Origin of the sequence: Nostoc piscinale CENA21 (assembly GCF_001298445.1) — a bacterium.
GTDB lineage: Bacteria > Cyanobacteriota > Cyanobacteriia > Cyanobacteriales > Nostocaceae > Nostoc_B > Nostoc_B piscinale_A.
This window is the reverse complement of record NZ_CP012036.1, coordinates 1,593,620-1,651,290: the sequence shown is the minus strand read 5'-3', so window position 1 is coordinate 1,651,290 and position 57,671 is coordinate 1,593,620. Positions and strand designations below refer to the sequence as shown.

Here is a 57,671-nt window from a genome sequence, read left to right as displayed (position 1 = left end):
ACCAGGGGATTTTCTAGAGATGGTAGCGGTAAAGTCGCAATAATTAACAAATGTGGCGCTGGTAAAACTTGTTGATGTTCTCGCCAATATTCCCAACCACTAATTAAAATACCATTTTCATCTAAACAGGTTTTTTCTACCTGCACCCGCGAACCAAACTCTGAAGCTAAAATTGCGCCGACTTGTGCCTTGAGGGGGACATCTCCCACCAAAATAACTGTTAACCCTGGTGCTGTTGCACTTAAACACAACAGAGTGCGGACTTTGTGAATAAAGGCTGGTTGAAATTCTGGTGTATTCGGTAAAGGTAACTGATGGGGGACATACAGTTGAATAGCTTGGGCTTGACTATCAGAGGAGAACTTGAGACAAGTAACATCATCCAAGCCCAAACGCTGTCGAAATACAGGCGCTTCGGTTTCTGGTTCTAAAGCACTACCAATTAACACCACTGGCTGTCTTTGCCAAATCGGTGACAGTATTTCAGCTAATTCAATTGGCGTGTAATGCAAAGAAAATAAACCTTGACGACGGGCGATAGTTGTCCAAAAAAGATGGGGTGGCTGATTTACTGGCGTATTTTCATAGATGTATTGAAATTGCTGCCAGAAATTTTGCCAAACATCAGGAATAGTTGCTAAATCTAATTCAGCAAAGATACGATGAATAATTTCAGCTTCCGGCTGAGAAATGAGATAACACTCATAAGGGTTGGCTGGGTGTTGAAATACTTCTTTAGTAAGTTGTGTTCTCGCAGAAAGAATTGCTTCCCCTTGCTGAGGACAAGCCAACATCAACTCTTCCCAGTCTTGGGGTTGCACATCTTGAATGAGTTGATGCCGTACCCAATCTTCTAAATCATCAACACCATCAATAATTGTGGGAATCCCTGGCGGAAAAGCATCAGCAGTTGTTAATTGCCCTTTTAACCAAGCTTCTGGAGAAGTTAGGAGTAGCCCTTGAAACTCAGCATTAGGCCAAGTATTACCTGTTCTGATGGGCTTCTGCACTTGTAACCACTGTTGTAAGCGGGGAATTTCTACTTGCAACAGACGTTGCTGCACTGTTTCTGGCGCAACAATAATAACAGGGCCATGCCACATTAATGCTGATGCGACAAAGCTGGTGCGATATCTTCCTTGATAACCACAAGCCGCCCCGACTTGAATTAAAGCACTACGTCCTAGACGCAAGGCGCGGGCTACCAACCTTGCCATCGTCAAATGATGAGGCCAGGAAGGGAACCCCGCCTGCGATCGCAGGAAGTTATGTAGTGATAAATGAACTTCTGCCTCAATCACAAGCTTTTAATCCCATACAAAGTGATTTTTCCATTAGCCCCATTTCTCTGATTCAGTTATCAGTTATTAGACTGATAACTTAGACTGTTCACTGTTCACTGATAACTGTTTACTGAATTCAATTATGCCTACTTACACAGGAATCTCTAGCGATGCCTTCCGACATCCACTTGATCGCCAAGCTGAACAAGCTTTACGAAATTTACCGGGATTTGAGTTAGTTGCCCGTAAATTCATGGAATTTGTCTATGAACGCCCGCAGTTAGTCTATCTAATGGGTAACACCATCCAAGTAGGGCCTAGGCAATATTCCACTATTTACCAGATATTTCGGGAATGTGTGCGGGATTTGGACGTTTACCCAGAACCTGCACTGTTTGTCTCACAAGATCCCCAAGCAAATAGCTATGCTTTAGGGCAAGAAAATCCTTTCATTGTCATAAACACAGGCATACTAGACTTGTTGGAAGAAGTCGAAATTAGGGCAGTGTTAGCCCATGAACTGGGACATATTAAATGTGGTCATACTATTTTAATTCAAATGGCGATGTGGGCGATGAGTGCTGCTTCTGCCCTGGGTGAATTGACCTTTGGGATTGGTAATTTCGTTACCCAAGCTTTAATCTATGCCTTTTTTGAATGGCGGCGAAAAGCAGAATTAACAGCAGACAGGGCAGCACTGTTAGTGCTTGATGACTTAAATTCAGTCATGTCTTCGATGATGAAGGTATCTGGCGGAAGTAGCAAATATGCCCATGAATGTAGTTTACAAGAATTTATCCGTCAGTCAGAAAATTATCAAGCATTGGATGAAGATGGACTGAATCAAATTTATAAATTCTTGATTTACAATGGCGCTCAAGGCATGATGTTAAGCCATCCCTTTGCTGTGGAACGGATACATTACTTACGGGAGTGGGCAGTATCAGAAGAATATCAGCAAATCCGCCGGGGTAATTATCAGCGATCGCCCTCTGAAGGTGCAGTAAATGTTGCAGCAGAATCTTCCGCAAGCGAAGCCGAAAATTTACGCCGACAAATTGAAGAATTACAACAAGAAATTAACAGAATGAAAAAGTCTCAGTAGTTGATGCGGTGGGCATAATTATGCTCACCAAACAATGGTTTATTTTGATTGATTGTCAATAGTTGAGTTGCTTAAAATACATAAAATTATCTTATGTTAAGTTTGTTTGATTAGGCAACATTATGCTGGTTCAGATACTCGACTTTTTTGAACAGTTGTGTATCTGATTGTTCAATATAAATTTTTAGAGATGATATTTTTTACGGCTTACCTAAACATAAATTTTCTGTAGCGTGATTTATTTTTTAAGTTTCCCGAATCTCCGATAATAGTTTTTAGGGTGCTTGGTAGAGATAGATATTCAGTAAACCTAAATCCTATCTTCTGTATTTTACTTTACGCCTTCTAGACAGAGGCAGCAAAATCATCTAAGCTACCATCTGGTTGTGAATTTCTCCATAGTTTTGGATTTGAGATTGGCAATTTTATATTCACAAATATTGAGAATATAAAATTTTTTTTAAACTGGGTTTGTATCTAAAGTGCCTACTCAATCATCTAAAACTAACAGAGTATGAAACTTCGTTTATGTGTTTCTCAAAATGGTAATTAACTTTTCCAAATGGCTGTCTTTGTTAGCTAATGTTCTTATCCTTGTCATCTTGATACCTAAGATGGCGTTAGCTACACCTCTACAAACTCATGCTAACTCTAGCGTGATAATTGCTCAATCTTCCCAAGCTATAAGTAACTTTATTGCATCTTCGGAAGCAGATTTTACTCCTCAAGAACGCCAACAACTGCAAGCTTTACGTCAACGTCGTAACAAGGAAATTAATACTATATTAAGTTTATCGCAACGCGAAAAGCTGAAAGAACAATTGCAAGCTGGGAATAATTTGTATCAAGCTCTAGAGAGTTTAGATTTACTGCCTGATCAGCAAAGTATGATTAAAGCTGTGATTCAGTTGACTAACTTGAAAACGAAGGCTATTTTATCTCGCTATTCCTTAGCAATCGAAAAGTAAGAGATTGTGTCCATCAATATTTTAATTAAAAGCGATCGCTCTTGGTTTTATGCAGGCGATCGCTTTTTATCTATGACATTCTCTAGGCGTACTTTAGTTTTTATCATAATTTTTACTTACTCAAAAAGCAATTTAGCTGATTGTTTGCGGAAAACACCAAAATGAGAACACATTTTTAAAAATTGTTTGCGGAAAACACCAAAATGAGTAAACGTTTTAACAAAATGAAAAAGCGTTTTTAAATATTGCTTGCTGAATCTACTGAAATGAGTAAACGTTTTAACAAAATGAGAAAGCGTTTTCAAATATTGTGTGTTGAATCTACTGAAATGAATAAACATTTTGGCATTTTGTAGATAGAAAACCTCAAAATGAGAACATAAATATTTTGACTGCAATCATTTTCGTCTTCAACATCTACATTTTATAGACGTACCGTAGTTAGTTTGATGGTAAATTTTTTTTGAGCGATCGCACTCTTCTAGACAAAAATCTCTCACTGTCTAGTTTTGCAGCATCTATAATGAATCTTGCCCTATTTAGTTCGTTACCATGTCGGAAGAAGATATCCGTGCCGCAAGGCTGGAAAAAGTAGACCAGATTAAGCAGTTAGGGGCTAATCCCTACGCCTATCGTTGGGAATCCACCCATAACGCTGCCCAATTGCAGGAAAAATTTGCTGATTTAGCTAGTGGTGAAGAAGTTGATTTAGAAGTTGCGATCGCCGGTCGGATCATGGCGCGGCGTGTTTTCGGTAAATTAGCATTTTTCACCTTGCAAGACGAAACCGGCACCATACAGCTTTATCTGGAGAAAAATCGTATCCAAGAAAGCATGGCAGAAATTGATGCTGAAGCTTTCAACCACCTGAAGCAACTCACAGATGCAGGCGATATTCTAGGAGTTAAAGGCACGATTAAACGGACTGAAAAGGGCGAATTATCAGTCTACGTCAAACAATACACCATCCTGACCAAATCCCTTCTGCCCCTACCCGACAAGTGGCACGGATTAACAGATGTTGCCAAACGCTACCGTCAGCGATACGTTGACTTGATTGTTAACCCCGAAGTCCGCCAAACTTTTCGTCGTCGCGCCCAAATCACCGCAGGTATTCGCCGCTATTTAGAACAACGCGATTTCCTCGAAATTGAAACGCCTGTTTTGCAAAGTGAAGCTGGCGGCGCAGATGCACGTCCTTTCATCACTTACCACAACACCCTAGAAATGGAACTGTATCTGCGAATTGCGACAGAACTCCATCTCAAACGGTTGATTGTCGGTGGTTTTGAAAAAGTGTTTGAAATGGGAAGGATTTTCCGCAATGAAGGAATTTCCACCAGACACAACCCCGAATTTACCTCAATTGAAATTTATCAAGCTTACGCCGACTATAACGATATGATGGCGCTGACGGAAGGCATTATTACCACCGTCGCCCAAGAAGTTCTCGGCACATTGCAAATTACCTACCAAGGTGAAACTGTAGATTTAACACCACCTTGGCGAAGGGTGACAATGCACGACTTAGTTAAAGAAGCCACAGGCTTAGACTTTAATTCTTTCCAAAGTTTGGCAGACGCAAAAGCCGCAGCTAAAAATGCGGGGATTCCTGGTACAGATGAAGCCCAATCAATTGGTAAGTTACTCAATTTAGCTTTTGAAGAAAAGGTAGAAACAAATTTAATTCAACCTACCTTTGTCATTGACTATCCCGTAGAAATTTCGCCACTCGCAAAACCCCATCGTTCTCAACCTGGTTTGGTAGAACGATTTGAGTTATTTATTGTGGGACGCGAAACTGCTAACAGCTTCTCAGAATTAACAGATCCCATCGACCAAAGGGAACGTTTAGAAGCCCAAGCCGCTCGTAAAGCTGCTGGTGACTTAGAAGCCCAAGGTGTAGATGAAGACTTCCTCAACGCATTGGAATATGGAATGCCACCTACAGGCGGTTTAGGTATTGGCATTGATAGGTTAGTCATGTTATTAACTGACTCTGCAAGTATTCGGGATGTCATCGCTTTCCCTTTACTCAAACCGGAAAAATCAGAAGCATCCGCAGAACCAGAAAGTTAAAAAATCTGGAAATAAATAATTTAAAAACCTGTAGAACGTGAAATTTTACGTTATTACAGGTTTTTGATTAATTATCATCAAATTACAATACAGTTCAGTTAAGACCAAAACTCTTTGTTAAAGTCATTTTTTTTAACGAACCACAAAGGGCGCATAGACGCGATAGCGGTGAAGCAGCGCGGTCTTGGGGGTTTCCCCCATGAGCGACTGCTGAACCCGTTAGCGAAGCGGTAGCGAGTCTTCGAGCGTCAGGGCTTCCCGCACGGTAGAGCGCAAAGAGAAGAAAAAATTACTAACTGAACCGTATTGCATCAAATTAAAATTTGAATATAGCCGTTTCTTTTATCTCAGAACTGTAGATTGGTTGCAGCGATAGCTTAACCCAACAAAATCTTAATACTAATACCGAGATTAAATTTGTACCACAATTTTCATTTCTTCAAGTTGTTGCTGTAACCAAGCAGCAAACAAATCTCTGAGAATTTTGCAGCGCAATTCTTCATCTAAATGAGGCTGAATAATTTCTTCAACCAAAATTAGATGAACTCCTTGATGTGTGAGAATGGGCTTAAGAATCTGTGGCGGATGGGCAGTAAAAACATAATTGGCAATCTCTGGCATCAAATCACTACGATATCTTATTCCACAATATCCACCTACACGACGTAATTCTGGTTCTTGTATGTATTGTTGAGCAAGATTTTGAAACGAGATGTGATTTTCTTGCAGGTTATAAAATAGTTTCCACGCTAACTCTTCATCATCTAACACAACTTCATAAGTGATAGATTGAGCATAATCAAGTTGATGTGTCGCAAAGAAAGGTTTGACCTGTTCGGCAAAGAGATATTCAGCTAATTTGGCAGAAAGTAAAGAAACTTGAACTAATTCTTTGAACTCATTGAGAGAAAGATAATGTTTTTCCAGCCATGTTTCAGTATCTTTAGCTTTGATAAGTTTTTTTTGCCAAACGCATTGTATCTGCTGTTTTTTTGCAGCTCTCCTGCTTGAATTTGTATATCTGCTTGATTAGTAGCATCAGTAATAATCTTGCGAGTTGCGATCGCAGCAATTATATCTGGAAGCTGACAGGAAAGCTTGAGTTGATACAATATATCTTCAGAAGAAATAATGAAAAAATCATTCATCAATTTATCCCTGTTTGAAAAATACTCTCTATTCATGAGTATTCACAAAATCGAATAATTCTGACAAACTATTAGGTTCAAAATTTAATTGTAAATCACATATTATAATTTCTGAATTCTGAATATCGTTAGTTTCTTGTTGGTTAGAATTATTTTTTTGTTTTGTGGAAAGTCCCATTTGTTTAAGTAAACGACTGATATGACGTTCGGTAACCTTAATACCCATTTCATTGGCTAAATGTTTACTTAACCATTGTGCAGTCCAATTTTGAAACGGATAGCCATATTCTTGAGGACTATGAGTTACTAACTCTTTTAAGCGGTCGAGATATTGAGCATTAATAAGCTTTGGACGACCTATCTTTTGTTCCTGCCATTGGTGAGCTAACCCAGCTTTGGCAACACTAGTCCAATATCTTGCCATGTGGTAGGAACAGCCTAATATTTGACAAATTTTACTTGGAGATTTACCTTGATCTGCCAGCAACATAATTTCGATACGACGACGATATTCAGGTTGTAAATTTGTTTGTAGATTTTTGAGCAAAATCTTTTTCTGAAAAGGTGTTAAAACCTCACCAGGATTGATTTTATAGGTCTCTAAATTTGGAAATTGATTGATTTTATGTGACATATATCTTCAAAGCCTTATCCAAAGAAAAATCAATCTAAATTGGGATTTTTGAATAAAGTAAATCCATGCAATAAATAGATGTTTTTTCAATTGCTCGAATAGCTTTAATCTTAGTAAAGCACTTGTGTCAATCACAGCCGTAAATAGTAGTAAATTAGATGAGTGATACGTGATTTAATTTCTATCTTCAGTCAGATTTAAATTAGTAGTTTTCTAATAAGTGAAAATTAAATTTATAAAATATTTATGTAATTTGAGAATATGAAGATCCTTAGTCTTAGATAAATACTTAAAACTAAGGAAATTAATTAAAGGCTAACAATCATCAATAAATTTACTAGTAATTGTCCGATTCTAGGAGGATTCAGCTATGAATAACTGAATCCTATAGACTAACAAATGACAATCTATCAAGCAGCGCCAGCGCCACCAGCGCCACCAGCATCACCACCAGCGCCACCGATACCAGCCGCACTGAATGACTTGGCGATGGATGCAATATTAGCGATCGCAAATCCGTTCACGCTATACTCTAGAAACTTCTGACCGAAGGCGATATATGGCAGGAATAAAGCGCCTTCCCCTCCTTGTACAGCCATCGCTTCTGTATCAGTAAGGTCTTCGAGAAAGTTTTCTGAATCTGTAAACAGTTCGGAACCAACAGGATTGATTGCAGATACATTCATCTTAACCATTGTTTTTTCTCCTATTCACTCAATAGTTAAACTTGCTGAGGATTCAACGGTTAATTGCTGAATCCTATTGACTTGACTAATAAATGACAATCTAGAAGACAGCGCCACCACCAGCGCCACCACCACCAGTGCCACCACCACCAGCGCCACCACCAGCGCCACCACCACCGATATCGGCAGCACTAAATGACTTGGCGATGGATGCAATATTAGCGATCGCAAATCCGTTCACGCTATACTCTAGAAACTTCTGACCAAAGGCGATATATGGCAGGAATAAAGCGCCTTCCCCTCCTTGTACAGCCATCGCTTCTGTATCAGTTAAGTCTTCGAGAAAGTTTTCTGAATTTGTAAACAGTTCAGAACCAACAGGATTGATTGCAGATACATTCATCTTGATCATTGTTTTTCTCCGATTTAACAGCGCAAATTGTTCGTTGTTTTGTTGTTGATTATGAGATTATTAGTCGTTAGAAAACTACAACGTATAGGTTATGGTGCCACTTAGGCCTGGCGCAGTACTAACACCACCAGGCACACCACCAGCACCGCCTACACCACCAGCACACCACCAGCACCGCCTACACCACCAGCACTAAATGACTTGGCAATAGATGCAATATTATTGATTGCAAATCCGTTTACGCCGTACTCTAGAAACTTCTGACCGAAGGCAATGTATGGAAGGAAAAAAGCACCTTCTCCTCCTTGTACAGCCATCGCTTCTGTATCACCCAAGTCTTGTAAAAAGCTTTCGGCATCTGTGAAAAGTTTAGAACCCACAGGATTTAGTTCAGACATATTCATTTTTTCCATTCTTTTTCCTCCAATCAAAATTGGCAGAAAACATTTGTTTGTGTAGGGATTAAGCTTGCATTGCTTAATTCATACTGAACATTTTTTATGAAAAAAACTCTGTTGTTCAATAGCATAAAAAAGATAATTACGTCCTAAAATGACTAATTATGTCTGAAGAATAAATATTTATTTTAAAATGTAATGAATTAGTGATTATTGATTTATTTAAAATAAAAAATCAAGATAAATTCAATATTTTAATTGCTGTTTTGATTATCAATATTAGTTGCAACTAAGATGCGATCGCCTTGATATATGTGTTAAGTAGACTCCACAAGCCAGAGTAGACAGAATAATTAGGTTAGGCTATCTACCTCTAGTATTAGGGAAGTAGAGTGTGTCTATAGCAGACGCATTTTAGAGACATAATTAGACAGTTTTTGTCTTTAAAAAAAATATAAAAAGACGGTGCTACAACCTGGTTGTAGCACCTAATCAAATTTGAGCCAAAATATCACTAGATTTGGAAATTTAATGTTATAAGCTCTTTTTTATCGTAATTTATTAGGCCCATAGTCATTGTAGTGGCATGATTCACTTATTAAGCACTAGTCGCTTCTGGCAATTCAAATTTATAACCGTAGCCCCGGACTGTTTTAATAAACTCAGGTACATTTTGATCAACTTCTAGTTTCTTGCGTAATTGACCTATATGCACGTCAACAACTCTTCCATCGCCTACATAGTCGCAACCCCAAATTTTTTGGATGAGTTGTGGACGACTCCAAGCTTGACCAGGATGACTTGCCAAAAAATGTAAAATATTAAACTCTAATGCTGTTAAATTTAGCGGCCTATCATTGAGCGTGACTTCTCTACCTTCTGGGTTAATAGCTAATTGCTTAAATACCAAGCGTTGTACAGGAGATGGGTTGATAGAACGTACACGTCTTAAAAGTGCTTGGACTCTAACTTCTACTTCCGCCAGACTAAATGGTTTAGTCAAAAAGTCATCAGCACCCGCCGAAAGAATCTTAATTTTATCTTCTTCAGCATTTCTACTGGTTAGTATCATTACTAGTACGTTCGTGCGACTCTGCATTTCTTCGCACAAATTGTAGCCACTGATATCTGGTAAATTCCAATCTAAGATTACTAAAGCTGGATCAAATTGCTCAAATAAAGATAACGCCGTTTTGCCATCTGCCGCAGACTCTATTTGATATTTTCGACCGAGAAAACGATAGATAAGATTACGGACACCAAAGTCATCATCTACAACAAGAATTTTGGGATTTGTAACAGGAAGCATGACCATAAAGTTCTAGCCTATTATTCATTGAGCAACTCGTAGTTGAAATAGCTTTTTTGGCATACGAGAAGCCACTGTGGAAAAGTCTATAATTACAAAGATTTTTTAGATTTTCTTGACATTTACCTAAGTTAAGTACTTAGACATCAACAAGTTTTTGCCAGACATGGACACTATTCTACTGAGATACACTTAATTTTCTATTAAATTTCGGAAAACTTCAGCTATCATATTGCATACCAAATGTATAAGTTTTGTATGATTTTTGTATGTTTTTGAACATAAGTGTATAATTGATTACTCTTATCTTTAAAAGAAATTCAATTTATTGAGGATTTTTAAAGAACAAATACCCTTCAGACAGAAAATCACTGGCGTATGCAGCCAGCATCAACTGAAATTTGGTAAAATATTTAACTCTGATTTTTTCAAAGTCAACTGTTTTGGAAAATTCAAGCCATCTGTCCAGGGTGTGTCTACGTGCAGCTACATTCCTACTTGTAACCAAAAACACTTAAAAAGCTGATTGTATGACCAGCCAAGGACTCCGAGCTTCCTCAGAAGGTATTAGAGCTGCTAAAACAGCTTTAACTGACAAAACTTTAAGCCAACACAAATTAGCCATAGCTCTAGGTATTACACGCCAACCAGTATCTAAGTTTTTTGCAGGCGAACCAGTTTCTCGCAGTTGCTTTGTACAAATTTGTCAACATTTAGGGTTATCTTGGCAAAAAATTGCTGACTTACCGGAAGATATAATTTCAGATACAAGTGCTAAATTTCCGACTAATAAGCGAGATTTAAATATATTGGTGCAGGAAATACGTCAAAAGCGCCAAGACAAAATTCAAGACCAGTGCAGTACTTTACAAATGATGGATATTGCTCAGACAATTCCATTGCTTGATATCTATACGCCTATATATATATTAGAAAAAATTACAAGTCAAAGATGGCTAGAAATTGATGATTTGCTACAAGAATGTGGTGGTAAATTAAGCTGTAACCAAAAAAAAAATACCAATTTTAGAAACGGTATCATTTTACCCAAAGTTGATAATACTGGGTAAACCAGGTATAGGTAAAACTACATTCTTAAAATATTTGGCGCTTGAGTGTAATCAAGGTGAATTTCAACCGAATTATGTAGTTATTTTTATTAGTCTGAGAGACTTTGCTGAAGACTTGAAAGATAATAGTGATTTTAGTTTTTTGAAGTATATTAGCCAAGAATTTGTCAGTTGTGGGATTGAAGCGGAATCAACGCCAAATATCTTAACTGAAGGCAAAGCATTAATTTTATTAGATGGATTAGATGAAGTACCCGCAGGGGATATCAAGCAAGTTAATCAAGAACTTCGACTATTTTCTCAGATTTATTACAAAAATCGGTTTGTAATTAGCTGTCGCATTGGAGCACAAAAATATAAATTTCCAGGATTTACTGAGGTTGAAATTGCTGATTTTGATATGCAGCAAGCCGAAATTTTTGTAAAACAATGGTTTGTAGCAGTAGCTCATGAATCTAAGGAAGATGGTGAATCTATAGGAAATTTATTTATTAATCAATTACATTTGCCGGAAAATAAGCAATTACGAGAATTAGCGATCACGCCAATATTGTTACATCTAATTTGTTTGTTCTTTCACACAAAATCCGAATTTACATTTAAAGTAGCTAAGTTATATGAGCAAGCTTTGAATATTTTGCTGGGTAGATGGGATGAAGTGAAAGGTATTCAAAGGCAGTCAATTACCGAGAATTTCAAGTTATTTAATCCTAAAGAGCTCCTGGCGCAAATAGCGGCTATTACTTTTGAACAAGAAGATTATTTTTTTGAGCAAGAACAAATACAGTTGTTAATATATCAATATTTAAGTAAATGTAATTACTATGTTAGTTCTAACTTAAAATTAGTAAATCAGCAGTTGCAAGATAGTGAAAAGTGGTTAAAAATACTTGAAGTCGAGTATGGTTTATTGGTGGAGCGATCGCACGATATTTACTCTTTTTCTCATCTGGCTTTACAAGAGTATTTAACGGCAAAGAATTTTGTGATAAATTACCAAGAACAGTCTGTAAATCAGCTAATTACTCATATCACAGAAAAACGCTGGCAAAATGTTTTATTGCTGACTGTGAGTATGTTGCCAAATGCGGAAGCAATGCTGCGCTTAATGAAACAAAAAATAGATGCTTTAGTCGCTAATGACCAGAAAATTCAAGATTTTCTCTTGTGGCTCAATCAAAAGTCAAATTCAGTAACTACTCAATATAAAGCAGGCGCAATTCGGGCTTTTTATTTAGTTTGTGTTGGTCGGGCGTTAGAAGTGTGTTTGCAAACAAGTAATCAAGTGTTTGGTAATTCATCTAGTTATGGTTTAGAGCGTGCTATGCTTGGTAACTTAGCATTTAACCCAGAACTTGCGATTGATGAGTTTCTAACTAGTACTTTTGCTTGTGCTGGTGAACTAGAATTTGCCTGTCATTATATATTGAATGATGCTATTGTTTTTGACTATGCTCATGCGTTAAATATTGCCTTTGATAAAGCTCTGAATTTGGTTGTTGAATCTAAATTTAGGCAATTTCTCTACAACCTCAAAAAACAATTACCAAATGCTCAAAACCATCCTCATAAATTTCGTAGGTGGTGGATAGAACATGGTAAATTCTGGAGTGGAAAATTTAGAGAACTCCTAGTTCAATATCGTAATATTTGTCATGACTGGCAGTTTAGTAAACAGCAAATTGAATTAATGCAGCAATATTATAGTGCTAATAAATTACTGATAAATTGCCTGAATGCTTCCCAGAATATTGCACCAGCAATGAGAGAAGAAATTGAAGAGACTTTGTTGTTAGGAATCGCCGAAATAAAAAACTGAATTATATAAATATTAATAGTCAATAACTATCAAATATACCGTAAGAAAGACTTTTATAACATTCATACCAGAGAAAGAGCAATCAAATAGCTGAATCTCGTTAAATTGCTGTTAGCAAAGTCAGTTAAGGATATCTTATGAATAATTTAGTAGGCGGTATTATTCCTCAACAGCCACCAATTGAGCCTGTATCTGATGCTCATGTTCTCAAGTCTCGTTTGGAATGGGGGGAACCAGCTTTTACAATTTTAGATGTGCGCGATCGCCAGACATATAACGATGGTCATATCCTAGGAGCAATGCCTATGCCCATTGATGAATTAGCAGAGCGGGCTGTACCATCTTTAGATAAAAGCCGTGATATCTATGTTTACGGTGGTAATGATGAAGAATCTGCTCAAGCTGCACAAGTTCTACGTTCTGCTGGTTTTGATCATGTTTCTCAACTCAAAGGTGGTTTAGGTGCATGGAAGGCGATCGGCGGCCCAACAGAAGGTATTGTTGAATCTAGAACTCCCGCAGGTGCAGATGACTACAATGTTGTCTCTCGTCTGAAAAACCACGCCGAAAATCAGCAAAAAGAAGTCTAGATTTTGGTCAAATACAGGAATGGGTTTGATTCCTAAATCTAGTTGTTTACGTAGGGAGTAGGGAATGGGGAGTAGGGAGTAGGAAAGAAGCCGGAGTAATGAATTTCCCTCCTGCCTCCTGCCTCCGTCCTCCTGCCTCCTTAATATCAATCAATGTTCAAATAAATCTTTGAACTGTAATAAATCTAATGCAACGATTGTTGGTAAGACTTGAAAGCATTCTTGTGCGAGTTGCCAACGTTCTTCTCGTTTGAGCATTTCACTGAGTTTATGTTGGACACTAATTAAATAGCGCACATCATTAGCAGCATAACTTAATTGTGCTTCCGTTAAATTAGCCGCATTACCCCAATCAGAACTTTGGGCGCTTTTATCGAGTTCTACTTGTTCTAACTCTTGTACTACATCTTTGAGTCCGTGACGGTTGGTATAAGTGCGGGCTAATTTACTGGCAATTTTGGTACAAAAAACAGGCTGGACGTAAATTCCTAAGTTGTGGCGTAAAGTAGCAACATCAAACCGCGCAAAGTGAAATATCTTTAGTACATTCTTGGCTTCAAGAAGCTGTTTTAAATTGGGAGATTCTGTTTGTCCTCTAGCGATGCGGATGGCTGTGACTTTACCTTCCGAGTTGCACAGCTGCACAAGACACAAGCGATCGCGCTGTGGTAATAATCCCATAGTTTCCGTATCAACAGCGATCGCCTCGGCTTTTAAGTACTCACTGAGGGTAGAGTCATTAATGTCGCGATCGCAAACCTGAAAATCTGGTAATGTCATGAATTACTCAACCATAAATGCAGTGTCTTCCACAAAAGAATACCCTTAGACACTACATAATTTCAGCAAGTCAAATGAAGACATCGTTATTTTTCCCCTGCACCCTGCTGCTCCCTACCTACACAATTTTTGTCGATTCAAAATCCAAGGCAAAAGTTTAGCAATATTTCTCGCATCATCAATACCACGATGATGAGTTCCGTTTAATTCTATATTGACGAGTTGCAATGCTTCTGCCATACCGTATCGCTTGGATAAGCCTTGGCTGTCACTAAACTGTTGTTTGAGATTGACGTGAGGATAAGCAATTGGAAAAGGAAGATTGTGAAACTTGCTATCTTGTTTAAACTGGTTGTGATCATAGTCTCCCCAGGAACCGAACACAGCATTGGGGTAATTAGATAACCATTTTTTCAGCATAGCGATCGCTGCGGGATATTCTGGCGCTTGTTCAACCTGTGTCTGAGTAATCGATGTTAATGATTTACAGAATTCAGTCAGTTTAGGATAGCGAACTGGCTTGATAAAAGTTTGAAACTCATCGATAATTTTTAAAGTCTGCGCCTCAACCATCACGGCTCCAATTTCGATGATTTCCATCTCATGCCGTTTGATAGTTCCTTGATCACAACAAGTTGCTTCTAAATCAAGTACTAATAAGTAATCATACTGATTCAAGTTCATCATTGCACTGCAAACTTTGAGAGAATATAGTGATCCTAAATGATTTACAAATATCTCTGCCTTGTCTACCTTGTGTCTTTTGTCTCTTTTGTTTCCATATCAAATAGGAATGCTATACTTCTTCATATCAATTTGGTATTACTACATATCTAACAGTATTTTGTCACATCCTCACCGCATTCATCTGCCAGATAAATCAAACACTTAAAACGCAGACTAACTACTTGTTCATAAAAAGGATTTAACTTGCACAAAGGTGGAATGTGAAACAGTGTCCGCCCTAAAATTGATATAGTTCTCTCAAAGGGACAATGAGCAGGAATAACTTTACAAAACAGTCTAGCAAGCTGATCATTACGTATTTCCACAACATCAAGCTGATGACGTAGCTGGGTTAAAAAGCCGTTCTTATTTTGAAATTGATTGGATAAACCCATAGCTGAAATTTCCTTTAGTTCATTGTCACCCCTCTAAAGTTACAACGATATTTTGAGAAAAACATAGTGTAATTACCAGATTATTTTGTGGATTTTTAAAATTTGAGTATTAATCCCGTAAAATTGCTGAGGGAGTAATCAATGAAGTGAGTTATGGCGCAAAACAGTGGGAAATAGAAGTCAGTATATATACATAAAGTAAATTACCCACAAAAAGCATCCCCCATACAATAAAAAAGTCATAACTGCACCTAACATAACTCCTTGCATGAGAGAGTTTTTGTCTTGATGTTTCAGCCACAAACAAAACGGAATAACATATATAAGTTGCCATAAGGCAAAACCGTATATTCCGTAAACTATAATTTTCAAAGATAAGTTGTAATTGCTTTGTACAAGAGCCGCAAGAATTAGAATAAAAATAGCAGATGCGAGATGAAATAATAAAAGTAGGAGAAATCCAGAAACTATATTTTTAATTTTATTTTTTTGTAGCATACTTTCACTCCTTGAGTAAGCACAATTATAACTAGCTGCTAAATACTGGCAGTAGCTTACTACAAAGGAATTACTTGCTAATTTTAAATTAAGTTGCCTTTTTTACATTCCTTCAGCAAACTTTGAAATGCTCCATATATAGCAATGCAAAATTATTTAGCAACATCTCTTCCTTGTCTGTGATGCTCAAATATCAAATATAATAATTCCAGCATTTACCAGTTACCCCCCATTACAAATGGCAATACTTCAAATAATTGAACCAGAAGTTAAAGATTTGGGTGGGTTTATTGCCCGCCGTAGTTTGCCATATCCTCAGCGCCAAATGGTCGGGCCATTTATTTTTTTTGATCATCTTGGCCCCTCTGTTTTACGAGCTAACAAAGGTATTGATGTCCGTCCACATCCTCATATTAATCTGGCAACGCTGACTTATTTATTTGATGGTGCAATTATGCACCGTGATAGTTTAGGTGTGGTACAAGAAATTCAACCAGGTGCAGTTAACTGGATGACTGCGGGAAAGGGAATTGTACATTCAGAGCGATCGCCTGACTTTGACCGTGCCAATGAAGTTACAATTCATGGTATTCAAACTTGGATTGCTTTACCTGTTGAGTACGAAGAAATTGACCCTTGGTTTGTTCACTACACGGCTGAAACTCTCCCTAGTTGGTCAGAAAATGGCGCTGTCATCAAACTAATTGCTGGAGAAGCTTCTGGTTATACCTCACCTGTGAAGGTGTTTTCTCCTATCCTTTATTTAGATGTGGTACTTTCTGCTAATGCTAACTTTACTGTCCCGACTGGTTATGCTGAGAGAGCAGTATACAGCGTTACTGAAGGACTGAGCATTAATAATGAACCACTAGAACCATATCGCCTCGCTATTCTAGAGCCAGATTATGAGGTAAAAGTTTCCGCCAGTACTGAAGCTCGATGTATTGTGATTGGTGGTGAGCCGTTGGGTCAACGTTACAAATGGTGGAATTTTGTCTCTAGTCGACCGGAACGAATAGAACAAGCAAAAGCAGATTGGCGTGACCACCGTTTTGCCAATGTGCCGAATGAAACAGAGTTTATTCCCCTACCAGAAGTGGTAACAGAGGCTAATCCTTTGTAGTTTTCAGGAATTATGCACGAAGATTATCTGGGGAAACTGGGTGTAAGGGTGAAAGGTTGTAGGGGTGTAGGTGTTCAAAACCATTACACCGTTCGGCTGACGCTCACGGCGAAGCCTCAAGCCCTCACACCCTTACACCCATTCTTAACAGACTACCTTTGTGCGTAAGTCCTATCAACCTAAATCAAACAGAAGAATTTCTGCACTCAGGTTGGTGCTAATTTCGAGTTTTTCTTCGCCACTGATTTGCACACCATCACCGGCTCTGAGTTCTTCGCCGTTCAGTGTGGCTATACCTTGAGCTATTTGCAACCAAGCATAGCGATCGCGTTTTAGATGATAATTCACCACATCATCGCTTTCTAAAACGGAGGTGTATAAATTCACATCTTGATGAATTGTCACCGCACCGTCGCGTCCGTCTTTAGCGGCGATTAGGCGTAATTTACCGCGTTTTTCTTCTAGAGGAAATGCTTTTTGTTCATATCTGGGAGCCAAGCCTTGCTCATCTGGTAAAATCCAAATTTGCAATAGGTGGAGTGCTTCAGTGGGCGAGGGATTAAACTCGCTGTGCATAATTCCTGTACCCGCACTCATAATCTGAGCATCACCAGGACGAATGACTGAGCCTGTACCTAAACTATCTTTATGCTCAACAGCGCCTGATAGTACATAAGTGAGAATTTCCATATCTCGATGTCCGTGGGTAGGAAAACCCGCACCAGGCGCAATGCGATCGTCGTTAATCACGCGCAGAGAGCGGAATCCCATCCGATTGGGATCGTAAAAATGGCTAAAGGAAAATGTATGGAAGCTATCTAGCCAACCAGTTTGGCTACGACCGCGATTGTTTCTATCATGAATTAGATAGTTAATTGTATTTTGAGACATAAATCCACCTCAGTTGATTTAGGTTGGGTAATCTAAATAATTAATATTCTTGTGTGCAGAAATATGAAAATTAATGCAGTTAAGCAATTACCAAATTGATGCGCTAGATTTGAACTGCTAATTAATCATTAATCTCAGAGAGAATTTTGATTTATCTAGCTGCCTTTCGACTTATTTAAATATTAGAATATCTACCTATAAAATGAAAAGTACGCACTAAAAAGTGGCGTACTTACTAAAAGGATACTATGAAGTTTGTTTGCCAGGATTTATCTGACTGTAGCTGGTGTTTTAGCAGCAGCAGAGCCATTTTGTGCTTTGATTTCTGCTACTTGTAGATGTGCTTCCAAGAACCACAGTCGTTTGTCAATGGTGCGAGAAATTTCGGTGTAAAGGTCTGCGGTGTCTGCATCACCTAAGTCGTCGGTTTTAGCGATCGCTTCTCGGATATGTTTAGCGTAAGATGCAAAACGGTCGGCTAATGCTGTTACATGGTCTTTGCCATCCAAAATATCCAAGGGATATTCTGGCAGAATGGAGTTACTAGCCGCTAGTCTCGCTGTTCCGAAAGCGTAGCCTCCTAAAGCGGTGACACGTTCAGCCACCATATCAACGTATTCTTCTAATTCGCCAGCAATCTCATCAAACAATTCATGCAACTGATAAAAGTCTGTACCTTTGACGTTCCAGTGTGCTTGCTTTGTCTGGGTTTTCAAATCTAAGGTAGCTGCCAATGTTTGATTGAGAATGGCTACGATTTGAGAACGTGCTTCGGCAGGAATATCAATACGAGAGGGATAAAGTCGGGATGTCTGCTTATTGTCGCTCATGGTTCCACGTTTTTTTGATCGACACATTGAGTCTACAAATAGTGATTGAGTTTGGGGAACTTCCGAAAGACAGATGGTTTTTCCGCAGGAATGATTTATTATCTTGATTATTCTTGGGAATACTCAGTTATTAGTGCTGAGTCAGCGTACTTATTCCTAACTCAGCACTCAGTACTTTTTTATAGGCGATGGTTATCGATCGCATTGAATGTACCACCAAACAGGCGATCGCGGATGAGCTGCAAGAAGTCATGGGGAAAACCAAGCTCTATTTGACTAACTTCGTTGAGGCGTTGCAGATGTTCCGGCGATAAGGTGATATCTAAACAAGCCAAGTTATCTTGAAATTGGCTAAGTTTGCGTGCGCCAACGATGGGAATCATTACACCACTTTGAGCGCGTAACCAAGCTAATGCAACTTGCGAAGGTGAACAACCAATTTCCGCAGCAACTTGACTGACTACTTCGGCGATCGCTATACTGCGTTCTGATACATTACCCATTGCTGGGTTTGACAATCTACCTTGTTCTTCTCCTGGTTGCAGAGGCTTATTATACTTACCTGTCAGTACACCACCAGCTAAGGGCGACCAAGGTGTAACGGCTAAATCAAAGGCTTTAGCCATTGGTAGTAAATCTCGTTCTGGTGTTCGCTGAATTAAATTATACTCAATTTGTAAAGCAACAAACTGTGTCCAGCCTTGATATTGAGCGATGGTATTAGCTTGAGCGACAATCCAAGCTGGTGCATCGGAAATCCCAATGTAAAGAACTTTACCTTGCCTGACTACATCATCAAGCGATCGCATTACCTCCTCAACCGGAGTTGTAAAATCCCAAGCGTGTAACCAAAATAAATCAATATAGTCTGTATTCAGTCGTTTTAAACTACCTTCTAAAGATTGCAGCAAATTCTTGCGGTGGTTGCCACTACCATTGGGATTACCTGTTTTTTCAGCCATCCGCAAAGGAAAAGAATATTTAGTAGCAACTACAAAACGTTCGCGGTCTTTGGCAATTAATTCACCAACAATTTTTTCACTACTACCATCAGTGTAACCATTTGCAGTGTCAATAAAATTCCCGCCTGCTTCTGTAAAAGTCTCAAAAATTTTGCGACTTTCATCAACAGAAGCACCCCAACCCCAGTCCTCACCAAAAGTCATCGTTCCCAAGCAGAGTTCCGAAACTCTCAACCCACTTTTGCCTAAGAGTTTGTATCTCATATAACTCGCAATTGGTAGTTTGTAATTACATTAGCAGTGAAAAAACACCAGGAACAAATGACCAATGGTAGATGACGCTGATTTAAAAAGGTGTTTTTGCTTGTAAATGAAGAGTTTTGGCTAATAGGGGATGGTAAAAGCTGAGTTCCCTGGCGTGGAGATGTAAACGATTTGCACCAGCATTACATCCATAAAGGCGATCGCCCAATATTACCACACCTAATCCTACCGCAGCATGAACCCGCAACTGATGAGTGCGTCCCGTGAGGGGGATAAATTCTACGCGGGTGTATTCGCCTTCTTTGGCAATTACTTGAAACTGAGTGATGCTGGGTTTACCATGTTGCCAATCAACTTGTTGATAAGGACGATTTTGCGGATTTCCCCAAAGTGGTAATTCAATCACACCTTGATTTTGAGTCACCGCGCCTGCCAGAATTGCTTCATAGACTTTATGCACCTGTCGCTGTTGGAATTGTTGACTAAGGTGAGAGTGAGTATGGCGATCGCGTGCTATCAACAAAATACCAGAAGTCTCTTGATCCAAGCGATGCACAGGTACAAGATTCATCCCATCAGCTAACAAATTCCGCAAACGACTCAGCACACTATCTTGAGTGTCACGATAACGCCCAGGAACAGATAACAGTCCCGCAGGTTTATTCACAGCAATTAGCCATTCATCTTGATAAATAATTTTTTCTCCCCTGTCTCCCTTGTCTCCCCTATCTTCCTTGTCTCCCTTGTCTCCCCTATCTCCCTCATCCCATTTCCCACAAGATTGTAAACAACCTACATTCGTCAGTGGGGGGTTAGGTTTCATACCAGACAGCAAAAACCCCATCAACGGCTGACAACGTTCTGCACAAGCTTCATAAAATTCCCCCTGAACTTTGTCGCCAGAAGATTTCCCCCACCAAAATTCCGCCATTGCTAAAGGTTTAAGGTGATGGGTTGCGGCGTAATGTAATAATTTTGGGGCGCAACAGTCGCCTGTACCCGTGGGTAAACCATCTGGCATTAATTGTTGTAAGGTTAGGGATTGACCAAAAAAATTCATCAGCGAGTAAGCGGCGTGCATTTCGGTTTGGAGTTGACGAGACAAGGTTTTACGCTGTTGTTTTAATTCCCTGATTTTGGTATCTGCGGCGGTAATTAATTGTTGAAGCGGCTGTAAAACTGCATCTCGCTGACGTTTGAGTTGTCGCCGTTCAATCCCATCTTTGCGGCTGGCTTCGTCAAGTTCTGCCAATGCTAAAGCGAAAACTTCACCTGTGAGTGTTTCGCCCAGTATTTGACGTTGGGCTTGGCGTTGATATCTGCATTCCCGATGGCGATCGCTCATTACTTGCAATTGCTGTGCAAATTCCGCAGATAATATTTCATACTGCTGTTGTTCTGGTAATTGTTGTAAAGCAATAATTTCTTGTTTAATTGCCTCTAATTTGGTTAAAGCCTCCGCCTCTGATAAAGCCACTGCTTCTCTACCAGGAATTGGCGGAACCCAGCCTTCAACAACACTTTGACTATTTAATAATCCTGAAAAAGCTTTAATAACTCTTTGTTCACCACTGGGCAATTCCACTAATAAAACACCATACATTTTACCTTCATTGGCATAACGCTCATCCCTATCAAGATAGTTCATTAAGCCACGGGCAATTGCTTCTATCAAAGCCGTGCGGGGTAATCTCAGCAGTTCACCTGTTTGGGGACAATGCCCTTCATAGTAATAGTTAAAAGAAAGATTATTGACTGCAAAATGACAATCAATAAAATCTGAAATTGGCGAAAGCAGCGAACAGTAAAGCATTTAAGAGATACTTTATCAAGTAAATCTGAAGTACTAGCGTCTCAACACTAAAGTAGTGCATTAAATGTAGCGACTGTCTTGAAAGTCGCTACATTTAATGCAACATTTTAGTCTTGCCACGGTAGTCCGAGGGGTTTATGAGTGAACCTCAACTTCAAAGTTAGCTGCAACTGTCTTCATTTCCAAGGTATGAGGACTCTTAAATGACAGTTGTGCATTAGTTTGTTGGCAAGCTTCCATAGTTCTTACATGTTCCATTTCATCATCTCGAATTGCCACAAACACATCATAAAGATTATCAATTTGAGGACGGCGTTCGGAAAGTGTATGAGATGTTTGAAACTCATCAAACATATATAAGTCGCCATCACGATAGTAGCGGATTGCAACTAATGGAGCCGATTGCGCTTTCAATTCCACCTCGTTGGCTGTCAAAAATTTGTGATAGCTGCTGTATGCGTGTTTTTCCACCAATTCCATAAAATGATAGGCAGAACGTGGTGAAAAGAAATACAAAAAAGTAATAATCCAGTAATAGATTAATGCTGTGGTTTTGGCTAACAGTCGATCACCCCAAAATGCGTCTCCACCTAAAGATTCCATAATTAATAGGTGATGCAATTCATTCCAAGATTCGGCAAAATGAACCTTCAGCCAATCAGCTTTGCGCCAGAATCCCAAAGTTTCATAAAGATGCAACACCGAGAGATAAGAAAAGTAAGGGACACGTGCTACTGTTTCTAAAACATAAAAACGAGGATAAGGGCGATCGCGATAAATAGTATTAATTACAAATACCAAAATATTAACAAGCAACCGAATCATAGCTGTCTCCATGTGTGCTTAAAAGATTAGGAGTAGTTGAGATAGCTGGGTTAGCTATCTTACCTGTGCAATTTTTTATACAGCTAAAATTTGAGGAACTTGTGAGGAATATTGAAATTGAAGCGTAGTAAAATGCGATCGCCCGATTGTGGTTCATCACATCAAGCGATCGCATTTTTTTACTTCTGACTCCTGACTTCCAACCTAATTGTCAGAGTTTGGCGCGAACTACCGGATAAGGGAACAGTCGCTTAAATCCTTCCTGACGTTCTGCTACTGTTTCAGGAGCAACATCCCACAGACTTTCATAATAGAAAAAGGCTACACCTAAACCCCGTTCTTGAACAGCCCGTACCTGAGCCTTAATTTGTTGCATTGGGACTGGGTTATTACGCAACCCGGCCATAATTCCGATGCCGGTGGGAATTTTTTGTTGTGCTTCTTGAATTTCGCTGCGGCCGATGTTGGCAATGAAGCTTTGGAAATTGGGGCGATAAACTTGCACAATTAACTCGTCTACAATATTTTGCCTAATCCAAGCCAGCCAATCTTGCAGGTGGAACTTGTAAGCAAAGTCATAATAATTTGGTGACACCGAGAAAATTGCATCGGGTTTTCTAGCTTTCACTGCTTGGTTGAGTCTTACCATGAAAGCAGTAATTTTATCTGCCCTCCACTTTACCCAAACTGGGTCATTAGGGTTTGCAGGGGGATTGTTTTTGGTTTCTTGGGTATATAAAGCTACTGTATATTTGTCATAACCAAATTCATGGGGCAAACTCATGTGGTCGTCAAACTGAATACCATCCGCATCATATTGAGTGACGACTTCTAGCACCAAGTTGGTGATGAACTGTTGCACTTGGGGATGGAAAGGATTTAGCCAGACAACTTCACCCGCCGCACTCATAGAAGTTTCGCTACCATTGCGCTTTTGCGTTAACCACTCTGGATGATTTAATGCTAACTCGGATGTTGGCGGTGCCATAAACCCAAACTCGAACCAAGGTATAGCTAACAAACCTTGACGATGGGCTTGATTAATTAAGTCTGCGAGGATATCTTGCCCCTCTAGACCACGGGTAATAAAAGGTTGAATACCTGCACTTTGGGCGGTTGCACTGGGATACATAGCATAGCCAGAGTTCCACACCACAGGATAGATAGTGTTGAAATTGAGGCGTTGTAGGTGTTTTACAGCTTCCTGCACCTTGGCGCGATCGCGTAGAACATTAAAATCATTGTTGGTCATCCATACACCGCGAATTTCTTGGCGTGGTAGTTGCGCGATCGCAGGTTTTAACCCATCTACTATCAATACTGCCACGAAAGAAACTAACATCAGCACAGGCACTAGCAGTTTCAGCTTGCGCTGCCAACCTGGGAAAGTCAGGAGTTTCATCGGGTTGAATGATTTGTCACCTACCCACTCATGCCATCGCCTATTTTTGTGATGGAATTTATTAGCCATAGAGCCTTGAAGTATTTATGTTTACTAGAGGAATGGTTAATTGGTAGTTGTTCATTCAATGCTGCACATCGAACTTCTGCACCGGAGAAACTCAAACAGAATTCATACCGTCAATTAAGGATGACGTAACCAGTATCCATTAGTGTCCAATATACATTGCGTCTAACAGGTAGTTTACCAAGTCTTTATTTTACATGGCATTGCTGGAATCCTTACCAATAATTACTGATATTATACTGTATTATTAATAACTTAATATAATAGAAATAGGCGGTGATATTGCATTTAATTACAATTGACGACAGCAATAATACTCAGATTCATCTTGAATTAGAAAGTTGCTGTGATGACTTTTAATCAGCTGGTACGCAATGACCAATGACTAAGGACGGACTTTACAGGTAGTTATGTAATATAAGATATGTTTTAGCTGAGTCCGAAATTTATCATCCCTCAATATGTTCATCAAAGCAACTGTATTCCACCTAAGACTGTTGTTAATCAACTAATTCTGTGACAATGATTAACAATAAGCCAGAATACTTAATCTCAGCTACTCATGCGCCAGAGTTCTCAAAACAGCCTTTTAACAAGCAAACCACAGCCATTTAATTGGTTATATGCCTTGTGGAAATTTTCTCGTCCACACACAATTATTGGCACCAGTCTGAGTGTTTTGGGTTTATATGTGATTGCCATTGCCATTAATCATCGAATTGACTTCCTATTGCCCATTTCCAATTCTCTTTTGCCAGTTTTAGGTGCATGGATAGCTTGCTTGTGTGGCAATGTTTACATTGTCGGCTTAAATCAGCTAGAAGATGTAGAGATAGATAAAATTAATAAGCCACATTTACCACTAGCATCTGGGGAATTTTCTCGACGTTTAGGACAATTGATTGTCATTACAACAGGGATTTTAGCTTTAGTAATTGCCTGGTTAAATGGCCCGTTTTTATTTGGGATGGTAGCGTTAAGCCTGGCAATTGGTACGGCTTATTCTTTACCACCAATTCGCTTGAAACAGTTTCCATTTTGGGCAGCACTGTGCATTTTTTCGGTACGTGGGACAATTGTGAATTTGGGTTTATTTTTGCATTTTAATTGGGTACTTCAAAGCAAAGAATTAATTCCGCCAGCAGTGTGGGTACTGACGATATTTATCTTGGTGTTTACCTTTGCGATCGCAATTTTTAAAGACATCCCTGATATCGAAGGCGATCGCTTGTACAATATCTCTACTTTTACAATTCAACTCGGCACGCAATCTGTATTCAACTTGGCACTTTGGGTACTCACCCTCTGCTATTTGGGTATGATGTTGGCTGGTGTATTGCGGCTAGAGGCTGTCAACTCAGCCTTTTTGGTGATTACCCATTTATTATTGCTGTGTGGTATGTGGTTTCGCAGTTTAACAGTAGACTTACAAGATAAACGTGCGATCGCCCGATTCTATCAATTCATTTGGAAACTCTTTTTTCTAGAATATTTAATATTCCCCATCGCCTGTTTGTTGGCTTAACACAATGCTAGACACCCCTCCAGTAATTGATATTTTTGCCATTTTGGTAGTGATTGCTAGTATTTTACTGCTGATTTATTTTGCTGTAAAAACCTTAATCACCTCCAACTATTTTCAAAAAGGCATCAATCTTTATCAGCAAAAAGACTATGCAGGTGCAGAAGCAGAGTTTCGCAAAGTGATTGCTATCAACTCTACCAATGATGTAGTGCGCCTATTTTTAGGAGATGTTTTATATCAGCAAGATAGAATTGCCGAAGCCACAGAATTATTCCAAGAAGTCATGCGCCGCAGTCCCAAAAACCCCGAAGCTTATTTACGCCTGGCTAATGTGTTAATGCAGCAAAATCAACCAGAAGCAGCTAAAACTAATCTGCAAACAGCCCAAAAGTTATTTCAAAAACGTCAACCAGAAAAAGCCCAAAAGGTTGCTCAGTTATTAGCCAAAATCAACGCCAAATCAGCTTGAGATTGATTAATCCTTTTAAATTCAGTCTCTACGGTACAAACACCAAAGAAAACATTGATCTTAGAAGAGTTTCTTTCATTACCAGAAACTAAACCAAGCTCAGAGTACATCGATGGTCAAGTCATTCAAAAACATATCCCGCAAGGAAAACATAGTACTATTCAAGGAGAACTCTTTCCCAAAATTAATGCTGTTGTAAAAGTCAAAAAAATGGGTTGGGCTTTTCCTGAATTACGCTGTACATTTGGCGTAATTTTTATAGTTCCTGATGTTGCTGTATTTTCTTGGGCAAGGCTTCCTGTTGATGAAAATGGTGATATTGCTAATATATTTACCATCGCCCCCGACTGGATCATCGAAATTCTTTCCCCAGAACAAAGCCATACAAAAGTTACAAAGAAAATCTTACACGCTCTCAATCACGGCACTCAAATGGGTTGGTTAATTTACCCTGATGAGCGATTTATTGCTGCTTATCCTGCGGGAAAACAACCTTTAGCTTTTGAAGACATTTATAGTGTTTTGCCAGTGCCAAATTTCTGCAAAGAATTACATTTGACAGTAGGTGAAATTTTTGGATGTTTCTTAGTATTCCCATGAAACTAGGAAAATTCATCAAGTCATTTATTTAATTGCGGATATCCTGAATAAATTGCTGTACAGCATCGTACTGGTCAGGTATGGTTATATACTGTAGCAGTATATTTGGATCTAAATTAGGAAAAAAGCCACTTCTTTCTACTTCCTCATATTCACCCTGTTCGCTCAGGCGGAATATTTTGATAGAGTTAGATTTCCAAAACCAAACTTCTGGTACTTTTTTAGGCTTATATAACTCTTTTCTATTAATAGTTCCACTAGTGATGATAACTTCAATAACTATGTCTGGGACTTCTTTTTTTTGTGCCAATGCTATAGGATTCATCTGGTGTACCTGAAGCATATCCAGGTTCTTCTAAAGTGTAGCCACCGCGACCATAAAAAACGTATACCCAACTCTCTCATGTAAGCTTCTAATAAATAACCGAGAGTTCTTTTCACATATTCATGTTCTTCACCAATTGGAGACATAATTTCTAACATTCCTGATAAATAAGACAATCGCACATTGTGGTTATCCAATAGCTGGGCTTCAATTCCTTTAAACTGTTCCCAGGAAACATCTTTGAGAGTTATCAATTTTTCTTCTGCGGACTGTTCTACAAGTGGGATACTCATATCAACACTTCCTTAAAAAACTAAATTAGAAGGGACATACCTTAACAAAACCTTCTATAAATAGTAAGGTTATTTCTTGAGGGTTAAGGATTTCGTCTTTGCCGAAGCAATTTATCTGTATATGAATTATTCTACGATCGCTAACTCATCGCTAATTATCTTGCCTTCTGTGATGAAATTTTTCTGCCCGATCGCATTAATCTCAGATCATGACTAAACAACAAGGCAAAGTTTACCTCGTCGGTGCAGGGCCGGGAGATGTGGCGTACCTGACAGTTAAGGCTTATCATCTCTTGGCTGTGGCTGAGGTGTTGGTCTATGATGCTCTGGTAGATGAGCAATTGTTGGAGTGTGTACCAGCTCATTGTTTAAGGTTAGATGTGGGTAAGCGTGGTGGTAAACCAAGTACAACCCAAGGGGAAATTAACAAATTATTGGTGCAGCACTGTCAAGCTGGTCAACAAGTTGTCAGGTTAAAATCTGGCGACCCGTTTATTTTTGGACGTTGTACTTCCGAAATTGAAGCTTTAAAAGCAGCCGGTTGTGAATTTGAAGTTATACCGGGAATTTCCTCAGCTTTAGCCGCGCCGTTATTTGCGGGAATTCCATTAACAGATGCGGCGATGAGTCGGTGTTTTGCTGTGTTTACCGCCCACGAACCAGATACGTTGGACTGGGAGGCGCTGTCAAGGTTAGAGACTTTGGTAATCTTGATGGGTGGACAACATTTGCCGGAAATCATACATCAATTATTGCGGCGTAAGCGATCGCGTCTCACTCCTATTGCCATTATCCGTTGGGCAGGAACGCCGAATCAACAAGTTTGGACTGGTCAATTAAACAATATCCTCGAAAAAATCACTGGTTTATCACTTTCCCCAGTGGTAATTGTGATTGGGGAAGTGGTGAGGCTGCGGCAGTACTTACAATCTGAGAAAATAAATTCTGAGGATTCCACTACAGCAGTTATTCCCAGTCTGACAACTATGTCCAACCACCTCCCCCTCGCTGGAAAAACTATCTTAGTCACTCGTTCTGTAGGACAGTCGAGCGAATTTAGCGATCGCCTCCAGGCGGTTGGTGCTAAAGTCATTGAAATGCCGGCTTTAGAAATTGGCCCGCCTTCCAGTTGGGAAGAGTTGGATCATGCGATCGCTAGTTTATCTGACTTCGACTGGTTAATTCTCACTTCTACCAATGGTGTGGAATACTTTTTTGCCAGATTAACAGCATTGGGTAAAGATTCTCGCGCTTTAGCTAATGTCAAAATTGCCGTTGTTGGTGAAAAAACCGCCCAATCTCTCAAACAACAAGCACTCAAACCAGATTTTATTCCCCCTAACTTTGTAGCTGATTCTTTAGTAGAACATTTTCCCGAAGTATTATTTGGTAAAAAGATTTTATTCCCCAGAGTTGAAACAGGTGGGCGAGAAATTTTAGTCAAAGAATTAACAGCTAAAGGTGCAGAAGTTATCGAAGTTGCAGCTTATCAATCTTGCTGTCCTAGTAGTATTCCAGAATCAGCCAAGTTAGCCCTACAAAATCATCAAGTCGATATTATTACCTTTGCTAGTTCCAAAACTGTACAGTTTTTCTGTCAAATTATCGAGCGCACATTTGCAAATCATACTGTTATCAATTTACAGAATGTTTGCATTGCTTCCATCGGCCCCCAAACTTCTAAAACTTGTCAAGCTTTATTTGGCCGAGTAGATGTGGAGGCTGAAGAATATACCTTAGAAGGTCTCACTCAAGCTTTGGTGAAATGGGCGGCGGGAAGTGGGGAGTTTTGATGATTATATTTGGGGATGAGGGGGACAAGGGAGAAAATTCCAGATTATTCTCTCCAGAAACTAATCAAAGAGGTTTAGTCCGCGTTCAGCTTTGCTGTTGCCGCAGGCTAGGCGGACTTTGTTTTTATAGCCGCGAATTCCATTCGTCGGGGCTTGGTGCAAGATGTGAATTAAGGGTTTACTTCCTCTCGATACCATTCTTGATTTTCATCAAGCTGATAAATAGTTCTATTTTGTGGTTCGCCGCGCAACTCTAAATGATCAACCTGCACGGGATCAAGTAATAGTAAGCAAAAGTTGACAACAGGTTGTAAAGGATCAAGGGCTGGTGGTGTAAACGCCTCTGGGGTTGTGTCTCTAGGTTTACCAGGATGCGGCCAAGCAAATTGTAACCGTGCTGCATCGCTGAGTGCTTGCCAAGTAGCGAGTCTGGCTGATTGCAGTGAAGCATCATTACTATCTACTAAAGTTAAGCTGCCAGCAATGCGAAACTGTTCGCGGGTGTTGGGAAAATACCAGCAAGCTTCCGCCCAAGGTTGAGATTTTATCTGGTCAATTTTATCGCTACGGGTATCAGTAATAAATTTTAGCTGATTGGTATCGTTGAGAAAGTCACGAAAGACTACAGTCCGATTAGCAGGACGATGATCTGCCCGGATTGTCGCCAGTTGTAGGTAACGAGAGTATATCAGACTACGGTTGCGATGTAGGGCGCGAGCGATCGCACTTCGCCAAGGAGCAAGGGACATTGTGTAGTTTCGTTGCAATTGGTACAGCTACAGACGTAGCGCAAAGTGGAAAATTTTGCAATCTTTTATCCTCAACCTACTTGGCGTATAGTCGTAATCTGTTCAAAACCAACAAGACTGGATTATGGTTCGAGAGCTTGAAAGAAAACGTCAGGGTGTTAAGTTTCCCGAAACTGCGCCAGCAGCCAATCCTGTATTTTTCAGGACTTATAGCCGCCGCACAGGAGTAGGATTAAGAGAATCGTGGGATGAAGTGTGCGATCGCACCATACAAGGCTTAATCGAATTAGGTAAACTCAACCCAGAAGAAATCGCCCTCCTAGAAAAAACCCAACACCAACTCAAAGCTTTACCTAGCGGCCGCTGGCTGTGGGTAGGCGGTACAGATTGGATAAACAAACCCAAGAACTTCTCCGGCGGGTACAATTGCACCTCCACCAATCTCCAAGACTGGAAAGCCTTCGGGTTGATGATGGATCTCGCCATGATGGGCTGCGGCACAGGAGCCATCATCGAACCCCAGTATATTAATCAACTGCCTGCCATCCGCAATCGCCTGAATATTACAGTACAAGGCGAAATTGGCAGCACTCCAAAAAACTTACGTCGTGAATTTACACAAACCGATATAGAAGGCAACAGCGTTACCATTCATGTCGGCGATAGCCGTGAGGGTTGGGTTGCATCTTATCAAACTCTGTTGGAACTTTCCACAGATGAAAGATTTACAGGTGATGTAGAAGTATTTGTGGATATCAGCGATGTCCGTCAAGCAGGGGAAACACTCAACGGTTTTGGCGGTGTTGCCAATCCTGTAAAATTGCCGGGATTGTATCAACGTTGTGCTGACATCTTAAATAAAGCTCTAGGCAGACAATTAAATTCTGTCGAATGTTGCCTATTAATTGATGAAGCTGCTGTCACAATTGTTGCAGGAAACATTAGACGTTCAGCTGGTATGCGTCAGTTTACTGCTGACGATGAACTAGGGGCTACAGCTAAAGATAACCTGTGGCAGCAAGACGAAAGCGGTAATTGGCGAATTGATCCTGAACGTGATGCTTTACGGATGGCAAACCATACAAGAGTATTTCACCGCAAGCCAACCTTAGAAGAATCGATCGCAGCTGTTCAGAAACAATATTACAGTGGCGAAGGTGCAATTCAATGGGCAGGAGAAGCTGTTGCTAGAGCTAACTGCGATTTGTTAACAACACAAGCATTGAAAAAAGAGTTCTTACAAGCTTACGACCAAGGAAAAGCTAAAGATTGGTTACAACAAAAATATCCCTATATTAATGCTGATGAATTAGAACATCGTTTAGCTCGTTTTGGATTAAACCCGTGTGGTAAGTAATTTTGCCTCACGTTAAACACCGGGGAAAATCGGTGAACCCTGCGATTGGGAATACCGAGGTAATCAAAGGAATTAAAAAGCCTTAGACACTGTACAGACTAGAGAGTGAAACTTTTTAACCTATAAATAATCCAAATTCACGTAGTTTAAAAAGAATATAATCTGGGTTTTGCCCCCGTTTTTTACAACGGCTCCACGAGTCTCCGGCTACTAAATATTAGTAGAAAATATAGTCGGATCTACGAGGAAAAAAGAACTCGTAGAACTAGAGGATAAAGAGCCTCTGGGTTAACAAAATGGAAATTATTGGTAGCAACTTTCACTGCAATTTGTCTGAGATTCATCTCAATCAAATTGATCCATTTAATTACAAAGAACAAGAGGAAGCTTTCACGGCTGGGGCGTTATCTGTAGCCACACTTTTAAACCATAAATTCCTAGAATCGCGCTATCAATATAGTCGGGAACTAGACCCAATTGTTGGAGTTTCTTTTACTGGCTTATTTGATTTCTTTGTCCATGCTTTTGGTGTGGACTGGTTGCGCTGGTGGGCAGAAGGTAGACCTGCAACCCCCCAAGGGTTAGCATTTAAGCATCAAGAAGAAAAATATCTCAGCTTTTGGAGAGAAGTAGTACATAAGGCAGTGTGGGATTATTGCGATCGCCATCACCTCAAACGCCCTAATCGTTGTACTACAGTCCAACCAAGCGGTACTAAATCTCTGTTATCTGGCGCAAGTTCTGGATGGCACCCACCCAAAGCCCAAAGATTTATTCGCCGCATCACTTTCCGCAAAAATGACCCCGTAGCCTTAGCCTGTATTGACTACGGTTATAATGTCATTCCTTCCCAATCAGACAAGGACGAACAAGGTAACTTATTAAACGACCCCTTCGATCCCCGCGTCAGTGAATGGCTGGTAGAAATTCCTGTCGCTGTACCTTGGGCTGACTTACCCGGTGCTGATCAAATTGATGTTTCTAGATTCCCCGTCTTAGCTCAATTTGATTTTGTGATGCAAGTTCAGCGCCATTACGTCACTCACAACACATCAGCTACCCTAGAACTACGGGCTGATGAGGTTGAACCATTAGGACAACGAATTTACGAAGCCATCCAAAATGATGAGGGCTATATTTCCGCAGCGTTGTTAGCACGATTTGATGATTTACAATCATTCCCCCGCTTGCCTTTTGAACCCATAGACAAAGCAACCTATGAGCGTTTATCTCAAGAAGTGCTAGCGCGGCGCAAAACCGATGACTTCTGTGCTGTTCTCAGCCGCTACGACTCCGGCGAGTTAACAGAAGCAGGCCCTAGCGGTTGCGATTCTGATAAGTGTATGTTCCCAGATCAACAACCCAACTAGGAGCTAGTAAGTAAAAGGGCAAAAGTAAAAAGGTAAAAGATTGATTTTGACTTTTGCTTTTTTACTTTTGACTTTGAATCTCACGTTACGATTGATAAAAAAGTAATAATTTTTTTATGGCAGTGCCAGGAGATTTTTAATGTTTCTTGATGAATTGTCACCAATATTTAAAGAGTTCACCAAACACCCAGTTTCATTTCTCGGTGGCTTTGTCTCTGGCGTATTACGACTAAACTTGAAGGATGATCCTGTGAAAAGCTGGCTAGATCAACAAAGAGGCGTAACTAGCTACACCTCGTCTACAACCGAAGCCAATAATGGCAAAGCCACAGGGCCGCAAACAATTTCCATTGAATAAATTTGCTGCTGATTTCCAATTACATTCACCATTTTGTACCTGCAACTCCAACTCTCGCAGCTATAAGAAAGTTGCAGGTCAAATTTTGGTTTTTAGAGCAATATAAAGATTAATTAAGAAAATGTATAAAATCTGACTTCTATTCAGTATGAAAAACTAGCAAAATCTCAAAAGATATCAGTCCATCTTAACACAAGAAATTTTTATCTAAAAAAATATAAGTTTGGCTTATTTTATGTTATTTGGGATTGTAATATCCCATACTTTGAAAAATGTCACAATCAGTTATCATTATGAGCGTAAGCGTAAGTTCAGCCGCATGGACAGTTTAGTTGAAGTCACGCTAGCACTATGATTGCTGCGCCACAACGTTCGCCATCAATGAAAATAAATCATAAGCCACGACACAAAATTTGTAGTTTGTTGATTTCTGTTTTCTCGCTGAACTAACCGCTGTTTGTTGACAATTACGTGATCCCACATGACTATTTACGTTGGAAATCTCTCCTACCGCGCTACTGAAGCAGATTTAAAAGCAGTATTTGCAGACTATGGCGAGGTCAAAAGAGTTGTCTTGCCTACTGATCGAGAAACAGGACGGATGCGAGGCTTTGCTTTTGTTGAAATGGAAGAAGACGCTCAAGAAGATGCTGCCATCGCTGAGTTAGATGGTGCCGAATGGATGGGTCGGCAACTCAGAGTCAACAAAGCAAAACCGCGAGAAGATAACCGAAGAGATGATGGACGACGAGGTGGTTGGGCGAAAAAACAAGAAATCTAAAACTAGGCAGTAAGTAATAGTAGCAAATCGATTTGCAGTAATGCAAGAATTTTGACCTACAGCAATTGCAAAAGTGAAAACCTAAAAGTCAGAAAATCTAAATATTTAGATTTAAGTTGTGAATACTGCTGACTTAGTTACAAATTGTTGTAATTATTTAACCGTCTAACAAAACTTAACCCGACTGTTGTGAGCTAAAAACAAAATCTCAGCAGCAGTCGGTTTTTTACGGTTCAGGTAAGTCTGGGAGTGATATTGCCAACGTTAGTAGCTAGAGAAAACTTGGTGTAACGTAGTTTAAGAGGACTGAGCCGCTTTAAGTAAATTTACTTTGTTTAGTCTTCGTCAGGGCAAGCACTTCAACTGCCAACGAGACTTCTCTACCTTGAGACATTTCAAAAAAAATTGAGCCATTTCTTTAGTTTGTCTAAAGCCAAGTCAAGGTTATCAAATTACCTTTCTAAGATAGAAGCAGCAGCTACGAGTTGCTACGCATGACTTTACCACCCAACTATTAACCAGTCACTAGGGAGAATGCAAAAATGGCTAAAGTGCCAGAATCTCTAGAGTTGCCAGTCAACGATCATACAGATAAAAGCTTAGATCGTGATTGTACGACCTTATCTCGTCATGTTCTTCAGCAACTTCAAAGTTTTTCGCCTGATGCCCAGGATTTGAGTGCGCTGATGAATCGCATCGCTCTTGCTGGTAAATTAATTGCTCGTCACCTCAGCCGTGCAGGCTTAATGGAAGGTGTTCTCGGATTTACCGGGGATGTGAATGTCCAAGGTGAATCTGTGAAAAAGATGGATGTTTATGCCAATGATGTATTTATCTCGGTGTTTAAGCAAAGTGGCTTAGTTTGTCGCCTAGCTTCCGAGGAAATGGATGACCCCTATTATATCCCAGAAAACTGTCCTATAGGTCGTTATACCTTGTTGTATGACCCTATAGATGGTTCTTCTAACACCGATACCAATCTGAGTTTAGGGTCAATTTTTGCGATTCGTCAGCAAGAAGGAACCGACGCTGATGGTTCAGCCAGCGATTTACTGACTAATGGCCGCAAGCAAATTGCTGCCGGCTACATACTATATGGGCCAAGCACTATGCTGGTTTATAGTATAGGTAAAGGGGTGCATTCTTTTACTCTCGATCCCAGCTTGGGAGAGTTTATTCTCACCGAAGAAAATATTCGGATTCCTAACAACGGCTCGGTTTACAGTGTTAACGAAGGAAATTTCTGGCAGTGGGAAGAGTCGATTCGAGAATATGTCCGCTATGTACATCGTACAGAGGGTTACTCTGCTCGTTATAGCGGGGCGATGGTGAGTGATATTCATCGGATCTTAGTTCAAGGCGGTGTATTTCTCTACCCAGGTACAATTCAAAAGCCAGAAGGCAAATTACGCTTACTGTATGAATCGGCACCTCTGGCTTTTTTGATTGAGCAAGCAGGTGGTCGTGCAACTACGGGATTAGTAGACATTCTAGACGTAGTGCCGAAGAAGCTACACCAACGCACACCTCTAATTATTGGTAGCAAAGAGTCGGTAGCAAAAGTCGAGTCTTTTATTCAAAACGGTCACTAGAGTGAAGAAGGCAGGAGGCAGGAGTCAGGAGGCAGAAGTATATTACTTAGCACTCAGCACTTGATACTTTTAACTGTTTCTTACTGTGAAGTTATTTTTGTCGTGGTTTACTAGTGTCTGCTTGGGATGAGGAAGAGAAAATATCGCTACTAAAAGCAGAAGTAGGGATTATTTCAGCTGGTCGATGCGATAAGTGATTGGCAAAGCCAAAATGCAAAAGTCACCATCACAGGATGGATTGCCAAGTTCACTTGGAGACATCATTAAATGGAGGGAACGATAGCTATGGCCACCAATCATCTACAGGAGATTCAACAATACGGTCAAAGTATCTGGATGGATAATTTGACGCGGGACATAATTCAATCAGGGGAATTGAAAAATCTGGTAGAAAATCAAGGAATCTCCGGGATTACCTCAAACCCAGCGATTTTTGAAAAAGCGATCGCCAATAATGCTATGTATGATGCGGACATAGAAGCAGGTGTTCGCGCTCAATTACCCACCTACAAAATTTACGAATCTTTAGTTTTTGCAGATATCCGTAACGCTGCTGATATTCTGCGACCTGTATATGAAGCCTCGAATGGACTTGATGGTTATGTGAGTATCGAAGTACCACCAACTATTGCTCATGATACTCAAGCCACCATCAACGAAGCCCGCCGTTATTTTCAAGAAATTGGCCGGGAAAATATCATGATTAAAATTCCCGGTACAGAATCAGGTTTACCAGCCGTAGAACAGGTAATCGCCGACGGGATCAACGTCAATATTACTTTGTTATTTTCTGTACAAAGCTATATCAATACAGCTTGGGCATATATTCGAGGCTTAGAAAAACGTGTAGCTGAGGGTAAAGACATTAGCAAAATTGCTTCTGTCGCCAGCTTTTTCCTCAGTCGCATTGATAGTAACATTGACGCAAAAATCGATGCAAAATTGCAGCGTGGCGTTGATGATATTAACCTAGAAGCCAAACTCAGTGCCGTAAAAGGCAAAGTAGCGATCGCGAACGCCAAGATAGCTTATCAAGAATACAAAAAAATTATTGAAAGCGATCGCTGGCAAGCCCTTGCAGCCAAAGGAGCAAAAGTACAACGGTTACTTTGGGCTAGTACCAGCACCAAAGACCCGCACTACAGCGACGTAATGTATGTTGATGAGTTAATTGGCCGCGATACTGTTAACACCTTACCACCCTCGACAATAGCAGCTTGTGCTGACCACTGCGATGTAGGCGATCGCGTGGAAACCAAAGTTGAAGAAGCATATCATCTCATCGAAAGCTTGAAAGATCCAGACATCAACATCGATATCAATACCGTAATGGATGAACTGTTAATTGAAGGTATTGATAAATTCGTTCAACCTTTCCAGTCCTTGATGAACTCTTTAGAAAACAAAGTCAAGCTATTGTCACCTGTGTAGGGTCTAAGAAGTAAAAAGTAAAAAGGTGAGGCAGTGCGTTGGGCGGCTTTGCCGACTCCCTCACTGCCGAACCCGAAGGGCAAAAGTAAAAACAAATATAGTCTTTTACCTTTTTACTCTTAATTTCTACCCATCCAAATCTCAACTCCAAGATCGAAAAATTGTTATGGTCAGTCTGCTAGAAAATCCCTTGCGCGTTGGCCTACAACAGCAAGGGATGCCCGAACCCCAAATTATAGTTATCTTTGGCGCTTCTGGTGACCTTACCTGGCGCAAACTAGTTCCAGCATTATACAAATTACGGCGGGAACGGCGGGTGCCACCAGAAATCACTATTGTTGGTGTGGCCCGTCGGGAATGGACTCATGAATATTTCCGTGAACAAATGCGTAAAGGCATGGAAGAAGCACACGGTGGTGTTGAACTAGAAGAACTTTGGCAAGACTTCTCTCAGGGTTTGTTCTATTGTCCTGGTGATATAGATAACCCAGAAAGTTACCAAAAACTCAAAACCCTATTAAACGAATTAGACGAGAAACGCGGCACACGCGGGAATCGGATGTTCTACCTCTCCGTCGCTCCCAACTTCTTCCCCGAAGCCATCAAGCAACTAGGGGAAGGTGGAATGCTGGACAATCCAGAGAAACACCGCCTAGTAATTGAAAAACCCTTTGGTCGAGACTTGGCTTCTGCCCAAAGCCTCAACGTTGTTGTCCAGAAGTATTGTAAAGAAAATCAAGTCTACCGCATCGACCATTACTTAGGTAAAGAAACCGTTCAAAACCTGCTAGTCTTCCGCTTCGCCAACGCGATTTTTGAACCATTGTGGAACCGTCAATTTGTTGACCACGTACAAATCACTGTTGCGGAAACCGTAGGTGTAGAAGACCGGGCTGGTTACTATGAAAAAGCCGGCGCACTCCGCGATATGTTGCAAAACCACTTAATGCAACTTTATTGCTTAACAGCAATGGAAGCACCCAACTCAATGGATGCTAACAGTATTCGGACAGAAAAAGTTAAAGTACTCCAAGCTACCCGTCTAGCCGATATCCACAACCTCTCCTGTTCTGCCATTCGCGGTCAATACAGCGCCGGTTGGATGAAAGGACAGCCAGTACCTGGGTATCACGAAGAACCAGGAGTTGATCCAAAATCAGGTACACCCACTTATGTAGCTATGAAGTTTATGGTGGATAACTGGCGTTGGCAAGGCGTACCCTTCTACCTACGGACTGGCAAACGAATGCCGAAAAAAGTCAGCGAAATTTCCATCCATTTCCGTGAAGTGCCTTCACGGATGTTCCAGTCCGCCGCCCAACAAAGAAACGCCAACGTACTGGCAATGCGGATTCAACCCAACGAAGGCATTTCCTTGCGTTTTGATGTGAAAATGCCAGGGGCAGAATTCCGCACCCGTTCGGTAGATATGGACTTTAGCTATGGTTCCTTCGGGATTTCCGGTACTTCAGATGCCTACGATCGCCTCTTCTTAGATTGTATGATGGGCGACCAAACATTATTCACCAGGGCTGATGAAGTGGAAGCAGCTTGGCAAATAGTTACTCCTGCCCTTTCCGTTTGGGATGCGCCCTCAGACCCAGCCACCATTCCTCAGTACGAAGCAGGTACCTGGGAACCCGCAGAAGCCGAATTGTTGATTAACCAAGACGGCCGTCGCTGGCGCAGACTGTAAAAACTGGTCATTAGTTATTGGTCATTAGTCCTTAGTAAGAACAAATGACAAATGACAAAATCCAAAATCCAAAATCCAAAATTACTATGACCCAAGCTCCTACCATTTTTTCACTCCAAGCCCCCAAAGACATTTCGCTGAACGAAATCGAAGCGGAACTAAATCAAATTTGGCAAAGTTATGGCATTACTGGTGAAGATGGCGGCTTACCTGCTGCTACCCGTGCCACAACTTTTACCTTAGTGGTTTACGAACCAGAAGAAACCCAATATCTCTTGGCATCTTTGGGATTTTATAACGGCCCCATCGATGGAATTTTAGGGCCACAAACTGACATCGCCCTGCGGTTAGCGCAACAAAAATATGAACTGCCCGAAACCGGCACTGCTACACCAGAAACTTTAGCCAAACTGCGGGAAGAATACAGCAAACGTCAAGGTAATGGAGTCGTTACAGAAAATGGTAACGGTTCCTATAACTTCAGTGTCACCAGCCCCAGAATTGCTGATGAAATTGCTTTGCGTAATCCTTGCCGCATTATTGCCCTCTGCCCGATCGCCGGCGAAGATGAAGGTGTAAAAGCCCAAGTTTCGGCTTACTGCCCAATTCAAAAGCAATCTTCCAGCACTTTGGTTTGTTGCGAATACATCACCCTCTCCGGTACCACCTCGGCTTTAGAAAGAATTGGTGGGATGATTCCCGCATTACTCATCGGTGGTTTGCCGAAGTTTTTGTGGTGGAAAGCTACTCCCGACCCCAACAACACCTTATTTAAGCGACTAGCCGCAGTTTGCAACAACGTCATCGTTGATTCTTGCAACTTTAACGAGCCAGAACATGATTTACTCAGCTTACAAGAATTGGTCGAAACCAATGTACCTTTAGCTGACCTGAATTGGCGGCGGATCTCAGCATGGCAAGAGTTGACCGCAGAAGCCTACGACCCACCACACCGCCGTGCAGCATTAAAAGATATTGACCGCGTCATGCTGGATTATGAAAAAGGCAACTCTGCCCAAGCACTGTTGTTTTTGGGTTGGCTGGCTAGTCGCCTAGAATGGATGCCCATTTCCTGCGAAAAACAAACCGATGACTATGATATTCTGCGGATTCGCTTTGTAGCTCAAGACCAAAAACAAATAGAAGCCGAAATAGCTGGAGTTCCCGTTGCTGATGTAGGCGAAATTCCTGGAGACTTAATTGCTTTACGCCTCAGTTCCACCAATCCCAAAGCCGACTGTAGCACCTTAATTTGTACAGAAACCGGCGGTTGTATGCGGATGGAAACCCACGGCGGCGCTCAAACTTCTGGTTTATTCCAACAAGTTAGCTCACTTTCAGAACAAAAAGCCGAAGTACTGCTGAGTCAGCAAGTACAACGCTGGGGACGTGAGAATTTATTAGAAGACAGCTTAGGAGTTATTGCCCAAATCCTGAAATTAGCAGTGAAGCATTAAGTCATCCTGAAAACAAGGAAGATTTCAGTAGTTTTCATCTCAGCTTGTGCCAATTAAGTTAACCCCGGTTTTTTCACAAAATCGGGGTTTTTGAATGTCTTTACACCATTTCACGAAAAACTTGATACAGATGTAAACCCTAAAAGCTTTGCTGTATCTAAGTTTTTTAATTGCGAATTGCGAATTGCGAATTGGTATTACACCCTTCCTAAAACCCTTGATGACACGCAGTACTCAGCACTTTGCTTTACCAGAATTTGACCACCGTAAATACTGGTGTTAAAAATGATGAATTATTTTTGGTGCATTTTGCCATTATGACTAAGGTTCAAAGATTAGCACACAAGATGTTGCAATGCCAGGAAGAGTCAGTGAGATTTTCTGTAACACTCTTACCTACAGACCACTCCCGCTTAGAAAAACTGGCGCAATTGATGGGATACACAAAAAGCGCCTTTTGCAGTGAACTCATTGCGGCAGCGTTGGATGATATGGAAGAGGTAATTGATACTCCCGACTCTCACATTGATAAATTTCTCCCTTCGGCCGAAGAATATGCGGAAGCTTTTACTGCTATTGAAGCCAGCCTCACACCTGGACACCGCGCGATGTTAGTGGCTCATTATCATTTTCCTAACCGGACTACGACAACTGATGAATTAGCAAAAGCAGCTAGTTATGACCATTACGGGGCTGTGAATCTGCAATATGCTAGGCTTGGCTATTTGCTGGCAAAATATTTAAATTGTGTGTTGCCGACTCACGCTGATGGTTCGCCATTTCCGACTGCCATTTTGGTTGAGTGGAGTTTTGAGGATGTTTGGTACTGCACATTGCACCCACAAGTGGCGGAAGCATTAGAAATAGTGGGTTTAGTAGGTTGGCAAAGATAAGTCTGTTTGATTTGTGAGAATTTGAATATTTACTGTTATTTGTTCTTAGTAAATGACTGAGGAGTGTTATCACAAATCAACTGCGTTTTTATCTCTGTAGCTTGGAAATCACACTCGCAGCAATGATGTTTGCAATCAATAAAAAAATCCCCCAGTGGTGGCAGCCTCTGGGGGAATTAGTTATCAGGGTGCATCTACCAATTAATTGTTCTATTGATGGCTGGCTCTAACCGGATAAAATTTTTCTGATTCTGAAATTATGCAAAAAAATCCCCCAGTTGGTGAAAGCCAGCTAGGGGAGTTAGTTATCAGGGTGCATCTACCAATTAATTGTTCTATTGACGGCTGGCTCTAACCGGATAAAATTTTTCTGATTCTGAAATTAAGTAAAAAAAATCCCCCAGTTGGCGAAAGCCAGCTAGGGGGAGTTAGTTATCAGGGTGCATCTACCAATTAATTGTTCTATGGATGACTGGCTCTAACCGGATAAAATTATCAAAAAAAACCCCTAGCTATTTTAAACAGCCAGGGGAGTTGAAGATCAAGGTGCATCTACCAATAAACTGTTCTCTGTAGATGCTAACTAATCCGGATAAAGTTATAACTCCTAGTTAGTGGCGTGTGTTAGGGGTAAGCCGTAACGCACCCAAAGCTTGGCGATAGATGTGTTACGCTGTCGCTAACATAGCCTAACTTGTATTTCAAAAATCAAATATGAGTCCTATATATACTTATTATCTGCTCATATAAATTGATTCATTTACGGTTATTACCAATAATTAAAAATCTAATCTATACAGGGTATCAAAAGTTATATATTACCCTGAACAAAATATCATCACTAAATTTTTTGTACATTCTCCAACCAAAAATTAATTAGTTACAATTAAATATAAAGCACTTTTTAGAGAAAAATGTTCATAACCTTTTACCTGCCTTAGTTAAATCCTGAAACGGTTGCATATCTTGTAAGTTTAAACCTGGGTAAATGCGATTATGATAATAGATTGGTTGGCTGTTTGGGGCGTAACTCAAGCTGTCGGATTTGCTTTTAAACCGATTTTTGAGGACTTAGCCAAAGATGTAGTAAAGGACTGGGCTAAAGATCTATTAAAATGTATCCCTAAGAACATTTTACAGCAATTGAAAAAAGAAGAAATAGAAATTACTGCTGGCAAAGCCTTAAAGGAATTTTTAGAATTAATCCAGCAGGAATTAGAAGATGCAGATATAGAAGAACTCGCACTGCAACAATATACTAAAACCTTAAAAGAGTTTATTAATAACCAATTTATTAGGGAGATTCTCGGTTATCCTTTTCAAACAGAATGTTATTCTTTAGATGCTCAAGTACTTTTTCGTACTTGGTATGAAATGAATTTACCGAGTTTACCCCAGGAGTTTGAATGGGAAAGACTCACTAAAAGATATATCAAAAAAGTTAAGGCGATTATTCGTGAGTCAGATAAGTTACGCTCTCTTTTAGATAGCCAAAATTTGGACGAAATAAGTAATGATCTAAGAACTCTAGCTGGGATTCCGACAGATTTTGATTTGCAAATGTATCAAGAAGGATTATATGAGCGTTATGGGAATCTGAAATTAGATAGTTTAGATACCACTGGGTATGCTTATAATGAATTGAAGTTATGGCGGATGTTTATTGCTCAGAATGTCCGGGAAGTGCATCAAGTTTTACCCCAAGTACATGAATTACCTAAAGAACATCTCAAAAAGCAGCGAGATAGCAATCAAATAGAAGCAGAAATTTTACTAGAAGAGTTAGAAGGCTACCGCCGAGTTTATTTTGAACAACCAATTGTTTCGGTATTAGATATTATTAATAATCCTGTTTATAAATATATAGTTATTTTAGGTGATCCAGGTTCGGGTAAATCGACATTATTGCAATTTTTAGCTTTGAATTGGGCGGAAACCCCACTAAATAATATTGTTTTTCAACCGATTCCTTTATTAATTGAGTTACGCACTTACATTAGAAGACGAGAAAATAATGAGTGTAGTAATTTCTTAGATTTTTTTCATAAATGTAGTGGTATAGTTCATCATCTGAATCAAAATCAACTCCACGAACATTTAAAAGCGGGAAATGCTTTGGTGATGTTTGATGGCTTAGATGAAGTTTTTGAGTTGGGAAAACGTGAAGATGTGATTACAGATATTCATCGTTTCACTAATGTATATCCCAATGTACGAGTAATTGTAACTTCGCGGGTAATTGGCTATAAACCACAAAGGTTAAGAGATGCGGAATTTCGCCATTTCATGTTGCAAGATTTGGAATTAGAACAAATTCAAGATTTTATCTATCGCTGGCATGAATTGACTTTTCATGATGAAGAAGATAAGTTACGGAAACGGGAACGGTTACAAAGAGCAATTGATACTTCAAAATCGATTGCAGAATTGGCGGGAAATCCACTGTTACTAACGATGATGGCAATTCTCAATCGTAACCAAGAATTGCCCCGCGATCGCGCGACACTTTATGAACAAGCATCACGAGTATTGCTGCATCAGTGGGATGTGGAACGCGCGTTAGTAGAAGATTCACGCTTAGATCCGAAAACGATTGACTATAAAGATAAGCAGGCGATGTTGCGTCAAGTTGCTTATCACATGCAAACTAGTGCTAAAGGTTTAACTGGCAATTTAATTAGTGTGCATGATTTAGAAAAAATTTTGATTCGCTATTTAAAAAATATCGAATTTGAAAATCCAACTAAAGTTGCGCGGGTGATGATTAATCAACTGCGAACCCGCAATTTTATGTTGTGTTTTTTAGGTGCAGATTATTATGCTTTTGTCCATCGGACTTTTTTAGAATATTTTTGTGCCTGGGAGTTTGTCTGGCAGTTTAAGGAAACACAAACACTGTCGATTAAAGAATTAAATATTGAAGTATTTGGTAAACATTGGCGTTATGAAACTTGGCATGAAGTTCTGCGCCTAATTACTGGGATGATTGAGCCGAGGTTTGTTTGCGAAATTCTGGAATATTTAATGGCGCAAGATGGTGAAGGCGAAAAATTTATTAATTTGTTTTTAGCTGCTAAGTGTCTTGCTGAGGTAAGGAATCGCTTGTTAGTCACAACAACGGCGAATAAATTATTAAATCGGCTGAAAGATTTAACGAAATATGACCTTGGTTATTATTATCAACCTTATCGAGATGAAGAAGAAACAAAATTAGTGCAGGAAATTCGGACTAAAGCAGTGACATCTGTGGCGACAACTTGGAAAGATGATGCTGATACTTTAGTTTGGTTAAAACAACTGGCTAATGCTGATGAACATGAAGATGTGCGCCGGACTTCTGTGCAAGAATTAGCGAGAAGTTTTCGAGATCATGTTGATACTTTGGTATGGTTAAAACAACGGGCGATCGCAGATAATGATTGGACAGTCAGACAAGTAGCACTGCAAGAACTCGCACGGAATTTCAAAGATGATTTAGAAATCCTCCCCCTGCTGCAAACACGCGCCACCAGTGATGAGAATGAATATGTGCGTCAAGCGGCTGTGCAGGAATTAGCCAGGGGTTTTAAAGACAAACCCGATATCTTACACTGGCTAAAACAGCGTGTCACAGCCGATAATTCTGGAACAGTGCGCCAAGTAGCTGTGCAAGAATTAGCACGGGGTTTTAAAGATGATTTAGCAACTCTACCTTGGTTAAAACAATGCACTACAGATGATGACTGGACTGTGCGCCAAGCGGCGGTGCAAGAATTAGCCAGGAGTTTCAAAGATGATGCTGATACTCTCTCGATACTCAAACAACGCGCCATCAATGATGAGAATGAATATGTCCGCCAAGCGGCTGTGCAAGAATTAGCCAGAAGTTTCAAAGATGATGCTGATACTTTCTCTATCCTCCAACAATGCGCCATAGCTGATCAATATTCTGGTGTGCGTCAAACAGCCGTTGAGGAATTGGCGCGGGGGTTTAAAGATGAACCAGAAATTTTACCCTGGCTAAAACAGCGTACTACGGCGGATAATGACCAGTATGTGCGACGTGCAGCTGTGCAGGAATTAGCACGGGGATTTAAAGATGATGCCGAAACTCTGTTGATTTTGCAACAAAGAGCGATCGCAGATCAATATTCTGATGTGCGGCGTGCGGCTGTGCAAGAATTAGCTAGAGGGTTCACAAATCATCCTGATACCTTACTCATTCTCAAACAAAGCGCCACCACCGATGAGAATGAATATGTCCGCCGCACAGCATTGCAAAAACTCGCCAAGAATTTCACTAATGACCCCGATATTCTGCCAATTTTAAAAAAAACACGCGACAGCTGATAAATATGCAGATGTCCGCCAAGCTGCTTTGCAAGAATTAGCTAGAAGATTCAAAAATGACCCTGAGACGCTGGTGATTTTGAAGAAACGCGCCATTGTTGATAAATCATCGAATGTGAGACAAGTGGCTGTACAGGAGTTAGCCAGGGGTTTTCAAGACCAACTTGATTTATTTGAATTATTTTACACCTGCGCTGTTAACGACCCCTTTACACGGGAATATAGTTTTCAAGATAATCCCCGCCAAGTCGCACTAGAAGCCATTACCGAACAATATCCCCACTATCCCCAGACATTACCATTGTTACGAGATCGCGCCGCCAATGACCCAGATGAGCAGGTGCGGGAGTTGGCGAAGAAAAAGCTAACTGATTTAGGCGAGGAATTTTCGTGATTGTTGAAATGGAAATTGAGATTAATCAAAAAGTAAAATAAATATAACCCGCAGTAAAAAATTATTAGCAAAGGAATGAAACTACCAAATCTTGAACTCCAAACAATTGATCGAATTATTGAAATGGCTTGGGAAGATAGAACCCCATTTGAAGCCATTGAAGCACAGTTTGGACTGGAAGAAAAACAGGTAATTGCCTTAATGCGTCAGCAAATGAAACCATCAAGTTTTCGGATGTGGCGAGAACGAGTTACTCAACGCAAAACTAAACATTTAAATAAACGAGAATTTGTTGCTGGTAGATTTAAATCACAAAATCAAAAATGATATAGCAGAAGGCAGGAGGCAGGAGGCAGGAGGGAAAGTCTTACTGTTCGTGGCATCCCAGCTTTCAAATTGTCCTAACATATCTGACTACCACTATAAATATGAATAATGATGTTGTAATTTTCTTGCTTAGTGCTGGGGTGCTAATTATATATTTAATTTTCTCTGCCTTGACCGAGATGGGGACAAAGTTACCTTGGAAAAAGTGAACTGCTCGTCTTACACCATCAAGGTAATCCAAAAAATGAATTATCCAATCAACCTCTATCCCCCTTGTCTCCCTGATACCCAAATGACAAAAACCCTACGACTGAATAACATCCTCAACTGTAAAAACTTTGCCGTCTACTGTTACTTGGTCGCTGGAAACTAATTTCCGTCCGCGACGGGTTTCGACTATTCCATTAACTTTCACATCACCATTAATAATCATTAGTTTGGCTTGTCCGCCAGTTGAAGCGATACCCAAGAACTTTAAAAACTGGTCGAGTTTAATCATCTGGCTATTTGTTGAATGTAGTTAGCACTGCACATCAACTTTATTTTATCGATTAGCTTAACGCTTGGTTTAGACAATTTTGATTAATATGATACAAAATAATCTGAGTCAGTCCATAAAAGAAAACAGCAGCATCATCGATTTTCATGCTCATATTTACTATGATCCCGAAACTCGTGATGTCGCTGCTCAAATCCGCGAAGAGTTAGGTGTAAGATTTGAAGTTAAATTGGGACGTTGGCATGATCAGCCAGTTGGGCCACATCCCAAATCTATGTATCAAGTCGCTTTTGCGCCCAGACCAATTTTCCCAAGTTGTACCTTGGTTAATGTTGAACCGTGGGGGTTTAGATATTCTCGTTCATCCTGAGACTGGTGATGATGTTACTGATCATACAGCCCATGCTTTATGGTTGGGCAATAAGCTGGAATTGAATATCCAAGTCCTGCAACGATTGAGATAATTAATGACGCTTGCGTGCTAATGTTAGCCCATCTGCGATCGCAATCAAACTGACATCGATGCGATCGTCTTCAGCTAACTTGCTATTAAACTCACGAATAGCTGTGGTAGATGAGTCCTGTAGTTCTGGTTGCAGCACTCTTCCAGACCACAATACATTGTCAATCGCAATTAAACCACTAGGTCGGACTAACTGTAACGCCAATTCGTAATAGCGATAATAGTTTTCTTTGTCAGCATCAATAAAGGCAAAGTCAAAAGTTTCTGCTTGACCTTGTACTAAAAGATACTCTAAAGTTTCCGTCGCTGGTGCAATTCTTAAGTCAATTTTATCTGCCACACCTGCTTTTTCCCAATAACGCCGAGCCACAGATGTAAATTCTTCACTCACATCACAGGCGATAATCTTACCGTCCGGCGGTAATGCTAAAGCCACACTCAAAGAACTATAACCAGTAAACACCCCTACCTCTAAAGTTTTCTTAGCACCAATTAATTTAACCAAGAACGCTAAAAATTGTCCTTGTTCCGGTGCAACCTGCATATTTGCACGGGGATGTTGAGCCGTTTCTTGTCGTAACTGTAAAAGTATTTCTGGTTCACGTAGAGAGACAGACAACAGATACTCGTACAAATTTTGTGTCAAGTTCAGAGTTTTACCAGTAGACATATTTTTATATCTTGTGTTTACTGCTGATTTGTGTAAATATTCTAACAAATAACTGTATATCGCTCGATTTAAAGTAGTATTAATTGTGTTTATATTATTAGTGTGGTACAGAGCAAAATAATTAACCGCAGATAAACGCAGACAGACGCAGATAAATTAGGATCTCAGCAGACAAGGAAATACTATAGCAGTCCTATTTTGATATAGGAACAAAGGAGACAAGGGAGAGAAACATTCTTTGCGGTTCTTTATTAAGTCTTAATCGCCAATTTATTGGATAAAAATATGCAGTCAATGGAGACATTTAAAACGCATCGTATGTTAGCTGAAAGGCTGCAATTTCAACATTTAAATGAATTAAATCGGATGCACCAAAACAAACAAGTTATGGCAACTTTAGGTGGTATACGTTCGGATGAAGATACAAGGTTGTTTATTTTTAATAATTTACATCATTGGCAGCGTTACGGATACGGGTTATGGGTGTTTCGAGATCAAGTTAATCATCAATTTGTTGGGCGTGCTGGTCTTCGTAATACTAATATAGATGGTATTAACGAAGTTGAACTCGCCTATGCTCTGATGGCTAAATTTTGGGGACAAGGTTTAGCTACCGAAATGGGTGAAAAAATCTTGCAAATTGCTTGGGAAATCTTGAATTTACAAGAAGTTGTTTGTTTTACACTAACCACAAATCAAGCTTCGCAACGAGTGATGGAAAAGTTAGGGTTTAAGTATGAGCGAGAAATGATTTATGCTAATTTACCTCATTTATTTTATAGATTAAAAGCTTGATGATAAACTAAGAGAATATATTATTATTAAACTAAATTAACCAAGTAAGTCAAATGCCTTTTAGAGAAAATTTTAATAATGCCAATGCCATGATTATTGGAGCCAGTCAAGGCATTGGTTTAGGTTTTGTTAAACAATTAATTCAAGATACAAGAATTGACAAAATTTATGCCACACATCGGCAAGAACAAACTGCACAAGAATTAATAGATTTAACTGATGAATATCCTGATAAATTAACTTGCCTACAGATGGATATTATCGATGAATCACAGATTGTTAAAGCAGTACAAAATATCAGCGCACAAATCAATAAGCTGCACTTAGTAATTAACTGTGTTGGACTGTTACATGAAGGTGATTTACAACCAGAAAAAAGCTTAAAACATATTAATCCAGAAAATTTACTGCGTTATTTTCAAATTAATAGTATTGGTGCGGTGTTATTAGCTAAACATTTACTACCTTTATTTCGTCATCAAGAACCAAGTGTATTTGCTTCTATATCTGCTAAAGTGGGCAGCATTGGCGATAATCAACTAGGCGGATGGTATGGTTATCGTGCTTCTAAAGCGGCGCTGAATATGTTGATGCGAACAACCGCAATTGAGTATGGTAGAAGTTGTCCTCAAACTTTGGTTGTCACTTTACATCCAGGAACAACCGATACACGTCTTTCTCGTCCATTTCAGCGCAATGTACCGCCAGAAAAATTATTTTCTGTAGAACGTACTGTAAGCCAATTATTAACTGTAATTGAAAAAATGGAACCAGGTGACAGTGGGGAATTTTTTTTCTTGGGATGGAAGCAAGTTACCTTGGTAAAAATCTGAATATAGAGCTTAAGTTGGATTGACGGCTAAGTGCGATCGCTCATTAGTTAATTATATAATATTTTAGTTTAAAATTTTAGAATTTCAACATATTTTTAAGACATTATTGCTGTATTAAAATCACCTAAAACTATTTAATATAGCTTTTGCTGCTGATAGTTAATTCAGTCTTTAGTTAAATAGTATTAAAGACTGCGATCGCCTAAAATTTTCAGCAATATGTAGGGCGTATCTACAGTTGTATAAGACATAATATTTTACCAACCAAGACACACAAAAATATTAAATATCTAGGACTTTATTGCTGTATTAAAGTCCAAATTTCTGTTTTTAATTGAGACATATTTCAATATATAAGCTTGGATGTAGTGATAGCGAAATCCAACAAAGTCTAGATAATATTTCTATCTAAGCACATTTTATATATGTAGCAATAATTATTGTAATTGATATTATCTCCTAAAAAATTTGTGAGTAAATCTTGAGAACTTTTTGAAATCTTCTACCTAGATTGCTACCTAAAAATATATATTGGGTTTGCTCATGTTTAATAAATTATTGCGTGACCAGCAATATATTATACTATTACTCTTTATAGTAATACTGCTCCCTTATTTCATACTTGAAAAAGTAGAAGCTAAAACTGTCCCAATCCAAGATTTAATTAATTCTCAACCACAAGATAAGCAAGCTCTTGCTAATTATAAGTCTGGAAACAACATTAGATGTACTTCTATAAATATATGTACATCACAAAATATAAATTCAGACCCAGTTCAATTTTTTCCGAATATCAATAATCCAAATATCCCAAATTTATTTAATCCAACTCTCAACCCAGATTTTTATAATACTGAACCTGATACTAGCAAGCCGAATAATCTAAATGAGTCGGAACAAACTTCTGTTGACAACAAAAAAAAAGTTACAGCTATTAATACTCAACGCTCTGAGTAACAGTGCTACGAGATATCCTTGGATAATTGACCCCAGATATAACTTAAATTTCGCCACATCCTCATTTAACCCTTTTCAAAATGCCAATTATATTGATTTTTCGATTAAATTTTCTGATACTGATCCCATAATTGAGCGATTTAATTTTGCCAACTTTCCGCAAGCAGAGCAATTTTATTGGCTATTACCTAGTAATCGAATTGTAGTAGAAACTCAGGGTTGGCAAACTGGGATTTCATATCAAGGAGAAATTATAGACTTTGAACGTACCCAAATTGTGCGCTTAACGCAAAAGCTGTGGGGAATGCAAGTTGTTTCTACCCTTACTCAAGACTTTCAAGAATTAGTAGGAGGAACTAGCTTCAATCAATTTTCTATTCAATCAATTGCTGCTGAATTAGTCAATCCAGTAGGTATTCCTGCACCACCTGTTCAAATTAATAGTCCCCTGACAGCTAATGGTTTACCAATAACTTCGATAGTTCCTAATATTTCTAACTTGAATACTAATCGTCCTCCTTTAATTTTACAATCTTTCCCCACTAATAACTTACAACCATTATTAGGAGATGTGAGTCTACATAGAGGTGAAATAATTCCTCAAAATAATTTAGAACAAGCTGGTTTTATTTGGGGAAATCCTTTAACTGGTGAATTAACAAGATTTCAAGCACCAACGACATCTCTACCAGGAATCAAACAAGGGAATCGAGAACAATTTGATAACTCTGATTTGTTTGACATTTTGCTAAATCCTGATATTAGTGACAAGAAACGGAATTTATCTTACCTAAATTCGCTATTTTGGGTGACTTTAGGTCAACAACAAACTCTACTGAGAACTAGAGATAAAACAGAAAATCAAAATTGGCAGAGATTTTATTTCAGTCGTCCTCATAATCGGACTTTGTTGCAATATGATTCATTAGTCAACAAAGCAACTTACACTAATATTTATAGTAATCCTGGTGTTTCTTTATCTTTTTCTCTTGATCAAATAGATGTAGATCAAATCCAAACTGCTAATACTTCTTTGGGAATGTTGTTAGGAGGGGTTTTTGAATTTATCAATCCTCCTGAAATAACCAGCAGTTTACAAGAAGCCAAAGCGCGATTCTCTCGACAAGAAACTTTTGCGCCTATTAACTCCAAATCTACACTAGAACAGAGAAGAAAAATTAATCAAATTCTCAATAGAACTCTGTTTTTAGGAAATCGGTCAAGTAGTTTAGAGCAGATTTCTGGGACTTATACTTTTCCCAGTACAATTACACCAACTAGTTCTAGTATTTTACAAATTCGTACTGGAAATTATCGTCGAGCAGTGCAGTTTATCAATGGCGAACGTACATGGAGAGAAGGTGAAACTTATATTTCTAAAATAGATATTTCTAATCGCAGTTTTGGGCGTTTAAGTTATGTGAATGTACCGATACCTGCAACACAAATACCTACAGTTTCTAATAACCGCTCCACAGCTTTACAGGTAGCTTTAATTAGCCCTAATGGCGAGAGTTTTGTCCAAAATTATAATTCATCTGATACTACAACAGTTCCGATAAACATCAGCTCATTTGATTTGGCATTTGATAATATTGAACTCAGCCAAAATGGACGACTGATTACTCATATCAAAACTTTTAATGGCTATTTATCTTTACCTGCGATCGAAACTTTATGGGCTGGGGTTACTGGTAATTGGAACTATAGTATTAATTCTGGAATTTGGTTAAATTTAAATTCAGATAATGCTTTTAATATTACTAATGAACTTGGAACTTCCGAGCCATCATTAGGTTTTTATACTAATGGTTTATTAAACTATATTAATACAGATATAGAATTAAATGCTGCTGGGCAACCGCAAGCTATTACTAGCCATATTCCTGCATTAAGATTTCATTGGAATAGTGGCAGCAATTATCAAAATCCTGCTTATATTAATTTGAGTTATTCTTTGATTCGCCAAGACAAAGATAGGCATAATTATTCATTGACTACGGGAATTATATTTTATGATGAAACTCGTCGTCTGAGACAAACAGGATTTTTTCAAGGTGCATGGGAATTTAGTACAGGAGTAGAGTTGAAAACTACGGTAGAAATCAGTGAGAATATTTTCTACACTCTAGAAAGCACGCAAAAGGTAAATGATAATTGGCATTTTGGCGCTTATTTGCAAAACTTTCGAGATATTAGCCGTGGTATTAGAAGCCGAGTTAATGATTTTTCTTATGGGTTATTAATTAAGCGTGAGACGGTGGATAATGATATGTTTTGGGAATCTCGCTTAGGTATGAGTGGAAATACATTTGAGGCGCGTTTTGAGGGAGGATTTCGGTTTTAAGTAAATCATGAGTGGACAGAGTAGATAATTTATTTTTAGGGTAATCTAAATGCAACAAACTGCTAAAGTTTCAATTATTATTCCCACTCTCAACGAAGCCGAGAATATTTTAGGCGCGATCGCCAGCACTCAATCTGGTAAAAATATAGAAGTGATTGTTGTCGATGGTGGCTCTTGTGATGACACAATCAAAATTGCTCAGTCGTTGGGTGCGAAAGTGATTTCCTCACCGCCTGGACGCGCGATGCAAATGAATGCAGGTGCGACGGTGGCTAGTGGTGAAGTATTACTATTTCTTCATGCAGATACTCGTTTACCTGTTGACTTTGATGTTTTGATTTGTGCAGCTTTGCAACAACCGGGAGTGGTGGCTGGTGCGTTTGATTTGCAGATTGATAACTCAGCTTTCGGGTTAAGGTTGGTGGAGTTGGGTGTAAAATTGCGATCGCGTTTTTTCCAAATGCCCTACGGTGATCAAGGAATTTTTTTTAACTCCCGAAATCTTCCAAAAATTGGTAATTTTCCTGCACTTCCCATTATGGAAGACTTTGAATTAATTCGCCGATTAAATTCTTTAGGACGCATTGTAATTATCAATACGCCAGTAGTAACTTCAGCGAGGAGATGGTTGCAAAAGGGAATTGTCAAAACTACCTTACTCAATCAAATTATTGTGCTTGCTTATTTGTTTGGTGTTTCACCAGCACGCATTCGTAGCTGGTATCGTCGGGAAAAATTTAAGCATAATTAAGCTATTTCTCATTTAAATGGCGTATTTTAGTGAAAGGGGATATGAAGAACTACAGAGACGCAGAAAGATGATTGAACAAATGATTTAGGATTAACAAATCATGGTGACACAACCAAAACCTAAATTCCAAGGTAAATTCAAATTTATTTTATTAGCAATACTTGTTACTGCGTTGATAATTGCTGCTAGATTTTTTAATTTTACCGCGATTTTTACTACCTTAGTTACCCAAGTCAACAGCCTGGGAGTTTGGGGTATTGTTGCATATATAGGTATTTATAACTTAGCTACATTATTATTTATTCCTGGCTCTATTTTAACTTTAAAAGCTGGCTGTTTATTTGGCTTAATTTGGGGTTCAGTTTATGTATTAATTGCTGCAATCATTGGGGCAGTTTTAGCTTTTTTGATTGGACGTTATTTATCAAGAAATTGGGTGTCACGGCAAATTGAGCAACACCCTAAATTAAAAGCTATTGATGTAGCAGTAGCCAAAGAAGGATGGAAAATTGTTTTACTTACAAGGTTATGTCCCTTGTTTCCCTTTAATTTATTAAATTACTTTTTTGGTGTTACCCAAGTTTCCCTTAAAGATTATGTATTAGGTTCTTTCGGGATTCTCCCAGGAACAGTTATGTATGTTTATCTTGGGACATTAGCAGGTAATTTAGCGATGACTAATATGTCTAATCAAACACTAACACCTGAAGCTAAAACTTATCAGTTAATTATGCAGATAATTGGTTTAGTTGCAACTGTAGCTATAACTATTTATATTACTAAAATAGCCAAAAAAGCTTTATCGCAAAGTATAGCAGTTACAGAAACAGTTCAAGAAAAAAAATAAATATTTTAGACTGATGTAAAAAAATATTTTGATTTAAATAAAATGAAAAACAAATTTGTAGTAAATAATTATTATTTGCAAAGCTTAATTAAGGCTCATCATTTACCAATCATAGCTTTGATCAGTATAGCGATCGCCATTTTATTTCATCCAGAATCAGCATTTGCCCAAACAGCAGCACAAAGCAATACATTTAATCCCCAAACCCTTTTACGTGATGCTTTACAATGGATTGATAGTCAAGGAAAAGTAGGTGCGATCGCTTTTATTGGACTGTATATTATTGCTACTGTAGCTTTTTTACCTGGGTCAATTCTTACCTTGGGCGCTGGTGTTGTATTTGGTGTTGTTTGGGGTTCATTGTATGTATTTATTGGTGCAACTTTAGGAGCGACAGCCGCATTTTTAGTAGGACGTTATTTAGCTAGAAATTGGGTCGCAAATAAAATTACCAATAATCAAAACTTTGCCGCCATTGACCGCGCTGTAGGTATAGAAGGATTAAAAATTGTTTTATTAACTCGACTTTCGCCTGTATTTCCCTTCAATTTATTAAACTATGCCTTTGGTGTCACAGGAGTTTCCCTAAAAGATTATTTTATTGGTTCAATCGGGATGATTCCTGGCACAATTATGTATGTTTATATTGGTTCCTTAGCCGGGAATTTGGCATTAATTGGTACTGAAGGTCAACCGAGTAATCCTACCGTACAATGGGTAATTCGGATTATTGGCTTTATCGCCACAGTTGCAGTTACTGTTTATGTTACCCGCATTGCCCGGAAAGCCTTAGCAGAAGAAGTAAAAATAAACGATGAAGCACCTAGCCTAGACGAATGGAATTCGCGGCTCTAAAAACAAAGTCCGCACTTCTACAAACTCAGTAATCACCTACGCGGACTAACTTAAATTCATTTGTGATGATAGGGAACAGGGAAAAGAAAAAATGTGTGTAATTAATTTTGTCTGGATACTTAACATCAAGGGTTTTGAACCCGCGCAGGCGGGTTTTGTTTGTGTAGCCGCGACTTCAGTCGCTGGGTGGAAGATTTGAGGCTATACAAACATCAATTTGGTATTAAATTTCACACTTCATACTTCACACTTCAAACTATGTCTAATTCAGAATTATCAAGAGTTATCGTTCGTCCAGTGGATGAGTACAATCAAAAATTAGTTTCTTATGTACATCCGCCAGATTGGGTTAATCCACAGCCTGCTGATTGTTATGATTTAGTAGTTATTGGTGCAGGAACAGCCGGGTTAGTAGTCGCTGCGGGTGCAGCAGGTTTAGATTTAGGTTTAAAAGTTGCATTAATTGAAAAGCATCTCATGGGTGGAGATTGCTTGAATGTGGGTTGTGTACCATCAAAATCTATTATCCGGTCTGCACGGGTAATTGGTGAAGTTTGGCACGCCAAAAATTTAGGAATTAATATCCCTAAACAACAAGTAGAAGTTGATTTTTCCGCAGTCATGGAACGGATGCGCCGCATCAGATCGGGAATTAGTCATCATGACTCCGCAGAACGTTTTAAAAATTTAGGCGTTGATGTTTTCTTGGGGAATGGTTGCTTTACTACCAACCAAACTGTAGAAGTCGGGGGTAAAATTCTGCGTTTTAAAAAAGCGGTAATTGCGACTGGTGCCAGGGCTGTAAAACCGTCAATTCCGGGAATTGAAAATGTTGGTTATTTAACTAATGAAACAGTTTTTTCTTTAATTCAGCGCCCTGATAAATTAGCTGTGATTGGAGGCGGGCCAATTGGTTGTGAATTAGCCCAAACTTTTCGGCGGTTGGGTTGTGAAGTGACGCTGTTACATCGCGGTTCGCATCTGTTAAATAAAGAAGATGCAGACGCAGCCGAAATTATTCAGAATGTGTTAATTCAAGAAGGCATTCGTGTAGTCTTAAACTGCCAATTAGAAGAAGTGGTTGCTGTTACTGAAGGTAAACGACTTTATTTTTCTAGTAATGGTTATCGAGATTCAGTCACCGTAGATGAAATCTTAGTAGGTGCGGGACGTGCGCCCAATGTCGAAGGTTTAAACTTAGAAGCTGTGGGAGTAAAATACGACACTCGTCACGGCATACAAGTAAATGATTATCTACAAACAACCAATCCGAAAATTTATGCGGCTGGTGATATCTGCATGAATTGGAAATTTACCCATGCGGCGGATGCAGCAGCAAGAATTGTAATTAAAAATACGCTGTTTTCTCCCTTTGGTTTAGGACGTTCTAAACTCAGCAGTTTAATTATGCCTTGGGTAACATACACATCCCCAGAAATTGCCCATGTGGGAATGTATGAATATGAAGCAAAAAAACAAGGTATTGAGGTAGCAACAATTAAAATTCCTTTTAGTAGTGTAGACCGTGCGATCGCCGATGGTGAAGAAGCCGGATTTCTCAAAATTCTCCACAAAAAAGGTTCTGATCAAATTCTCGGTGCTACCATTGTTGCCAGCCATGCAGGTGAGATGATTTCGGAAGTTACCACCGCAATTGTGAATAAAATTGGTTTGAGTAAATTAAGCAGCGTTATTCATCCCTACCCCACCCAAGCCGAAGCCATTAAAAAAGCCGCCGATGCTTACCGTCGGACTCTTTTGACTGCAAATACTAAACGCATTCTCGGTTTTTTGACTAAGTTTTCATAACGCTTCAATATCCTGGAAAATCGTGAATCTGAGCATCATTCATTTTTAATCTGACGATGGTTGGGTGCAAAGGCATGAACAATGAAAACAGTTTGAGCTATGATAATTCCTATTGCCATACCTCCAAGAGCAACTCTAGCTTGAAATCTATCAAGCTCATCAAGCTTTTCTGTCTGAATACTAATTGCGTTACTGAGACGGAATTTCCAAAAAGCTGCTTCTCCATGAAAAAGAAAGCTCATCGGTAAACTAATACCATAACCAAGAACAGTAAATGCTAAGGCTGTGGGAATGGTCAGCTTTAAGTTTTGCCAGAGTAAGGAGCGCATAGTGAAAAAATTATGTTGGAAAATATCTTTAAATATGTAGCCATATTTATCAGTATAGTACTCAAAAATAAAAGCGATCGCTTGTTGTGTTCGTGGTGCGATCGCCTTTTAAAATCAATCTTTCCTTCTGCCTTCTGCTATACTAATTTCTGCTATTCGGTCGTTGAATAATTGTTTCCACAACTCGCCGTTTAGCTTTTGGGTCAATTCCAACCAAGCGGACATATTCACCGCTATATTCAGTCAGATGTGATTCTAAAGTTGAAATCGCATCAGATTCCGCATCGATGTGAATTGTCCCGCAACTTTGCCAAGCACCTGTACGAAAACGCCGTTCATCGACGTGTTCAAAAGCAACTTTCAAACCTTGAGACAAAATTTGCCGAATTTGTTCTTGTGTTTCTAGGGATATGTGAGTATTTGCGGCTGACTGTTGACGAGAACCATTTGTTGAGGGCTGAGTAGTTGGTTTTTCCACTACAGATGATGCTGGTTGATAACTTTTTCTACCTCGATTCAAGCGATTATATTCATCTACCAACTGCGAATTTTCCACTCGTTTTTGTTCACCTACCATAAAATTACCAGATTCAATTAAATGAGACAAAGTAAAATCTGGCTTTTTAAATTCTGGTGGCCCTTCCACACTATTTACCACACGCAAAGATATATGTTCATAACCGACTCGATGAATAAAGTCG

54 protein-coding genes and 5 pseudogenes (2 of these 59 running past the window's edge) are annotated in these 57,671 nt (G+C 39.4%); 34 read left to right on the top strand and 25 right to left on the bottom strand.

The window, feature by feature from the left end; translation table 11 throughout:
* Window positions 1–1,301, bottom strand: the 5' portion of a protein-coding gene (locus tag ACX27_RS07270) for a helicase C-terminal domain-containing protein (protein WP_062290290.1). Its footprint begins 256 nt before the window's first position; 1,301 of the gene's 1,557 nt are visible here — the first part of the coding sequence; the start codon lies at window positions 1,299–1,301; the stop codon falls past the left edge of the window.
* A 124-nt stretch (window positions 1,302–1,425) separates the two neighbouring features.
* Between ACX27_RS07270 and ACX27_RS07265 the strand changes: the two genes are divergently transcribed.
* The 4 genes from ACX27_RS07265 to lysS all read left to right on the top strand — a co-directional run bounded on the left by ACX27_RS07265 (window position 1,426) and on the right by lysS (window position 5,435).
* Window positions 1,426–2,388: a M48 family metallopeptidase gene (locus tag ACX27_RS07265; RefSeq protein ID WP_062290286.1), complete on the top strand. Its 963-nt coding sequence runs from the start codon at window positions 1,426–1,428 to the stop codon at window positions 2,386–2,388.
* Window positions 2,389–2,930: 542 nt separating this feature from the next.
* Window positions 2,931–3,356, top strand: coding sequence for a hypothetical protein (locus ACX27_RS07260; RefSeq protein WP_062290283.1), 426 nt, complete (start codon window positions 2,931–2,933; stop codon window positions 3,354–3,356).
* Between the two features lie 6 nt (window positions 3,357–3,362).
* The gene (locus ACX27_RS32290) at window positions 3,363–3,521 is read left to right on the top strand and encodes a hypothetical protein (protein WP_158507354.1); all 159 of its coding nucleotides are present in this window, start codon (window positions 3,363–3,365) and stop codon (window positions 3,519–3,521) included.
* Window positions 3,522–3,908: 387 nt separating this feature from the next.
* Window positions 3,909–5,435, top strand: coding sequence for a lysine--tRNA ligase (gene lysS / locus ACX27_RS07255; protein WP_062290280.1), 1,527 nt, complete (start codon window positions 3,909–3,911; stop codon window positions 5,433–5,435).
* 411 nt (window positions 5,436–5,846) lie between these two features.
* Here the strand turns inward: lysS and ACX27_RS35185 are convergent, their stop codons facing one another.
* The 7 genes from ACX27_RS35185 to ACX27_RS07225 form a co-directional block, all read right to left on the bottom strand.
* On the bottom strand, window positions 5,847–6,206 hold the full coding sequence (locus ACX27_RS35185) for a peptidylprolyl isomerase (RefSeq protein WP_335337768.1): 360 nt from the start codon (window positions 6,204–6,206) through the stop codon (window positions 5,847–5,849).
* 113 nt (window positions 6,207–6,319) lie between these two features.
* Window positions 6,320–6,583, bottom strand: coding sequence for a hypothetical protein (locus tag ACX27_RS35180; RefSeq protein ID WP_335337767.1), 264 nt, complete (start codon window positions 6,581–6,583; stop codon window positions 6,320–6,322).
* Between the two features lie 28 nt (window positions 6,584–6,611).
* Window positions 6,612–7,217 carry a helix-turn-helix domain-containing protein gene (locus ACX27_RS07245; protein ID WP_062290276.1) on the bottom strand — a complete coding sequence of 202 codons (606 nt, stop codon included), beginning with the start codon at window positions 7,215–7,217 and terminating at the stop codon, window positions 6,612–6,614.
* A 410-nt stretch (window positions 7,218–7,627) separates the two neighbouring features.
* Complete coding sequence (locus ACX27_RS07240) at window positions 7,628–7,912, bottom strand: hypothetical protein (protein ID WP_144427413.1); 285 nt, start codon at window positions 7,910–7,912, stop codon at window positions 7,628–7,630.
* 91 nt (window positions 7,913–8,003) lie between these two features.
* The gene (locus ACX27_RS31575; protein WP_062290270.1) at window positions 8,004–8,315 is read right to left on the bottom strand and encodes a hypothetical protein; all 312 of its coding nucleotides are present in this window, start codon (window positions 8,313–8,315) and stop codon (window positions 8,004–8,006) included.
* Between the two features lie 149 nt (window positions 8,316–8,464).
* Complete coding sequence (locus tag ACX27_RS07230; RefSeq protein ID WP_235526543.1) at window positions 8,465–8,713, bottom strand: hypothetical protein; 249 nt, start codon at window positions 8,711–8,713, stop codon at window positions 8,465–8,467.
* A gap of 598 nt (window positions 8,714–9,311) precedes the next feature.
* Window positions 9,312–10,028: a response regulator transcription factor gene (locus ACX27_RS07225; RefSeq protein WP_062290264.1), complete on the bottom strand. Its 717-nt coding sequence runs from the start codon at window positions 10,026–10,028 to the stop codon at window positions 9,312–9,314.
* 524 nt (window positions 10,029–10,552) lie between these two features.
* Between ACX27_RS07225 and ACX27_RS33475 the strand changes: the two genes are divergently transcribed.
* The 3 genes from ACX27_RS33475 (at window position 10,553) to ACX27_RS07210 (ending at window position 13,501) form a co-directional block, all read left to right on the top strand.
* Entirely contained in the window at window positions 10,553–11,092 is a 540-nt protein-coding gene (locus ACX27_RS33475) for a hypothetical protein (protein ID WP_235526542.1), read from the top strand.
* Between the two features lie 34 nt (window positions 11,093–11,126).
* On the top strand, window positions 11,127–12,911 hold the full coding sequence (locus ACX27_RS07215) for an NACHT domain-containing protein (protein ID WP_235526541.1): 1,785 nt from the start codon (window positions 11,127–11,129) through the stop codon (window positions 12,909–12,911).
* Window positions 12,912–13,048: 137 nt separating this feature from the next.
* A complete protein-coding gene (locus tag ACX27_RS07210; RefSeq protein WP_062290258.1) occupies window positions 13,049–13,501 on the top strand; it encodes a rhodanese-like domain-containing protein in 453 nt (150 codons plus the stop codon).
* Window positions 13,502–13,651: 150 nt separating this feature from the next.
* On the opposite strand, the gene ACX27_RS07205 is transcribed toward ACX27_RS07210, so the two are convergent.
* The 4 genes from ACX27_RS07205 to ACX27_RS07190 form a co-directional block, all read right to left on the bottom strand.
* Complete coding sequence (locus ACX27_RS07205; RefSeq protein WP_062290255.1) at window positions 13,652–14,281, bottom strand: ribonuclease H-like domain-containing protein; 630 nt, start codon at window positions 14,279–14,281, stop codon at window positions 13,652–13,654.
* 114 nt (window positions 14,282–14,395) lie between these two features.
* The gene (locus tag ACX27_RS07200) at window positions 14,396–14,968 is read right to left on the bottom strand and encodes a 3'-5' exonuclease (protein ID WP_062290252.1); all 573 of its coding nucleotides are present in this window, start codon (window positions 14,966–14,968) and stop codon (window positions 14,396–14,398) included.
* A gap of 146 nt (window positions 14,969–15,114) precedes the next feature.
* Window positions 15,115–15,402: a Mo-dependent nitrogenase C-terminal domain-containing protein gene (locus ACX27_RS07195; RefSeq protein ID WP_062290249.1), complete on the bottom strand. Its 288-nt coding sequence runs from the start codon at window positions 15,400–15,402 to the stop codon at window positions 15,115–15,117.
* A 180-nt stretch (window positions 15,403–15,582) separates the two neighbouring features.
* Complete coding sequence (locus ACX27_RS07190) at window positions 15,583–15,900, bottom strand: hypothetical protein (protein ID WP_062290246.1); 318 nt, start codon at window positions 15,898–15,900, stop codon at window positions 15,583–15,585.
* Between the two features lie 238 nt (window positions 15,901–16,138).
* Between ACX27_RS07190 and ACX27_RS07185 the strand changes: the two genes are divergently transcribed.
* Together ACX27_RS07185 and ACX27_RS32285 are read left to right on the top strand one after the other, a co-directional pair.
* Complete coding sequence (locus ACX27_RS07185; RefSeq protein WP_062290243.1) at window positions 16,139–17,023, top strand: pirin family protein; 885 nt, start codon at window positions 16,139–16,141, stop codon at window positions 17,021–17,023.
* 12 nt (window positions 17,024–17,035) lie between these two features.
* On the top strand, window positions 17,036–17,191 hold the full coding sequence (locus ACX27_RS32285; protein ID WP_158507353.1) for a hypothetical protein: 156 nt from the start codon (window positions 17,036–17,038) through the stop codon (window positions 17,189–17,191).
* 6 nt (window positions 17,192–17,197) lie between these two features.
* Here the strand turns inward: ACX27_RS32285 and ACX27_RS07180 are convergent, their stop codons facing one another.
* From ACX27_RS07180 to ACX27_RS07155, 6 genes are all read right to left on the bottom strand, one after another.
* On the bottom strand, window positions 17,198–17,914 hold the full coding sequence (locus ACX27_RS07180; protein ID WP_062290239.1) for a pirin family protein: 717 nt from the start codon (window positions 17,912–17,914) through the stop codon (window positions 17,198–17,200).
* 269 nt (window positions 17,915–18,183) lie between these two features.
* Window positions 18,184–18,744 carry a DNA starvation/stationary phase protection protein Dps gene (gene dps, locus ACX27_RS07175; protein ID WP_062290237.1) on the bottom strand — a complete coding sequence of 187 codons (561 nt, stop codon included), beginning with the start codon at window positions 18,742–18,744 and terminating at the stop codon, window positions 18,184–18,186.
* Window positions 18,745–18,923: 179 nt separating this feature from the next.
* Complete coding sequence (locus tag ACX27_RS07170; RefSeq protein ID WP_062290234.1) at window positions 18,924–19,970, bottom strand: aldo/keto reductase; 1,047 nt, start codon at window positions 19,968–19,970, stop codon at window positions 18,924–18,926.
* Window positions 19,971–20,052: 82 nt separating this feature from the next.
* The gene (locus ACX27_RS07165) at window positions 20,053–21,783 is read right to left on the bottom strand and encodes an RluA family pseudouridine synthase (RefSeq protein ID WP_062290231.1); all 1,731 of its coding nucleotides are present in this window, start codon (window positions 21,781–21,783) and stop codon (window positions 20,053–20,055) included.
* A 135-nt stretch (window positions 21,784–21,918) separates the two neighbouring features.
* Window positions 21,919–22,608 (bottom strand): alternative oxidase, encoded by a 690-nt coding sequence (locus tag ACX27_RS07160; RefSeq protein WP_062298202.1) that lies wholly within the window; start codon window positions 22,606–22,608, stop codon window positions 21,919–21,921.
* A 211-nt stretch (window positions 22,609–22,819) separates the two neighbouring features.
* Entirely contained in the window at window positions 22,820–24,079 is a 1,260-nt protein-coding gene (locus ACX27_RS07155; RefSeq protein WP_200929920.1) for a glycoside hydrolase family 10-like protein, read from the bottom strand.
* Here ACX27_RS07155 and ACX27_RS32280 point away from each other — a divergent pair.
* From ACX27_RS32280 to ACX27_RS07140, 4 genes are all read left to right on the top strand, one after another.
* Window positions 24,041–24,208: a hypothetical protein gene (locus ACX27_RS32280; RefSeq protein ID WP_158507352.1), complete on the top strand. Its 168-nt coding sequence runs from the start codon at window positions 24,041–24,043 to the stop codon at window positions 24,206–24,208. The two genes, ACX27_RS07155 and ACX27_RS32280, sit on opposite strands and share 39 nt — an antisense overlap.
* A gap of 430 nt (window positions 24,209–24,638) precedes the next feature.
* A complete protein-coding gene (locus ACX27_RS07150; RefSeq protein ID WP_062290226.1) occupies window positions 24,639–25,601 on the top strand; it encodes a homogentisate phytyltransferase in 963 nt (320 codons plus the stop codon).
* Between the two features lie 4 nt (window positions 25,602–25,605).
* Window positions 25,606–26,070, top strand: a complete 465-nt coding sequence (locus tag ACX27_RS07145) for a tetratricopeptide repeat protein (RefSeq protein ID WP_062290223.1) — start codon at window positions 25,606–25,608, stop codon at window positions 26,068–26,070.
* 54 nt (window positions 26,071–26,124) lie between these two features.
* Complete coding sequence (locus ACX27_RS07140; protein ID WP_235526540.1) at window positions 26,125–26,670, top strand: Uma2 family endonuclease; 546 nt, start codon at window positions 26,125–26,127, stop codon at window positions 26,668–26,670.
* A 28-nt stretch (window positions 26,671–26,698) separates the two neighbouring features.
* Here ACX27_RS07140 and ACX27_RS34615 read toward each other — a convergent pair whose 3' ends face one another.
* A complete protein-coding gene (locus ACX27_RS34615; protein ID WP_250635694.1) occupies window positions 26,699–26,995 on the bottom strand; it encodes a Uma2 family endonuclease in 297 nt (98 codons plus the stop codon).
* Window positions 26,992–27,288, bottom strand: a complete 297-nt coding sequence (locus tag ACX27_RS34610) for a Uma2 family endonuclease (RefSeq protein ID WP_250635693.1) — start codon at window positions 27,286–27,288, stop codon at window positions 26,992–26,994. The genes ACX27_RS34615 and ACX27_RS34610 overlap by 4 nt, the downstream gene beginning before the upstream one ends.
* Before the next feature lie 209 nt (window positions 27,289–27,497).
* Here ACX27_RS34610 and cobA point away from each other — a divergent pair, with 209 nt between their 5' ends.
* Window positions 27,498–29,081 (top strand): uroporphyrinogen-III C-methyltransferase, encoded by a 1,584-nt coding sequence (cobA, locus tag ACX27_RS07130; protein WP_062290216.1) that lies wholly within the window; start codon window positions 27,498–27,500, stop codon window positions 29,079–29,081.
* 170 nt (window positions 29,082–29,251) lie between these two features.
* Here the strand turns inward: cobA and ACX27_RS07125 are convergent, their stop codons facing one another.
* Window positions 29,252–29,830, bottom strand: a complete 579-nt coding sequence (locus ACX27_RS07125) for an Npun_F5749 family FMN-dependent PPOX-type flavoprotein (RefSeq protein ID WP_062290213.1) — start codon at window positions 29,828–29,830, stop codon at window positions 29,252–29,254.
* A 124-nt stretch (window positions 29,831–29,954) separates the two neighbouring features.
* Here ACX27_RS07125 and nrdJ (ACX27_RS07120) point away from each other — a divergent pair.
* The 11 genes and pseudogenes from nrdJ (ACX27_RS07120) to ACX27_RS07070 all read left to right on the top strand — a co-directional run.
* Window positions 29,955–31,184, top strand: a pseudogene (gene nrdJ, locus ACX27_RS07120) (ribonucleoside-triphosphate reductase, adenosylcobalamin-dependent); the annotation flags it as partial.
* A gap of 302 nt (window positions 31,185–31,486) precedes the next feature.
* A pseudogene (gene nrdJ, locus ACX27_RS07115) lies at window positions 31,487–32,557 on the top strand (ribonucleoside-triphosphate reductase, adenosylcobalamin-dependent); the annotation flags it as partial.
* A 139-nt stretch (window positions 32,558–32,696) separates the two neighbouring features.
* On the top strand, window positions 32,697–32,915 hold the full coding sequence (locus ACX27_RS07110) for a ssl0294 family protein (protein WP_062290210.1): 219 nt from the start codon (window positions 32,697–32,699) through the stop codon (window positions 32,913–32,915).
* Window positions 32,916–33,396: 481 nt separating this feature from the next.
* Window positions 33,397–33,696, top strand: a complete 300-nt coding sequence (locus tag ACX27_RS07105) for an RNA recognition motif domain-containing protein (RefSeq protein WP_062290207.1) — start codon at window positions 33,397–33,399, stop codon at window positions 33,694–33,696.
* A gap of 542 nt (window positions 33,697–34,238) precedes the next feature.
* Window positions 34,239–35,288: a class 1 fructose-bisphosphatase gene (gene fbp, locus ACX27_RS07100; protein WP_062290205.1), complete on the top strand. Its 1,050-nt coding sequence runs from the start codon at window positions 34,239–34,241 to the stop codon at window positions 35,286–35,288.
* 285 nt (window positions 35,289–35,573) lie between these two features.
* Window positions 35,574–36,719, top strand: a complete 1,146-nt coding sequence (gene tal / locus ACX27_RS07095; RefSeq protein WP_062290202.1) for a transaldolase — start codon at window positions 35,574–35,576, stop codon at window positions 36,717–36,719.
* 166 nt (window positions 36,720–36,885) lie between these two features.
* Entirely contained in the window at window positions 36,886–38,415 is a 1,530-nt protein-coding gene (gene zwf, locus ACX27_RS07090) for a glucose-6-phosphate dehydrogenase (protein ID WP_062290200.1), read from the top strand.
* An 86-nt stretch (window positions 38,416–38,501) separates the two neighbouring features.
* Complete coding sequence (gene opcA, locus ACX27_RS07085) at window positions 38,502–39,872, top strand: glucose-6-phosphate dehydrogenase assembly protein OpcA (RefSeq protein ID WP_062298200.1); 1,371 nt, start codon at window positions 38,502–38,504, stop codon at window positions 39,870–39,872.
* Window positions 39,873–40,129: 257 nt separating this feature from the next.
* The gene (locus tag ACX27_RS07080; protein ID WP_235526539.1) at window positions 40,130–40,765 is read left to right on the top strand and encodes a hypothetical protein; all 636 of its coding nucleotides are present in this window, start codon (window positions 40,130–40,132) and stop codon (window positions 40,763–40,765) included.
* Between the two features lie 996 nt (window positions 40,766–41,761).
* Window positions 41,762–45,488: pseudogene (locus tag ACX27_RS07075) on the top strand (HEAT repeat domain-containing protein).
* Window positions 45,489–45,563: 75 nt separating this feature from the next.
* Window positions 45,564–45,815 (top strand): TIGR03643 family protein, encoded by a 252-nt coding sequence (locus ACX27_RS07070; RefSeq protein WP_062290197.1) that lies wholly within the window; start codon window positions 45,564–45,566, stop codon window positions 45,813–45,815.
* A 304-nt stretch (window positions 45,816–46,119) separates the two neighbouring features.
* Here the strand turns inward: ACX27_RS07070 and ACX27_RS07065 are convergent, their stop codons facing one another.
* Window positions 46,120–46,314, bottom strand: a complete 195-nt coding sequence (locus ACX27_RS07065) for an RNA-binding S4 domain-containing protein (RefSeq protein WP_062290194.1) — start codon at window positions 46,312–46,314, stop codon at window positions 46,120–46,122.
* A gap of 88 nt (window positions 46,315–46,402) precedes the next feature.
* On the opposite strand from ACX27_RS07065, the pseudogene ACX27_RS07060 reads away from it, so the two are divergent.
* Window positions 46,403–46,778, top strand: a pseudogene (locus ACX27_RS07060) (DOPA 4,5-dioxygenase family protein).
* On the opposite strand, the gene ACX27_RS07055 reads toward ACX27_RS07060, so the two are convergent.
* On the bottom strand, window positions 46,779–47,447 hold the full coding sequence (locus tag ACX27_RS07055) for a class I SAM-dependent methyltransferase (RefSeq protein ID WP_062290191.1): 669 nt from the start codon (window positions 47,445–47,447) through the stop codon (window positions 46,779–46,781).
* A 285-nt stretch (window positions 47,448–47,732) separates the two neighbouring features.
* On the opposite strand from ACX27_RS07055, the gene ACX27_RS07050 reads away from it, so the two are divergent.
* The 8 genes and pseudogenes from ACX27_RS07050 (at window position 47,733) to ACX27_RS07020 (ending at window position 56,641) form a co-directional block, all read left to right on the top strand.
* Window positions 47,733–48,242, top strand: coding sequence for a GNAT family N-acetyltransferase (locus ACX27_RS07050; protein ID WP_062290187.1), 510 nt, complete (start codon window positions 47,733–47,735; stop codon window positions 48,240–48,242).
* A 53-nt stretch (window positions 48,243–48,295) separates the two neighbouring features.
* Window positions 48,296–49,067: pseudogene (locus ACX27_RS07045) on the top strand (SDR family NAD(P)-dependent oxidoreductase).
* A gap of 551 nt (window positions 49,068–49,618) precedes the next feature.
* Window positions 49,619–50,032 (top strand): hypothetical protein, encoded by a 414-nt coding sequence (locus ACX27_RS33470; protein WP_235526538.1) that lies wholly within the window; start codon window positions 49,619–49,621, stop codon window positions 50,030–50,032.
* Window positions 49,983–52,379 carry a hypothetical protein gene (locus ACX27_RS07040; RefSeq protein WP_235526537.1) on the top strand — a complete coding sequence of 799 codons (2,397 nt, stop codon included), beginning with the start codon at window positions 49,983–49,985 and terminating at the stop codon, window positions 52,377–52,379. The genes ACX27_RS33470 and ACX27_RS07040 overlap by 50 nt, the downstream gene beginning before the upstream one ends.
* Window positions 52,380–52,428: 49 nt before the next feature.
* Complete coding sequence (locus tag ACX27_RS07035; protein WP_062290184.1) at window positions 52,429–53,130, top strand: TIGR04283 family arsenosugar biosynthesis glycosyltransferase; 702 nt, start codon at window positions 52,429–52,431, stop codon at window positions 53,128–53,130.
* A 100-nt stretch (window positions 53,131–53,230) separates the two neighbouring features.
* Window positions 53,231–53,977, top strand: coding sequence for a TVP38/TMEM64 family protein (locus ACX27_RS07030; protein WP_062290181.1), 747 nt, complete (start codon window positions 53,231–53,233; stop codon window positions 53,975–53,977).
* Window positions 53,978–54,019: 42 nt separating this feature from the next.
* Complete coding sequence (locus ACX27_RS07025) at window positions 54,020–54,832, top strand: TVP38/TMEM64 family protein (protein WP_062290178.1); 813 nt, start codon at window positions 54,020–54,022, stop codon at window positions 54,830–54,832.
* A gap of 258 nt (window positions 54,833–55,090) precedes the next feature.
* Entirely contained in the window at window positions 55,091–56,641 is a 1,551-nt protein-coding gene (locus tag ACX27_RS07020) for a mercuric reductase (protein WP_062290175.1), read from the top strand.
* A gap of 35 nt (window positions 56,642–56,676) precedes the next feature.
* On the opposite strand, the gene ACX27_RS07015 is transcribed toward ACX27_RS07020, so the two are convergent.
* Entirely contained in the window at window positions 56,677–56,970 is a 294-nt protein-coding gene (locus tag ACX27_RS07015) for a hypothetical protein (protein WP_062290173.1), read from the bottom strand.
* 142 nt (window positions 56,971–57,112) lie between these two features.
* Window positions 57,113–57,671 carry the 3' end of a ribulose bisphosphate carboxylase small subunit gene (locus ACX27_RS07010; protein ID WP_062290171.1) on the bottom strand. The gene runs 692 nt beyond the window's last position, so 559 of the gene's 1,251 nt are visible here — the last part of the coding sequence; the start codon falls outside the window, past its right edge — the gene reads right to left on this strand; the stop codon is at window positions 57,113–57,115.

Coding starts and splice junctions, on each gene's coding strand:
- ACX27_RS07265 (WP_062290286.1), top strand. CDS start 1,426: ATGCCTACTTACACAGGAATCTCTAGCGATGCCTTCCGACATCCACTT.
- ACX27_RS07260 (WP_062290283.1), top strand. CDS start 2,931: ATGGTAATTAACTTTTCCAAATGGCTGTCTTTGTTAGCTAATGTTCTT.
- lysS (WP_062290280.1), top strand. CDS start 3,909: ATGTCGGAAGAAGATATCCGTGCCGCAAGGCTGGAAAAAGTAGACCAG.
- ACX27_RS35180 (WP_335337767.1), bottom strand. CDS start 6,583: ATGAATGATTTTTTCATTATTTCTTCTGAAGATATATTGTATCAACTC.
- ACX27_RS07245 (WP_062290276.1), bottom strand. CDS start 7,217: ATGTCACATAAAATCAATCAATTTCCAAATTTAGAGACCTATAAAATC.
- ACX27_RS07240 (WP_144427413.1), bottom strand. CDS start 7,912: ATGGTTAAGATGAATGTATCTGCAATCAATCCTGTTGGTTCCGAACTG.
- ACX27_RS31575 (WP_062290270.1), bottom strand. CDS start 8,315: ATGATCAAGATGAATGTATCTGCAATCAATCCTGTTGGTTCTGAACTG.
- ACX27_RS07230 (WP_235526543.1), bottom strand. CDS start 8,713: ATGTCTGAACTAAATCCTGTGGGTTCTAAACTTTTCACAGATGCCGAA.
- ACX27_RS07225 (WP_062290264.1), bottom strand. CDS start 10,028: ATGGTCATGCTTCCTGTTACAAATCCCAAAATTCTTGTTGTAGATGAT.
- ACX27_RS33475 (WP_235526542.1), top strand. CDS start 10,553: ATGACCAGCCAAGGACTCCGAGCTTCCTCAGAAGGTATTAGAGCTGCT.
- ACX27_RS07210 (WP_062290258.1), top strand. CDS start 13,049: ATGAATAATTTAGTAGGCGGTATTATTCCTCAACAGCCACCAATTGAG.
- ACX27_RS07205 (WP_062290255.1), bottom strand. CDS start 14,281: ATGACATTACCAGATTTTCAGGTTTGCGATCGCGACATTAATGACTCT.
- ACX27_RS07200 (WP_062290252.1), bottom strand. CDS start 14,968: ATGATGAACTTGAATCAGTATGATTACTTATTAGTACTTGATTTAGAA.
- ACX27_RS07195 (WP_062290249.1), bottom strand. CDS start 15,402: ATGGGTTTATCCAATCAATTTCAAAATAAGAACGGCTTTTTAACCCAG.
- ACX27_RS07190 (WP_062290246.1), bottom strand. CDS start 15,900: ATGCTACAAAAAAATAAAATTAAAAATATAGTTTCTGGATTTCTCCTA.
- ACX27_RS07185 (WP_062290243.1), top strand. CDS start 16,139: ATGGCAATACTTCAAATAATTGAACCAGAAGTTAAAGATTTGGGTGGG.
- ACX27_RS32285 (WP_158507353.1), top strand. CDS start 17,036: ATGCACGAAGATTATCTGGGGAAACTGGGTGTAAGGGTGAAAGGTTGT.
- ACX27_RS07180 (WP_062290239.1), bottom strand. CDS start 17,914: ATGTCTCAAAATACAATTAACTATCTAATTCATGATAGAAACAATCGC.
- dps (WP_062290237.1), bottom strand. CDS start 18,744: ATGAGCGACAATAAGCAGACATCCCGACTTTATCCCTCTCGTATTGAT.
- ACX27_RS07170 (WP_062290234.1), bottom strand. CDS start 19,970: ATGAGATACAAACTCTTAGGCAAAAGTGGGTTGAGAGTTTCGGAACTC.
- ACX27_RS07165 (WP_062290231.1), bottom strand. CDS start 21,783: ATGCTTTACTGTTCGCTGCTTTCGCCAATTTCAGATTTTATTGATTGT.
- ACX27_RS07160 (WP_062298202.1), bottom strand. CDS start 22,608: ATGATTCGGTTGCTTGTTAATATTTTGGTATTTGTAATTAATACTATT.
- ACX27_RS32280 (WP_158507352.1), top strand. CDS start 24,041: ATGCCATCGCCTATTTTTGTGATGGAATTTATTAGCCATAGAGCCTTG.
- ACX27_RS07155 (WP_200929920.1), bottom strand. CDS start 24,079: ATGGCTAATAAATTCCATCACAAAAATAGGCGATGGCATGAGTGGGTA.
- ACX27_RS07150 (WP_062290226.1), top strand. CDS start 24,639: ATGCGCCAGAGTTCTCAAAACAGCCTTTTAACAAGCAAACCACAGCCA.
- ACX27_RS07145 (WP_062290223.1), top strand. CDS start 25,606: ATGCTAGACACCCCTCCAGTAATTGATATTTTTGCCATTTTGGTAGTG.
- ACX27_RS34615 (WP_250635694.1), bottom strand. CDS start 26,995: ATGAATCCTATAGCATTGGCACAAAAAAAAGAAGTCCCAGACATAGTT.
- ACX27_RS34610 (WP_250635693.1), bottom strand. CDS start 27,288: ATGAGTATCCCACTTGTAGAACAGTCCGCAGAAGAAAAATTGATAACT.
- cobA (WP_062290216.1), top strand. CDS start 27,498: ATGACTAAACAACAAGGCAAAGTTTACCTCGTCGGTGCAGGGCCGGGA.
- ACX27_RS07125 (WP_062290213.1), bottom strand. CDS start 29,830: ATGTCCCTTGCTCCTTGGCGAAGTGCGATCGCTCGCGCCCTACATCGC.
- ACX27_RS07110 (WP_062290210.1), top strand. CDS start 32,697: ATGTTTCTTGATGAATTGTCACCAATATTTAAAGAGTTCACCAAACAC.
- ACX27_RS07105 (WP_062290207.1), top strand. CDS start 33,397: ATGACTATTTACGTTGGAAATCTCTCCTACCGCGCTACTGAAGCAGAT.
- fbp (WP_062290205.1), top strand. CDS start 34,239: ATGGCTAAAGTGCCAGAATCTCTAGAGTTGCCAGTCAACGATCATACA.
- tal (WP_062290202.1), top strand. CDS start 35,574: ATGGCCACCAATCATCTACAGGAGATTCAACAATACGGTCAAAGTATC.
- zwf (WP_062290200.1), top strand. CDS start 36,886: ATGGTCAGTCTGCTAGAAAATCCCTTGCGCGTTGGCCTACAACAGCAA.
- opcA (WP_062298200.1), top strand. CDS start 38,502: ATGACCCAAGCTCCTACCATTTTTTCACTCCAAGCCCCCAAAGACATT.
- ACX27_RS07070 (WP_062290197.1), top strand. CDS start 45,564: ATGAAACTACCAAATCTTGAACTCCAAACAATTGATCGAATTATTGAA.
- ACX27_RS07065 (WP_062290194.1), bottom strand. CDS start 46,314: ATGATTAAACTCGACCAGTTTTTAAAGTTCTTGGGTATCGCTTCAACT.
- ACX27_RS07055 (WP_062290191.1), bottom strand. CDS start 47,447: ATGTCTACTGGTAAAACTCTGAACTTGACACAAAATTTGTACGAGTAT.
- ACX27_RS07050 (WP_062290187.1), top strand. CDS start 47,733: ATGCAGTCAATGGAGACATTTAAAACGCATCGTATGTTAGCTGAAAGG.
- ACX27_RS33470 (WP_235526538.1), top strand. CDS start 49,619: ATGTTTAATAAATTATTGCGTGACCAGCAATATATTATACTATTACTC.
- ACX27_RS07035 (WP_062290184.1), top strand. CDS start 52,429: ATGCAACAAACTGCTAAAGTTTCAATTATTATTCCCACTCTCAACGAA.
- ACX27_RS07030 (WP_062290181.1), top strand. CDS start 53,231: ATGGTGACACAACCAAAACCTAAATTCCAAGGTAAATTCAAATTTATT.
- ACX27_RS07025 (WP_062290178.1), top strand. CDS start 54,020: ATGAAAAACAAATTTGTAGTAAATAATTATTATTTGCAAAGCTTAATT.
- ACX27_RS07020 (WP_062290175.1), top strand. CDS start 55,091: ATGTCTAATTCAGAATTATCAAGAGTTATCGTTCGTCCAGTGGATGAG.
- ACX27_RS07015 (WP_062290173.1), bottom strand. CDS start 56,970: ATGCGCTCCTTACTCTGGCAAAACTTAAAGCTGACCATTCCCACAGCC.